49 protein-coding genes and 1 tRNA gene (1 of these 50 running past the window's edge) are annotated in these 57,671 nt (G+C 46.6%); 26 read left to right on the top strand and 24 right to left on the bottom strand.

The genetic code is table 11. From position 1 onward, the window contains the following. A protein-coding gene (locus tag NC997_RS19855; RefSeq protein WP_190525162.1) for a chloride channel protein crosses the window boundary here: on the top strand, positions 1–1,719 show its 3' portion. It extends 240 nt beyond the left edge of the window; 1,719 of the gene's 1,959 nt are visible here — the last part of the coding sequence; the start codon falls outside the window, past its left edge; its stop codon occupies positions 1,717–1,719. A 79-nt stretch (positions 1,720–1,798) separates the two neighbouring features. Here the strand turns inward: NC997_RS19855 and NC997_RS19850 are convergent, their stop codons facing one another. Then, a complete protein-coding gene (locus NC997_RS19850) occupies positions 1,799–2,212 on the bottom strand; it encodes an AbrB family transcriptional regulator (RefSeq protein WP_190410793.1) in 414 nt (137 codons plus the stop codon). 393 nt (positions 2,213–2,605) lie between these two features. On the opposite strand from NC997_RS19850, the gene NC997_RS19845 reads away from it, so the two are divergent. From NC997_RS19845 to NC997_RS19815, 7 genes are all read left to right on the top strand, one after another. Next, positions 2,606–3,049: an Rrf2 family transcriptional regulator gene (locus tag NC997_RS19845; protein WP_190410794.1), complete on the top strand. Its 444-nt coding sequence runs from the start codon at positions 2,606–2,608 to the stop codon at positions 3,047–3,049. Continuing rightward, positions 2,994–4,127, top strand: coding sequence for an adenosylcobinamide-phosphate synthase CbiB (cbiB, locus tag NC997_RS19840; RefSeq protein ID WP_190525160.1), 1,134 nt, complete (start codon positions 2,994–2,996; stop codon positions 4,125–4,127). The genes NC997_RS19845 and cbiB overlap by 56 nt, the downstream gene beginning before the upstream one ends. Before the next feature lie 244 nt (positions 4,128–4,371). After that, entirely contained in the window at positions 4,372–4,989 is a 618-nt protein-coding gene (locus NC997_RS19835) for a peptidoglycan-binding protein (RefSeq protein ID WP_190525158.1), read from the top strand. A 166-nt stretch (positions 4,990–5,155) separates the two neighbouring features. Continuing rightward, entirely contained in the window at positions 5,156–5,692 is a 537-nt protein-coding gene (gene pyrR / locus NC997_RS19830; protein ID WP_190410797.1) for a bifunctional pyr operon transcriptional regulator/uracil phosphoribosyltransferase PyrR, read from the top strand. Between the two features lie 89 nt (positions 5,693–5,781). Further along, the gene (gene fni / locus NC997_RS19825; RefSeq protein WP_190525156.1) at positions 5,782–6,855 is read left to right on the top strand and encodes a type 2 isopentenyl-diphosphate Delta-isomerase; all 1,074 of its coding nucleotides are present in this window, start codon (positions 5,782–5,784) and stop codon (positions 6,853–6,855) included. Positions 6,856–6,943: 88 nt separating this feature from the next. Further along, entirely contained in the window at positions 6,944–8,758 is a 1,815-nt protein-coding gene (gene sppA / locus NC997_RS19820; protein ID WP_190525154.1) for a signal peptide peptidase SppA, read from the top strand. Between the two features lie 110 nt (positions 8,759–8,868). Beyond that, positions 8,869–9,111 (top strand): hypothetical protein, encoded by a 243-nt coding sequence (locus NC997_RS19815; protein WP_190410800.1) that lies wholly within the window; start codon positions 8,869–8,871, stop codon positions 9,109–9,111. Between the two features lie 77 nt (positions 9,112–9,188). Here the strand turns inward: NC997_RS19815 and NC997_RS19810 are convergent, their stop codons facing one another. The 3 genes from NC997_RS19810 to NC997_RS19800 form a co-directional block, all read right to left on the bottom strand. Then, entirely contained in the window at positions 9,189–9,869 is a 681-nt protein-coding gene (locus NC997_RS19810; RefSeq protein ID WP_190525152.1) for a GDYXXLXY domain-containing protein, read from the bottom strand. A 15-nt stretch (positions 9,870–9,884) separates the two neighbouring features. Continuing rightward, entirely contained in the window at positions 9,885–11,372 is a 1,488-nt protein-coding gene (locus NC997_RS19805) for a DUF2157 domain-containing protein (protein WP_190525150.1), read from the bottom strand. Positions 11,373–11,703: 331 nt separating this feature from the next. Further along, positions 11,704–12,108 carry a PPC domain-containing DNA-binding protein gene (locus NC997_RS19800; RefSeq protein ID WP_190410803.1) on the bottom strand — a complete coding sequence of 135 codons (405 nt, stop codon included), beginning with the start codon at positions 12,106–12,108 and terminating at the stop codon, positions 11,704–11,706. A gap of 137 nt (positions 12,109–12,245) precedes the next feature. On the opposite strand from NC997_RS19800, the gene NC997_RS19795 reads away from it, so the two are divergent. After that, complete coding sequence (locus NC997_RS19795; RefSeq protein WP_190525229.1) at positions 12,246–14,702, top strand: dynamin family protein; 2,457 nt, start codon at positions 12,246–12,248, stop codon at positions 14,700–14,702. A 154-nt stretch (positions 14,703–14,856) separates the two neighbouring features. Beyond that, positions 14,857–15,249 (top strand): KGK domain-containing protein, encoded by a 393-nt coding sequence (locus NC997_RS19790; RefSeq protein ID WP_190525148.1) that lies wholly within the window; start codon positions 14,857–14,859, stop codon positions 15,247–15,249. Positions 15,250–15,315: 66 nt separating this feature from the next. Here the strand turns inward: NC997_RS19790 and NC997_RS19785 are convergent, their stop codons facing one another. Further along, on the bottom strand, positions 15,316–15,609 hold the full coding sequence (locus NC997_RS19785; protein ID WP_190410805.1) for a DUF4090 family protein: 294 nt from the start codon (positions 15,607–15,609) through the stop codon (positions 15,316–15,318). A gap of 33 nt (positions 15,610–15,642) precedes the next feature. On the opposite strand from NC997_RS19785, the gene NC997_RS19780 reads away from it, so the two are divergent. Then, a complete protein-coding gene (locus tag NC997_RS19780) occupies positions 15,643–15,888 on the top strand; it encodes an HNH endonuclease (protein ID WP_190410806.1) in 246 nt (81 codons plus the stop codon). A gap of 264 nt (positions 15,889–16,152) precedes the next feature. Here the strand turns inward: NC997_RS19780 and NC997_RS19775 are convergent, their stop codons facing one another. From NC997_RS19775 to NC997_RS19765, 3 genes are all read right to left on the bottom strand, one after another. Then, the gene (locus NC997_RS19775; RefSeq protein WP_190525146.1) at positions 16,153–17,115 is read right to left on the bottom strand and encodes a DUF362 domain-containing protein; all 963 of its coding nucleotides are present in this window, start codon (positions 17,113–17,115) and stop codon (positions 16,153–16,155) included. A gap of 122 nt (positions 17,116–17,237) precedes the next feature. Next, on the bottom strand, positions 17,238–17,540 hold the full coding sequence (locus tag NC997_RS19770; RefSeq protein ID WP_190410808.1) for a hypothetical protein: 303 nt from the start codon (positions 17,538–17,540) through the stop codon (positions 17,238–17,240). Positions 17,541–17,599: 59 nt separating this feature from the next. Further along, complete coding sequence (locus tag NC997_RS19765; protein WP_190525144.1) at positions 17,600–19,027, bottom strand: aspartate ammonia-lyase; 1,428 nt, start codon at positions 19,025–19,027, stop codon at positions 17,600–17,602. Between the two features lie 565 nt (positions 19,028–19,592). Between NC997_RS19765 and NC997_RS19760 the strand changes: the two genes are divergently transcribed. From NC997_RS19760 to NC997_RS19745, 4 genes are all read left to right on the top strand, one after another. Continuing rightward, positions 19,593–20,522, top strand: coding sequence for a tetratricopeptide repeat protein (locus NC997_RS19760; RefSeq protein ID WP_190525142.1), 930 nt, complete (start codon positions 19,593–19,595; stop codon positions 20,520–20,522). A gap of 464 nt (positions 20,523–20,986) precedes the next feature. Next, complete coding sequence (locus NC997_RS19755; RefSeq protein ID WP_242031259.1) at positions 20,987–23,800, top strand: tetratricopeptide repeat protein; 2,814 nt, start codon at positions 20,987–20,989, stop codon at positions 23,798–23,800. 224 nt (positions 23,801–24,024) lie between these two features. Further along, positions 24,025–25,548 carry a carboxypeptidase M32 gene (locus tag NC997_RS19750; protein ID WP_190525140.1) on the top strand — a complete coding sequence of 508 codons (1,524 nt, stop codon included), beginning with the start codon at positions 24,025–24,027 and terminating at the stop codon, positions 25,546–25,548. Positions 25,549–25,732: 184 nt separating this feature from the next. Then, positions 25,733–28,153, top strand: coding sequence for a sucrose synthase (locus NC997_RS19745; RefSeq protein WP_190429972.1), 2,421 nt, complete (start codon positions 25,733–25,735; stop codon positions 28,151–28,153). A 218-nt stretch (positions 28,154–28,371) separates the two neighbouring features. Here NC997_RS19745 and NC997_RS19740 read toward each other — a convergent pair whose 3' ends face one another. Continuing rightward, a complete protein-coding gene (locus NC997_RS19740; RefSeq protein ID WP_190525138.1) occupies positions 28,372–29,436 on the bottom strand; it encodes a WD40 repeat domain-containing protein in 1,065 nt (354 codons plus the stop codon). Positions 29,437–29,830: 394 nt separating this feature from the next. Here NC997_RS19740 and NC997_RS19735 point away from each other — a divergent pair, with 394 nt between their 5' ends. Next, a complete protein-coding gene (locus NC997_RS19735; RefSeq protein ID WP_190410814.1) occupies positions 29,831–30,133 on the top strand; it encodes an RNA-binding protein in 303 nt (100 codons plus the stop codon). A gap of 289 nt (positions 30,134–30,422) precedes the next feature. On the opposite strand, the gene NC997_RS19730 is transcribed toward NC997_RS19735, so the two are convergent. The 3 genes from NC997_RS19730 to NC997_RS19720 form a co-directional block, all read right to left on the bottom strand. Next, on the bottom strand, positions 30,423–31,466 hold the full coding sequence (locus NC997_RS19730) for a WD40 repeat domain-containing protein (protein ID WP_190429974.1): 1,044 nt from the start codon (positions 31,464–31,466) through the stop codon (positions 30,423–30,425). Positions 31,467–31,780: 314 nt separating this feature from the next. After that, complete coding sequence (locus NC997_RS19725) at positions 31,781–32,254, bottom strand: peptidoglycan-binding protein (protein WP_242029116.1); 474 nt, start codon at positions 32,252–32,254, stop codon at positions 31,781–31,783. 154 nt (positions 32,255–32,408) lie between these two features. Beyond that, a complete protein-coding gene (locus NC997_RS19720; RefSeq protein WP_190525136.1) occupies positions 32,409–33,242 on the bottom strand; it encodes a TIGR01548 family HAD-type hydrolase in 834 nt (277 codons plus the stop codon). A gap of 127 nt (positions 33,243–33,369) precedes the next feature. On the opposite strand from NC997_RS19720, the gene NC997_RS19715 reads away from it, so the two are divergent. Then, positions 33,370–33,669, top strand: a complete 300-nt coding sequence (locus NC997_RS19715; protein ID WP_190410816.1) for a 30S ribosomal protein PSRP-3 — start codon at positions 33,370–33,372, stop codon at positions 33,667–33,669. 317 nt (positions 33,670–33,986) lie between these two features. Here NC997_RS19715 and NC997_RS19710 read toward each other — a convergent pair whose 3' ends face one another. From NC997_RS19710 to NC997_RS19690, 5 genes are all read right to left on the bottom strand, one after another. Beyond that, entirely contained in the window at positions 33,987–34,955 is a 969-nt protein-coding gene (locus tag NC997_RS19710; protein WP_190525134.1) for an FTR1 family protein, read from the bottom strand. A gap of 244 nt (positions 34,956–35,199) precedes the next feature. After that, entirely contained in the window at positions 35,200–35,634 is a 435-nt protein-coding gene (locus NC997_RS19705; RefSeq protein ID WP_190410818.1) for a ferritin-like domain-containing protein, read from the bottom strand. Positions 35,635–35,658: 24 nt separating this feature from the next. Continuing rightward, positions 35,659–36,690: a helix-hairpin-helix domain-containing protein gene (locus NC997_RS19700; protein WP_190525224.1), complete on the bottom strand. Its 1,032-nt coding sequence runs from the start codon at positions 36,688–36,690 to the stop codon at positions 35,659–35,661. A 97-nt stretch (positions 36,691–36,787) separates the two neighbouring features. Continuing rightward, the gene (locus tag NC997_RS19695; RefSeq protein WP_190525132.1) at positions 36,788–37,822 is read right to left on the bottom strand and encodes a multicopper oxidase domain-containing protein; all 1,035 of its coding nucleotides are present in this window, start codon (positions 37,820–37,822) and stop codon (positions 36,788–36,790) included. A gap of 258 nt (positions 37,823–38,080) precedes the next feature. After that, a complete protein-coding gene (locus NC997_RS19690) occupies positions 38,081–39,058 on the bottom strand; it encodes an aldo/keto reductase (protein WP_190525130.1) in 978 nt (325 codons plus the stop codon). Positions 39,059–39,274: 216 nt separating this feature from the next. Between NC997_RS19690 and NC997_RS19685 the strand changes: the two genes are divergently transcribed. Beyond that, a complete protein-coding gene (locus tag NC997_RS19685; protein ID WP_190525129.1) occupies positions 39,275–40,960 on the top strand; it encodes an iron uptake porin in 1,686 nt (561 codons plus the stop codon). A gap of 59 nt (positions 40,961–41,019) precedes the next feature. Here the strand turns inward: NC997_RS19685 and NC997_RS19680 are convergent, their stop codons facing one another. Next, on the bottom strand, positions 41,020–41,511 hold the full coding sequence (locus NC997_RS19680; RefSeq protein ID WP_190426015.1) for a hypothetical protein: 492 nt from the start codon (positions 41,509–41,511) through the stop codon (positions 41,020–41,022). 291 nt (positions 41,512–41,802) lie between these two features. Here NC997_RS19680 and NC997_RS19675 point away from each other — a divergent pair. Further along, positions 41,803–41,875, top strand: a tRNA-Glu gene (locus NC997_RS19675). A gap of 103 nt (positions 41,876–41,978) precedes the next feature. Here NC997_RS19675 and NC997_RS19670 read toward each other — a convergent pair. The 4 genes from NC997_RS19670 to NC997_RS19655 form a co-directional block, all read right to left on the bottom strand. After that, complete coding sequence (locus tag NC997_RS19670) at positions 41,979–43,661, bottom strand: AarF/ABC1/UbiB kinase family protein (protein WP_190525128.1); 1,683 nt, start codon at positions 43,659–43,661, stop codon at positions 41,979–41,981. Positions 43,662–43,882: 221 nt separating this feature from the next. Next, positions 43,883–46,111 (bottom strand): GAF domain-containing protein, encoded by a 2,229-nt coding sequence (locus NC997_RS19665; RefSeq protein ID WP_190525127.1) that lies wholly within the window; start codon positions 46,109–46,111, stop codon positions 43,883–43,885. A gap of 219 nt (positions 46,112–46,330) precedes the next feature. Then, positions 46,331–46,591 (bottom strand): hypothetical protein, encoded by a 261-nt coding sequence (locus NC997_RS19660; protein ID WP_190429651.1) that lies wholly within the window; start codon positions 46,589–46,591, stop codon positions 46,331–46,333. A gap of 489 nt (positions 46,592–47,080) precedes the next feature. Next, positions 47,081–47,974, bottom strand: coding sequence for a hypothetical protein (locus tag NC997_RS19655; protein WP_190525126.1), 894 nt, complete (start codon positions 47,972–47,974; stop codon positions 47,081–47,083). Between the two features lie 374 nt (positions 47,975–48,348). Here NC997_RS19655 and NC997_RS19650 point away from each other — a divergent pair, with 374 nt between their 5' ends. Further along, the gene (locus NC997_RS19650) at positions 48,349–48,894 is read left to right on the top strand and encodes a 3-isopropylmalate dehydratase (RefSeq protein ID WP_190429652.1); all 546 of its coding nucleotides are present in this window, start codon (positions 48,349–48,351) and stop codon (positions 48,892–48,894) included. 134 nt (positions 48,895–49,028) lie between these two features. Further along, positions 49,029–49,373 (top strand): NAD(P)H-quinone oxidoreductase subunit M, encoded by a 345-nt coding sequence (locus tag NC997_RS19645; RefSeq protein ID WP_190410861.1) that lies wholly within the window; start codon positions 49,029–49,031, stop codon positions 49,371–49,373. Between the two features lie 80 nt (positions 49,374–49,453). Here the strand turns inward: NC997_RS19645 and NC997_RS19640 are convergent, their stop codons facing one another. Both NC997_RS19640 and NC997_RS19635 read right to left on the bottom strand, forming a co-directional pair. After that, on the bottom strand, positions 49,454–49,726 hold the full coding sequence (locus NC997_RS19640) for a hypothetical protein (RefSeq protein WP_190410862.1): 273 nt from the start codon (positions 49,724–49,726) through the stop codon (positions 49,454–49,456). Positions 49,727–49,811: 85 nt separating this feature from the next. Then, a complete protein-coding gene (locus NC997_RS19635; protein ID WP_190410863.1) occupies positions 49,812–50,159 on the bottom strand; it encodes a hypothetical protein in 348 nt (115 codons plus the stop codon). 356 nt (positions 50,160–50,515) lie between these two features. Between NC997_RS19635 and NC997_RS19630 the strand changes: the two genes are divergently transcribed. From NC997_RS19630 to NC997_RS19610, 5 genes are all read left to right on the top strand, one after another. After that, the gene (locus tag NC997_RS19630) at positions 50,516–50,755 is read left to right on the top strand and encodes a DUF6737 family protein (RefSeq protein WP_190410864.1); all 240 of its coding nucleotides are present in this window, start codon (positions 50,516–50,518) and stop codon (positions 50,753–50,755) included. Between the two features lie 153 nt (positions 50,756–50,908). Next, the gene (locus NC997_RS19625) at positions 50,909–53,275 is read left to right on the top strand and encodes a protein phosphatase 2C domain-containing protein (RefSeq protein WP_190525125.1); all 2,367 of its coding nucleotides are present in this window, start codon (positions 50,909–50,911) and stop codon (positions 53,273–53,275) included. Between the two features lie 363 nt (positions 53,276–53,638). Further along, positions 53,639–55,276, top strand: a complete 1,638-nt coding sequence (locus NC997_RS19620) for a CHAT domain-containing protein (RefSeq protein ID WP_190410866.1) — start codon at positions 53,639–53,641, stop codon at positions 55,274–55,276. 119 nt (positions 55,277–55,395) lie between these two features. Then, positions 55,396–56,022, top strand: coding sequence for a hypothetical protein (locus NC997_RS19615; RefSeq protein ID WP_190525124.1), 627 nt, complete (start codon positions 55,396–55,398; stop codon positions 56,020–56,022). Between the two features lie 925 nt (positions 56,023–56,947). After that, positions 56,948–57,556, top strand: coding sequence for an exopolysaccharide biosynthesis protein (locus NC997_RS19610; protein ID WP_190525122.1), 609 nt, complete (start codon positions 56,948–56,950; stop codon positions 57,554–57,556). Positions 57,557–57,671: the final 115 nt, after the last annotated feature.

Genomic DNA, 57,671 nt, shown 5'->3' with positions numbered 1-57,671 from the left:
GCCTGGACTTTAGCTTGTATTCCCATTTTGGGAGGATTAATCGTCGGTTTAATGCGTCTTGCTTGGCCCGATTTTGGGCCGAGTATTTCTTCGCTGATTGCCGCTGCCCAAGGCGTTCGAGAGTTGCTACCCCTGCGACCCGTCACCAAGATGGTAGCCGCTGCTGTTTCCCTCGGTAGTGGAGCCTCTTTAGGCCCAGAAGGGCCGAGCGTGGAAATTGGCGGCAATTTTGGAATGCTGCTCGGTCAAGTGCTGCAAGTCTCTAGAGAAAGGCAGCAGTTACTCCTGGGAGCTGGAGCAGCGGCGGGTCTGGCGGCGGGTTTTAATGCCCCGATTGCCGGGGTTTTCTTTGCCTTAGAGGTGGTCTTGGGAACCACCTTTGCAACTTCAGCGGTTAGCGTCGTATTGCTGGCAGCAGTTGTGGCGTCTTTAATTGCTCAGATTGGTTTGGGTGCCCAACCAGCTTTTACGCTGCCCGTCTATGAAGTCCGTAGTCCTCTAGAATTACCGCTTTATCTGGGATTGGGGGTATTAGCAAGTTTGGTGTCGCTGACCTATACCCAGTCAATTCAACTGGCTCGAAGTTTCTTTCGGGGACAGATTGCCGGTTTTGAGTGGCTGGGAAAGATACCGCGATCGCTTTGTCCAGTAATTGGTGGTGCCTGTTTGGGCTTGGTTGCTTTGCAATGGCCCCAAATTCTGGGAATCGGTTACGAAACGATTGCCGCCATGCTTCAGGATGTGGATTTTCCGTTAGGGTTACTCCTCGCCTTGCTAGCGGTTAAGCTGATCGTGACGGCGATTAGTCTGGGTAGCGGTTTGGTGGGGGGTATCTTTGCCCCTGCCATGTTCCTCGGTGCTTCTTTGGGGGCAGTGTATGGAAAAATTCTGGCAGCGATGCTTCCAGGCGCACCAATTCAGATTGCCGCACCTCCAGCTTACGCAATGGTGGGAATGGCAGCCGTTCTTGCTGGCAGCGCTAGGGCACCCCTGACAGCCATACTGTTGATGTTTGAGCTAACGCGCGACTACCGGATTGTTTTGCCGCTGATGGCAGCAGTCGGTTTGAGCATTTGGCTGGTGGAGCGCTTTAAGTCAGCGCCAACGAAAGGTCAAAATCTCCAACAGCTGGAACTCAATGTGGAGAAAGACCAGCAGTTAGAAATTTTGCAACAAATGTTAGTTGCAGAAGCAATGCAAGTACCAGGTTTGATGCTGAGTGGTTCTTTATCAGTATTAGAGGCAGGTTTAGCTTTAACCAATGGTCGCTGCCGCAGTGCTTTAGTCATTGATGATGCCGAGCAGTTAATTGGCATCGTCACTTTACAGGATATTAATCGAGCAATGTCTACAGCTCGAACGCCAGTTACCGCTCCTACTGAAACAGTAGAAACAAACAACGTTCTTTGCAATGTCTCGAACAATTTAACCAGTCATCTGGCTTATCAGCCAGTTGCTGACATCTGTACCACTGAAATTCTGTATGCAAACCCTGATGAATCGGTAGCAGAAGCGATAGACCGGATGGCAGCACGCGGTCTCCACCAGTTACCCGTCGTTGACCGCGATCGCCCCCAACAAGTGTTAGGTGTGCTGGAACAAGAGGGAATCGCTTTAGCTTATAGTGTCGCTGCCACTCGCAAGACACTGCGCCGCTATCTTCCCCTCCATCCAGCGTCGAAAGAGTTAAATTTACCGCCCATCAAGCAAACAGTTTGAAAATTCAGAGAATCGTTAATGAGTCATTGGTTACAAATCAATGACTCATTACGAATAACTGCTAACTAAAACTAAAGTTTTAGGATGCCTCTTCCAATTCTTCGTCTTCAGCGCCTTCTTCTCTATCCAGTTGCCGCAGATGAATGTGCTTCCGTCCCAGAGAGATTTCAAACTCATCCCCTGCCCTTAGACCCATTTGTTTGGTGTAGGCAGAACCAATCAGTAAGTTGCCATTCGATTGCACGCTAATTTTGTAGCTGGCACTTCGACCGCCACGTCCGTTACCATTTTGTTTGCCGTCTAACTCAATTCCTTCAGCATCAATGAGAGCATTCAGGAACTTCATCATATTCACCCGCTCCACACCGCTTTTGGTAACAGTGTAGTAACCGCAGGCTCTAGCCTTTTCTTCTTTGCTGAGGTTTTCTAGCTCTTTAACTTTCTTGACTAGCGCTTCCCCCGTTAAGGGATCGATCTTTTTCTTTTTATTCATCAACTTGGAGCGAAAAGTAAGGAATACAGAGTGTGTACAGTGTTTTGGCCTGACTGTTTCTAAGCTAATTTTAGCTTAGCTTTATATCAGCTCATAAAACTATATCATACGGATTGGGGAAAGCTAGTTCAATAAGATCGATAATTTATTCACTACTAACCTTTTTAATCCAAGTTCTTGCTTAAGCATAAATATCTGTGCCTTGCGAACAACCGATGCATCTCGATGATCGGAGTTCCTCACAGCATCAACCTGAGAAAAAATGAAGGGGGTACGCTGTAGGGTAGTCGTTAGTCTATCATTAGCGATCGCTTCTGAGCTGTTTTTTTTCCATTGACTACCGCCTCATGACCACTGACTAATTATCCATTACCCTAAGGAATATTTTCCAGTATGAAGCTGACAACCCGCGGACACTACAGTGTTAAAGCACTGCTGGATTTGAGTCTACAACCTGGGTATGGACCAACTTCTGTAAAAGCGATCGCAACTCGGCAAGACTTACCCGCACCCTATCTGGAAAAATTGTTGATAGAGTTACGTCGATCTGGGTTAGTCCAATCAGTTCGAGGTGCCCAGGGGGGGTATCAACTATCCCGCGTCCCAGCACAAATTTCCCTAGGACAAATATTAGAAGCAGTCGGTGAAACAATTGAACCGCTGCCTCGCCATACCCCAGATGCAGAGCTTGCTGAGGATTGGGTAACGTTTACACTTTGGCACCGATTGCATCAAAAACTTAAAGAAGCGTTGTACAGTATTACACTGGCAGACCTTTACTATGACGCTCGCAGTTGGCAAGCAGCCCAAGGCGAAGAAACCAGTTTTGTTGTATAGAAACTGTCAGCGGATCTCTAGCAGCTTTGGTGTTGTGAATTTCCAAGATTTATTTGCCGCAGTCCTGCTTTCTCATTCCTCAGTCCTATCATTAGCGATCGCTTCCCTTTTTGATTACATCATCGGCGATCCGTGGGGTTGGCCTCACCCAGTCCGAGTCATGGGCTGGCTAATTTCTCGCTACAGCCAGATGGCTTTCCAATTATTTAGTCATCCTCTCACGCTCCGATGGGCTGGAGTAATTTTAGGAATTGGGCTGATAACTGGCAGCTACGGGATGGGGTGGTTAATCGTTCACGCAGCGAACTGGGTGCATCCTTTTTTAGGAATTGCGATAGAAAGTATTTTACTCGCCAGTTGTTTCGCCGGTCGAAGTTTGAGAGCTGCTGCTGAAGATGTCTTGCAACCTCTAAATGAGAACGATCTTGTCGCGGCGCGTTCTAAGTTAAGCCAATATGTAGGGCGTGATACCGAAAATCTTCATAAAACAGAAATTCTTCGGGCTGTTTTGGAAACCGTCACAGAAAATGCTACCGATGGAGTAATGGCACCCCTTTTTTATGCGATTATCGGGGCATTTTTACCTTTACTAGGAACGGTTCCTCTCGCCCTTTCCTATAAAGCCGCCAGTACCCTAGATTCAATGGTCGGCTATCGAGAAGCACCCTACACCGATTTGGGTTGGTTTAGTGCCAAATTAGAAGATATCCTGACTTGGTTGCCCTGCCGATTCACGGTGATTACCTTGGCTTTACTATCTAGAAAACCTGGGTATGTTTGGAGTATTTGTCAACGCGATGCGACGAAAGATCCTAGTCCCAACTCTGGCTGGAGTGAGTGCGCCTATGCGGCAATTTTAGGCGTTCAGGTGGGGGGCACAAATTGGTATCGTGGCGTTGCTAAACACAAAGCCTTACTGGGAGATGACCTCCAGCCTATCAATGCAGAATGCATTCAACAAGCCTTGCAGTTAACACGATATAACTTTTTGATTTGGTTGGGGATAGCGATCGCTATCTTGCTGCTGTTGGGGTTTAGAAATGGGCGCTCGATTGGAATCAACTTGATGACTTTTTAATCGCCCTATCAGGTGAACTCAACGGGCGATGGCTACTGAATAGGTGTAAGCATATCTTTGAATATAGAGCAACCAGTTGAAGGGTAATCAATCACTGATTCATCTGGGAAAGCGATCGCACTTTTTAGTGATTGGTCAAGTGAAATGCCAATGAGGAGATGCGACCCAAAAACTTAACCCCCGCTAAACCACGGAAGCGATCGCCTAAGTCTGACCTACGAAGTCATCATCTGCGACTAAAACGATGGAAACTCTTGCATATCTTCATTTATCTGCCAATTACGAAGACCCTAACTCGGAGCCTCACCAATTTAAATTGTTCCAAAATCGGAACCCGCTTCCAAGTTCAGCATGGATTCGATTACTATCCGTTGCCCTTGCCTTATCCGTTATCGGGACAGCCGGTCATGCATTAGCACTCCAGAGAGGGAATAGCGGTTCTCAAGTCGCCACGCTTCAGAGAAATCTAAAAATCGCAGGCTTCTATAACGGCCCGGTTACTGGATACTACGGTCAATTGACGCAGGCATCCGTCAGCAGTTTTCAGCGAGCAGTTGGACTGAGAGCCGATGGCGTTGCAGGCTCCCGAACTCTAGCAGCTCTAGAAAATCGGGGTGGTAATTATGATGAACCGATTACGGGGGGTGGTTTTGGCAGCAGCACCCTGAAACGCGGCAGCAGCGGTTCCTCCGTAACGAGGCTTCAAAATACTTTGAAAGCCTTGGGCTATTACAACGGGCCAATTACTGGATACTATGGTCGGTTGACCGAGACCTCCGTCACCGGATTTCAGCAGAGCAGAGGGCTATTCGCTGACGGAATCGTTGGGCAAAGAACGAAAGCAGCACTTGCCGCTGACTAATCTTATAGCTTGATGAGATTGAGCTATCTATACTTAATGACATAACTTCCTGTTCCTGGTAGGAACAGGAAGTTATTTTTGTTGAAATGATAACGATGATGGTTTAGGTGAACTTGTACACTGAGGCTGTAATTTGTCCGCAGTTATCATCGGATTTTCCTAAACCATGTCTCCCGAAGTTGTAGAAATTCTTTCCGCAGACGAAATCCGTCGAACCCTCAATCGTATCGCTTCCCAGGTGGTAGAGAAGTCACGCGACTTGTCTGAGTTAGCGCTAGTAGGTGTTTATACCAGAGGCGCTGTATTAGCCAATCTCTTGGCTCGTCAGATAGAAGCGCTCGAACAAGTGCAAGTGCCCGTGGGAGCGCTAGATATTACCTTCTATCGAGATGATTTGGATCAAATTGGCATTCGCACACCCGCCAAAACTGACATCCCTTTCGATCTCTCTGGTAAGACGGTAGTGTTGGTGGATGATGTCATTTATCGAGGGCGTACCGCTCGTGCTGCCCTGAATGCGGTAAATGATTATGGTAGACCAGCGGCGATTTGGTTAGCCGTTCTGGTGGATAGGGGGCAGCGGGAGTTACCCATTCACCCGGATTTCACCGGCAAGAAGTTGCCAACGTCCAAAGAAGAACAAGTGAAGGTTTACTTACAAGAGATTGATGGACGAGATGCTGTGGAATTATTAAAGGTTTAAGCTGTCTTGTCTTCTGTTTCCCTGGTGTGTTGGTGGGAAAATCGAGATTGTTAATAAACCAGTCTGTACAGATTTGTCAGGCGCTGTCTATGCAGAACGTTGGAGATAGTAGATTGATTAATAACCCGGCTCTTACCAAAGAAACCCAGACCCGAAAGGCAGATCATCTAAAAATTTGTCTCGATGAGGATGTGCAATTTCACTCCACAACGAATGGATTGGAAGGCTACCGCTTTAATCACTGTTGTTTGCCGGAGTTAGATCGACGTGAAGTTGATATCTCAACAACATTTTTGGGAAAACAGCTTGGTGCGCCTTTGCTCATTTCTTCGATGACGGGGGGAACGGAACTGGCGAGGATGATTAATTATCGTCTAGCTGCTGCGGCGCAACGCTATAACCTAGCGATGGGCGTGGGTTCCCAGCGGGTAGCGGTGGAGAATCCCCAGGTTGCTTCAACTTTCGCCGTGCGATCGCTTGCTCCCGATATTCTCCTATTTGCGAACTTGGGGGCGGTGCAACTTAACTATACCTATGGAGTTGATGAATGTCTGCGCTCAATTGACTTGTTAGAGGCAGACGCCTTGATTTTGCATCTCAATGCCTTGCAAGAGTGCATTCAACCCAGAGGTGACACCAACTTCCGAGGTTTGCTTGACAAAATTAAAAATCTGTGCAATAAGTTACCAGTACCCGTGATTGTCAAAGAGGTGGGAAATGGCATCTCCGCTGCGATCGCGCAGAAGTTGATTGATGCGGGTGTGAGCGCCATTGACGTTGCCGGTGCCGGTGGGACATCATGGGCAAAGGTGGAGAGTGAACGGGCTGAAAATGCCCAGCAGCGCCGGTTAGGACTAACTTTTGCTGATTGGGGTTTGCCCACAGCAGAATGCATTACCAGTATTCGAGCCATTGCCCCAAATATTCCCTTGATTGCCTCTGGGGGATTACGCAACGGTCTGGAAGTGGCAAAAGCGATCGCGCTAGGAGCCGATCTCGCGGGTCTGGCGTGGCCTTTTCTCCAGGCAGCCGTAGAATCGGAAGACGCCCTTGATGCTTTGGTTGAAGTATTAGTCGCTGAAATCACCACTGTATTATTCTGCACTGGCAATCCCACCTTGTCTGGTCTGAAACAGTCTGGCGCGTTGCAACCATTACGATAACTGTGTTGGAAATGGGAAAGCGATAAGTGAATTCAAAGCTTAAAACTTTTACCCATTCCCAATTACCCATTACCCTAACCCCAGCCTAATGCGTAGTTTCCTAAAACAAACTTTTGCTAGCTTGCTTGGAAGCCTATTCGGACTCATCCTATTTTTCGGTTTGGGAACGAGCGGGCTAATCTTGTTATTGATTGCGGTGGCATCTAAAGATACAGGGCCGGAAGTTGAGGATAAATCCGTACTGGTAATCGATCAGTCTTTGACGATTACGGATAGCGATCCGATATCCAGCACCAGCGAAGCAATCAGCGAAGCTTTATCTGGTGAGGAAAATAATAGCGTGCGGCTGCGAACGGTTTTGAATGCCCTTGAGCAGGCAACTAAAGATAAGCGGATTGTAGGCGTATATCTAGACGGCAGTGGTTCCTCTAGTTCTAGCACCGGGTTTGCCACGCTCAAAGAAGTCCGTTCGGCGCTGGAAAAATTCCGTAAGTCTGGCAAAAAGATTATTGCCTACAACATGGATTTGGGGAAACGGGAATATTATTTAAGCTCAGTGGCAGACACCATTGTGATGAACCCGTTGGGAACAATCGAAATGAACGGTTTGCGTTCTGAGTCGATGTTCCTAACAGGAGCCTTGCAGAAATACGGGGTTGGGGTTCAGGTGATCCGGGTTGGGAAATTTAAGTCAGCGGTGGAACCTTATGTACTCACGAAACTGAGTCCGGAGAACCGACAACAAACTCAGAATTTGTTGGGCGATTTGTGGGGAGACTTTTTGACAACAGTGAGCCAGGGTCGAAAATTAAACCCGAAACAGCTACAAGCGATCGCAGACACTCAAGGAATATTAACCGCACCGGATGCGAAAAAGCGTGGCTTTGTGGATCGGGTAGCGTATCTAGATGAGGTGGTGGCAGACCTGAAAAAGCTAACTGGCAGAACCGAAGAGAATAAAACATTCCGTCAAATTAGCCTTGCTACTTACGCTAGAGCGACTCAAACCGAAGGTAAAGATCGCACTTCTGACAACAAAATTGCCCTACTTTACGCCGAAGGGGAAATCGTAGACGGCGAAGGTGGCTCTCGGCAAGTGGGAGGAGATCGCTTTGCCAGACAGCTGCGACGGCTGCGACTTGATAAAGATGTGAAGGCTGTCGTGCTGCGGGTAAATAGTCCCGGCGGTAGCGCCTCGGCGTCTGAGGTGATTCAGCGAGAGGTACGGCTAACTCGTCAGGTGAAGCCAATCATCGTTTCTATGGGAGATATGGCAGCATCCGGTGGCTACTGGATTTCCACCTATGCTAATCAGATTTACGCCGAACCAAATACCATTACCGGCTCGATCGGTGTCTTTGGGATGCTGCTCAATTTCCAAAAGCTTGCGAATAATAATGGCATCACCTGGGATGTCGTCAAAACTTCCAAATTTGCGGATAGCAATACGGTCTCACGTCCCAAAACGCCTCAAGAATTGGCGATTCATCAGCGATTTGTTAACCAAATTTACGGTCAGTTCCTCAACAAAGTGGCGGATTCTCGAAAACTATCAAAGCAGAAAGTCGCTGAGATTGCCCAAGGACGAGTGTGGTCGGGTCAAGATGCCAAGCAACTGGGACTGGTTGATGAGATTGGCGGTATTGATGATGCGATCAAATCTGCTGCCGTTGCCGCTAAACTGGGTGAGAATTGGGAGCTGGAAGAGTACCCCAAGGTTCGCAGTCTAGAACAACGCATTTTGAAACAGTTTGCGGGTGGGGATAATGCCCAAACCAAGCAGCCATCCGATCTGCTGAGTGCAGAACTCCTCAAGTTACAAGAAGAATTAGTAGCGCTCAAAACAATGAACGATCCTAGAGGTATTTACGCCCGTTTGCCCTATAATTTGCGAATTGATTAGTGCAACGTCCGGAATAGGCAGTTGAAAATGTGGAATATACGGTAACAGTCTTCCGATAGGTAGAGTAGACTGAACGGAACAGCTCACCCAATAATTAAAAGCATCTATCTATGGATAGAAAATCTAACCGCTTTGTCCTGCTGATCGTTTCTTGTAGTGCTGCTGGTATCCTTGTGGGAGGCGTCTCCAACTGGATAGAGAGTAATCAATGTCTGCAAGCCAAAACGCCTACCAGTGAATGCTTGATGCAAGACCCCACGAGCCAAACGATTCAAGGAATGTGTATGGGTTTGATAGCGGGAGCAGGAGCAGCACTGGGTGCTACTTTGCAGCTAAAGCGGCAAGAAGATTAGAAAGTTTGTTCTTAGTAATGAAAGTATCGCTAATTGATAAGATATGTCGAACAATTAGCCATACTTTCATTCCCCTATTAAAATCGATAACGGCGATCGTTTACCCAGAAGCTAATCGGTACTGCACGACCTTGGGCATCCACCTTCGCTTCCACCACAATCGCTTGCCGTTGTCTGTCCGATCGGGCTTGATAAATATCTTGGTTAATTTCATCCCGCCGCGCTTCTGGCATATAGTAGCTTTCTAAGCCGTAGTCGATGGAATTACCGCTAGATTTGCCCTTTAACGCTATCTGATTTGCTGGCAAAGATTTGGGCATCTTGCTACTCACCCGCACGGGTTTCCATGCTTGGGGAGAATTTGTTTTAGCAGCAGGCGCTTCTAAAATCACGTAGAAGCGAATTCCTGTCGGTAAAGAATTTAAAGGCGGTACGGACGGTGGCAAATCCGTTGCTTTTGCTTCGAGGTGTTGTTTCACTAAGGCTTTCCAACCCGGCAGCGATCGCAAATTCTCTTGACGTGAGATGTCATAGCTTAGCGTCTGCGAATAGCCACGCAAGAAATCGTATGGGTCTACGGGAACCGTCTTGAGAACGACCGTTTTCCCAGTGAGGTTAGTGTAAAGTGGCTGGGCAGGTGCGGCAAGAACAATTGCCGTTTGCAACAGGAGAGGCACCCAGAGTCTCCAAGCAGGCATTCGCTTTTGTGGCTCTATGAGAGTCGGAGCGATTGAAGATGATTGAGAAGTGTGCCTCATTAAAAATCCTCTGAGTCAATTTTTAATTTCCAGCGTGCGGACATAGCGCTCGAACCAAAGCCCGATAGCGATCGCAGTGATACCGCACAGAATAAACAGCAAGGATTTGAAGACTAATCCCGTCGCAGACAACACAAACCAAGTCAGAATTCGCACAATTAATAGCATCATGCCCCCCCAGAAGGCGCTGCGTTCTGCTTGTGCTAGCCCTTGGCGCATCAATCCCGCGGCTAACAAGAACAACAGCACATTGCCAATAAAAGTGGCAAGCAGGGGAATTGGCTGGACGGTGAGATGCCAAACGGGTATCCCAGCCATGAAGCAGATAAAGATACCGATGGCAATTGTGGTCAGAATTTCCTCCCGACGAGTGCGAAGGCTTCTGGTAAGCCACAGCAGACGCAACCACGCAAAGATTGCCAACCCACTCAAAATCACTACATCTACCAGGGGAAACCAAGTAACTCTCGCGGATTGCTCCGCAGAAGACATTTTGGATAAAACACCCCAGAACCAAAGCGAGGACGACAGATAAAGTACAACGCCTAGAAATACCAGCGCCAAACGACGGGCGAGGGGTCGAAAGGAACCTCCCCAGCTTCCCCCTTGCCAAGAGGCGGGAAAGATTTGGTTTGGCTTCGGAACCCGATTTAAGTCACTGTAGACCCACAGCGAGTCATCATAGCCCCACAACAGTGCGGGGGGCAGTGCCAAGGCGATCGCTAATACGATACCCGTAGACTTCAGGGAAAATAGATTAAATAGTCCTAAGCTGAGCGGTCGGAGGTTTGCTTCCAAAGAAGAAATAACTGCGATCGCTGCTAGTCCAAAAATCACGCGAGAACGACACCAGTATGCCAGCGGCACAAACATCAAGCTTGCCAACAGCGGCATATGTTGTCCCATCTGGGATGACCAGGAAAACTCTTCATAATAGTAGGAATTTGACCAGCTTGCCCCTTCCCAGTTCCACCAAAAACTCCAGTAACCCAATCCGATAATGATAATTGCCAGCACGCTTAAGGAAGTCAAACGCAAGCTGTAAGCCATTGCTAGTACACCGACTCCCCACGCTAGCAATAACTCATAGAAGGGACCGCTGATGTGAAACATCTGACCCATCAGCCCCATATTTGCCCCTAAAATGATTGCTCCTAAGAGCAAGAATCCATGACCGAGGCGTTGTTGCGCCCCATTCGGACGCCGCCACAAGTAAAAACCAGCAATATTCACTCCAATAAACAAACTCAGTAGCAGCGTTACTTTGCCATTTCGCGGCAACTCCTGCCAGTTTGCTGCTACAAAACTGATCGTCCCCAAGCCAATGAGGATACTCCCCAACCCTAACAAGATCATGACAAAGCGATCGCGGGCAGCAGTCTCCAGCCTATTAAATTGATAACGCTCTGATAACTGTTCGTATAGTTGAGCATCAATCAGCCCCTCAGTTCGCCAAAGATTTGCTTCCTGACGTAACTGACGGCGAAATTTATCTGAAACCATAACCCTCAATTACAATCCGCTCTGTAGTCTAATTTTTTTGACTATAAACTTAGTTTTAACGCCCTCCCATGATGCAATTCAAGGGGATGTGACAGTTAGATTCACTATCTACAGATGGGAAAACCTTCTACGTTACTGCTTAAACTCAGTCGGCGTCTATTCGATGACTTAGGCGAACAAGCAAAGTTTCTTGAACTCTTAATTCATCCTTAACCTTTTCCTCCTTACTTTCTTTGATGTCAGGAAAAAACGGGGAATTTGTCCTTGGCTATTCTTATGCTGACGACTTGGCAATACATTTTTAAGTAATTTAAGGCTAAATAGCATTTAGTTAATAATTAGGGTTTGGAAAAATCTCCAACTCTTTATAGCCTGTCTGCTCATCCATTGTTCTTGAAAAAGTTAATTCTTCGCTAGCTCCGATGACAATTTCAGCAGTTGTATAGATAATACAGCCTTCCATGAGATGTCCGCCGATGGTTTTTCCTTCTTTATTTGCAATGGCGATATGCAGGTGAATGCCAGCCGCTTCCAGAGTGCCATTGAGAGAAATAATTTCAAAATTGTCGTTAAAAGCTGTACTATACCTGTGATTTGCAAAGCGAAGAGTCGCTTTTTTCAAGCTGCCAACTCCGGTTAAGATAAAGCCCGATTGAAGATTTTGCTTGATTGCAAAATCTTGTAAGCTTTTTTTTAAATCTTGATCTGGCTTCAGACGAATAGCAAATACTTTCATTAATTAAAGACTGGTAAATCTACTGGGATTACGCTGATAATTACTAATTGTATCGGTAATTCCATCATACCCATCATGAATTGCCATTCCTAAAATATGCGTAAAGGCTTCTACTTTATATTGATAGGATGCAAACTGTGCCTGAATTGCCGCCTCAGTGTCAAAATCTGAAAGAACAGGTCGAGACTATACTACAACTGTTGCATCAGGAGCCGTCTCTGCGATCGCAAGATGTTACACCCGTACAGACATCCCTCGGAAAAGCGATTTCTCCTAAGTTTGAGATTGTATTTGCGGGTGCTTTTAGTGCGGGGAAATCGATGCTAATTAACGCTCTGTTAGAGCGGGAATTGCTTTACAGTGCAGAGGGACACGCTACAGGTACGGAATGTAAAATTGAGTACGCCGAACCGGATAAAGAACGAGTGGTGCTGACGTTTCTGAGTGAGGTGGAAATTCGGGAACAGGCAAGTGCGGTATCTCAGATGCTGGGATTAGGGACAGCTAGCAATATTAATCAATCTGAAGTGATTCAATTGCTAAGCGATGGATGCCAAGCAATTATCGAGATTGAGGGTGGAGAAAGTAAATCAGAAAGAGCAAAACAAGCGAATGCGCTGATGTTGTTGCTGGAAGGATTTGTTGCCAATCGCGATCGCATCAATACGGTTAATAATGCTACATATTCAATGGAGCAATTTAACTTCTCCAACCTCAAAGAAGCGGCTGGTTATGCTCGTCGTGGCAGTAACAGCGCGGTTTTGAAGCGAATTGAGTATTACTGTTATCATCCGCTGTTGCGGGATGGAAATGTGATTATTGATACGCCGGGAATTGATGCGCCAGTGGAGAAAGACGCACAACTGACCTACGCTAAGATTGAACATCCGGATACGTCAGCGGTGGTGTGCGTTCTCAAACCGGCGTCTGCTGGCGACATGACGAAGGAAGAAACGGAACTGCTGGAGAAAATGCGCTCAAATCCGGGGATACGCGATCGCGTATTCTTTGCCTTCAACCGGATCGATGAAACTTGGTATAACAGTCAGTTAAGGCAACGTTTAGACGGTTTGATTAGCGCTCAGTTTCGAGATACTACTAGGGTTTATAAAACGAGCGGACTATTAGGATTTTACGGCAGTCAGATTAAGCAGACCAGTGGACGCGATCGCTTTGGTTTAGATTCTGTCTTTGCTGATAGTGTTAAAGGCTTGGATGAACGAGAAGAAACACCACAATTTGTTACAGCCTTTAATAACTACTGCGCGAATTCTGGAAAATTACCTCCTAACAAGTTCCGGATTTCCGTTAATAGCTACGAATCCCCAAATGAAAATTACGTGCGGATTTTAGCTGAACAAGGTACACCTATCATTCAACAGTTAATTCAAGATAGTGGAATAGAAGAGTTTCGCGCTGCTGTTACAGACTATCTTACCAAAGAGAAGCGTCCTCAACTGTTCAAGAATCTAGCTGACGATCTCGAAGATGCCTGCATTAGTCTGAAGAAACATTACCAATCTGCGCTGCGCGACTTGGATAGCCAACCCCGCGAAATTGAGGCAATGAAGACGCAGGAATTACAACGTCTTAACCAGCAGTTACAGCAAATTGGTCAAGAATTTCACCAGCATATCACAGAAGAATTAAATCAGGTTGTAACAGGTCAATCCAGTGCTTTCGAGGCAGATTTTCGCCAACTGCAATCTCGGATGGTTCGTCGTTTAGATGAGTTGCTGGATACTTTCTCGGTTGCAGATGCTTATAGTCGCGCTATCCTCAGCCATCCTCGCAATTCTACAGCACCTTTGATTGCTGTTTTAGTTGAGGCGCTTTATTACTTGGCAAATCAACTAGAGGATATTTTGAAAGAGTCTTGTCAGGAAGTAGTTACTAACCTATTCCAGCGTTTAGTTGAACAAGTTCGCAAATCTGATTACTATCGCCAGCTTTATCGTTTGCTAGGCAATGATGGCGGGATTGAGCAAAAGTTAAAAGAGATAGAAAAACAGGTTCATCATGCTTTAGTCAATGCAGCAAGTGACGAATGCAATCGCTATGTCCGTGAAAGTCCTCGCTTTTACGATGAAGGTACTTTCTCGATTTATCAATTTCGGCAAACGTTGTTGCAAACTTCCCAAAGTTATGGTTGTGAAAGTATGATAGCAGCAGAACCGGCAATCCGTCAGTTGTTAAAGTTAGATTTTGAGCCAAAAGTCAAAGCAACAATTAGTAGTGGTTTTCCAGCAACCGTTAATCAAACTCTCACCACTAATTTATTGCCAATGGCAGCGCATCAAGCTGATGAAATATTACAGCAGTACACTCAAGCTCGTGCTTATTTAGAGCAAACACTAGAACAAGAAGCTGAGGAAAAAATTGCTAACAATCGCCGTTTGCAAAGTACAGTTGAGCAAAAAATAGCGGCTTACAACTCTGCGGTTGCCAGTATCAATGGTTGTTTGCAGGCGATAGGCTTGTACGATCGTCAACTGCCTGTAATTGCTGATTCTGATGTTAGCTCAATTGAGCCTAGTTTAGAAGCTGCCAAGGTTAGCGCTATGGGTAATGGAGTTGTTCATTCAGAAGCATAGTTCATCATAGCCTTGGCGATTGGAAATCGCGGCTACACAAACGAAACCCGCCTACGCGGGTTTCAAATCTATTACTCCGCGTATGTGAACTTTGTTTATACAGCCGCGAACTCTATTTGCTGGTTCTTGTAAAAATAAATAGTTGGAGATTAGCATGGAAAACTGGATAGACGTGATAGATTTCAACGAAGATGATGTTTTTTCATTTCCAGAACTATTCAAAGTCGGTAAAGTCAAGAAAGCAGTGAATGAAGCATCCCATACCGACTCAGTAGTAGAGGCGCTAATTTATTCATTATCATTTAAAGAAGTATCAATAAATAAGATTGATAACCTTCGACCTCCCAATATATTATTTAAAAAAGGTATAGATTGTGAAATACTCAGAATCGGTGCTAAGGGCTGGAAAAAAGGAAGACTTAGACTCAAACTCCAAGTTGCTGTAGAGTTTTGTCCTGATGAACCTGATGCTGAAAAAATACCAGAGATTAGCCAATCGGAATCGCCGCTTGACGATCTTCGGAAGATGATTAATCAAGAAAATTAGGAGAGAAATTGATAAAAAAAAACCCTAGATTTTTATTCATCTAGGGGGTAATTACTATTACTAATACTATTTACCGCTATAGTAAAAAGCGATTTCTTTTTCTTTCAGCGGTGCAAAGTCGGCGTCGATTAGCATCTGGTTGAGTTCTTCCTGAGGAATATGCTTAGCGCCGATGCGAACAATCCTCGAACGCATCGTATTGGATACGCCGCTGCGCTGCCGCCCAGCTTCCAGCCCCATTACTTTTGTGTATAATTCTAGTTTTGGTGTTGGAATCGGGGAACCGTCAAAATCAATTCCCTGAGCGATCGCTACATCAATCGCATCAGCACCTGTAGTTGTTTGATTGTCTGGATTCATTGCAGCGTGGGATCGTGTTTACAAGAGCATTTTATGACTAAAACGCCCAGAATTCGCATCCCGGCAGAAGTGAGGAAGTATGTGTTTCAGCGCGATCGCTGTCAGTGCCAAAGTTGCGGCAAAACGGCGCTAGAAGCAAACCTCACGATTGACCACATCATACCGCTCTCTCGTGGCGGTTCTAATGACATCAGCAATCTACAAACCCTCTGTCTCCCCTGTAACCAGCGCAAAACCAACCATTTAGATCCTCGGTTCCGGCGTTATTTCGATCTTTAATCTAGAAAACACACCAGACTCGGTTTTAAAAATATACTGTCCGCGCAGCGCTGCTAACACTCCGTCATTTGGCAGGCAGAAAAAAACCGCCTCTAGCATGAGTCAGGGCGGTCTTCCTAAGCAATCGGAGGGTAGATAATAGATTACGCTGATGATTTTGTAGCCTACTGTAACAGAATTTACCGAATCTGCCTCAAAGTTGTTTATTTGATAGCTTTCCAAACCCAGTTTTGATAAAAACCGAGTTTTTTTATCGATAAACTCTTATCGTCCTGCGTAGGCATTCATCGGTTCCTTGATAAACCGAATGTAAAGATGCCTAAACGTGGACTTAATCACGCGAGGCATCGCGAAGTCGATAGGCATCATGTTAGTAGGAAGTTGCCAATCCAGCACCTTTAGATCATCCGGATGCAGTTGGGGAAAGTCAATTTCCTCCACATTTGTGCATAGCCCTAATCTTATCGAAGCCGCCATAGTAGGGACGTTGAGAGGATCTACATTGAGAATTTCCACAATCGCCCGATCCAGGGCAAATACATCAGACGATGCCGCTAAAATTCCTAAAAAGCGAGGTTCCCCACCGCTGGGGCCGTTCCCTTCATGCCCAATGATTGCATCTAAAATCGTTAGGGTAGGATTAATTGCCCTTGCAGTTTCTACTAACATTTCCCCAAATCGGGCGCTATCTTTCCCTGCTTCCATGTGCCACCAAGCTTTCATTTTTCCCGGTACGCAACCGAATAAGTTTTTAACGCCCATTGTCATCGTTAGCTGACAGTGAGATTTCAGTTTAGGCAGATTGATTACCACATCTGCATCCATTGCTTCTTTGCACAACAACAGATGGTTGAACCCTTCGCTAACGGTTTCGTAACGCTTCCCTGTAAATTCCACTAGCGGCAAATTGAGTTCTTCCATGAGAGGAAGATAACCATTTGCCTTTGCCACACCCATCGCACTGCCAAACGCGGGACTATCCCCCAGGAAAGGCTTGCCACCCGCTTCCTGTACCAGTTTGGCAACACAGTGAACCAGTTCGGGACGGGTGACGCATTCTTTACTCGGATGTCCGCCAGTGAGTAAATTGGGCTTCAGGAGAACGCGATCGCCTGCTTTGACAAAAGCTTTGATTCCTCCCAACGGTTCCAGCAAACTTTCTACCGATTCTCGCAATAGTTGCCGATCGTAGGAATTCGCACGAATTAAACTAACGGAAGGTTTCATGATTCTGCGTTTGTAATTGAGGATTGAGCGAATACAAGAATTTTGAATCAATTAAAGCGAGAATTGCCAGTCTCCAATTCTTCATGAAGACCTGGCAATTCTTAATCTAAAATCTCAAATTCTCAGCGATTGCTGCCACGAGTCAGGGCAGTTACCCGCTGGGCATTCGAGAAGACATCTTCTCCCTGGAGGTGAGGAATCGGGGGCTTCACCTCAACTTTGGTAATATTGGCGGTGTTAATAAAAACCGTTTCTTCAGGTAAGTGGAGAATCCACCAAGATTTATCTAAAAGCCGACGGACTTCTTGCCGAATTTCCTGCTTTGTTTCTAAGCCTTCCTCTACTGACTCATAGATAGTAAAGGATTCTGTGTGCCCATCAATATAGTGAAAAGTTAACTGGGTCAAACCATCATGACTATGCATAGAACGAGACTCCTGGGTAGAAAGTTTTGAGTTTTGGATAGATGCAAATTTTGGTGTATCTACAACTCTGGACGCTGCACTCCTGACATAGCACTCATTTCCTCCAAGTCTAAGACCTTGGCTAGTTCTTCGGAACTCATCAAACCTCGTTCTAGGACAATTTGCCGCAAGGATTTGCCAGTTTCGAGAGATTCTTTGGCAACAGCAGCCGCGTTGAGATAGCCGATGTGGGGATTGAGGGCAGTGACGAGGGCGAGGCTTCCTTCTGCATAGGCAAGGCAGCGATCGCGATTGGCGGTAATTCCTTCCAAACAACGCTGTGTTAGTGCGCTTAAGGTATTGCCCAAAATTTCAATACTGTGAATCAAGTTATAGGCAATCAGCGGCATCATCACATTTAACTCTAACTGTCCCGCTTGGGCAGCTAAAGCGATCGCCGAATCGTACCCCATTACCTGAAAACACACCATCGAAGTCATTTCTGCCATCACAGGGTTATATTTCCCTGGCATAATCGACGATCCAGGCTGTACTGGCGGTAGCTGAATTTCCTTTAAACCTGTTTTTGGCCCGGAATCCATCAGCCGTAAGTCATGGGATATCTTGACGCAATCCTGGGCTAAGTTCCGCAGGCTACCAGAAACGCTGACAAAAGGTGCCATACTCTGCATTGCCGCCATCAGATGAGGGGCTGGGCGCAAGGGTTGGTCGATTAATTCTGATAATAATTGGGCAACGCGATCGCAGTATTGGGGATGGGTATTTAACCCAGTTCCCGCCGCGCTTCCACCCAAACCCAGCGCCATCAAATCTTCAGATGCCCTCTCGATGCGAATCATGTGTTCTGCGAGAATTTGCCCCCAAGCGCGGAAGTTTTCGCCCAGTCGTACGGGTACGGCGTCTTGCAGATGGGTTCTGCCAGATTTGACGACATCTTGAAATTCCTCAGCCTTGTTATCCAAAGCTGCGATCGCATCGGCTAAAGCTGGGTACAGTGTCCTCTCCAGCGCCACCAGCGCCCCAATCCGAATCGCCGTGGGAATTACATCGTTCGTCGATTGACCGTAATTAACATGATCGTTGGGACTGACGCGCTTGTAATTGCCTTTTTCATCGCCCAGCAGTTCCAGCGCCCGATTCGCCAATACTTCGTTGATATTCATGTGGTGCGAAGTCCCCGCACCCGCCTGGTAGACATCCACGACAAACTGATCGCGGAACTTCCCGGAAAGCACTTCATCCGCCGCCTGGACAATTACCTGACTGATGTCTTGGGGAATGCAGCCAAGTTCCCCATTTGCGATCGCTGCTGCTTTCTTAATCAGCACGCAAGCATCAATATAAGTGGGCAACGGTTTAATTCCACTAATCGGGAAATTTTCAATCGCCCGTAGCGTCTGAATGCCGTAGTACACGTTATCCAAGATTTGGCGATCGCCCATTGAATCGCGTTCGATGCGGTAGGTTCTACCTATCTGTTCAGTCATGTTAGTCGTCTATGGATTCTTTTAGATGAGATCATCCCATGTCTAGCTGGGGGATGCGATGAGTCAGTCTTCAGATTTGGCAGCATTCTTTTCTCAGAAGGATTACGCAATACCGGCGCAATCCTTCTGAGAAAAGATCCGTCTAAATCCCATTTCACCTGAAGGTCGGCACAAATAAATTGTTAGAAGTGTCTACTGACAAGACTGGTGTCACCTAGAATCTGAAATCCCAAATCGAAAATGGGATAACCCCTGCCCAAGGTTTCTAATCCTGCCCTAAGACAGAGGGAAGCGGAGTCAATTTCTTATAGAAGAGAATATTTATCGCTCCTCCCTTGGCACCCAGTAGGTGAGAGAGAGGTTAAATAAGGATTACCGTACCGACTGCTTAAGGAAATTTTTTATTGTCTCTAGCGGCTGAATCCCTTGCCCAGCGGTCATCTAGAATTTATCGTTCTTGCTTTGAATGTATTTTAGAAAGGGATTTACCGTCTTGATGTTGACTTATGTTATTGTTTTGGGAATCTTAAATACAAGATCCTCCTAAAGTAAGATGCAAAATTCTATGGGTCAAACTATTAGCCTCGAAGCAGAATTCTTCTTCCAGCAAGGACTACGCCAGCTTCAGTCGGCAAAATATGAAGCGGCGATCGCTTGTTTAGACAACGCCCTCAAGTGCGAACCCAATTACCCCGATGCCTTATCGCAGCGGGGTTTTGCCCTAGGGAATTTAGGTCGCCATGAAGAAGCGATCGCCAGCTTCGACAACGCCTTGTCAATTCAACCTGATGCTTCTTGGGTTTGGTTCAACCGGGGTATTGCGCTGGGGAAATTATGTCGCTACGAACAGGCGCTTAATAGCTTTGATCGCGCCATAGAATTTAACCCGGATGCTTCCGCTGCGTGGCACAACCGGGGCATTACCTTAATTGACTGGGGTTTCTATGAAAAAGCGGTCGCCAGCTTTGACCGCACGCTGAAGCTGCGTCCAGACGCCTACTGGGCATGGTACAACCGAGGCAATGCTCTTGCCCAACTCAATCACTACGAACAGGCGATACATAGCTATGACCGAGCGATTGAGTTTAAACCAGATTCCTGCAATGCTTGGTACAACCGAGGGATTACCCTAAATGATTGGGGGCTTTATGAAAAGGCAATTTCTAGCTTCCAAAGAAGTTTGGAAATTAATTCGGAATACTACAAAGCTTGGTTCAACCAAGCCATTGCTCTAGGGAAATTAGCTCGCTACGAAGAAGCGATCGCTGCTTGTGATAAAGCGTTACAACTTCAGACTGACTACCCCACCGCTTGGTATAACAAAGCTTGCTACTATGCTTTGCTGGGCAATGTCGAGCAGACAGTCCACAACTTGCAACAAGCGATTCGTCTGAGTGAGGAAAAATATCGGGAAATGGCGAAATACGACCCAGATTTCGACGCAGTTCGCGATCAAGATTTGTTTGAGGCGCTGCTGGAAGCACCCAGGTTTTGATCCAGTTTTATTGCTCATTCCCCCTCAATGTAGGGTTGGAGATAGACGCCTCCACCCTACCTAAATCTGTTCAATCGAGCAATTCTTTAGCGATCGTAACCAGTTCTTCCACGGTATAAGGTCTTCCTGGTGTCTCCAACTATGTGAACGGCGCTAAGTCTCCTATATCGTCTACTTTGGGTTTGATTACAGGTAAATTCCCAACCGCCACAGCTTGTTTTTTACAATTACCTGTTCGCCCCAGTAGTTAATTCATCATTTTCTCAAAGTCGTCCAAAGACACTCCACGATCTTCATTTTGGTGCCCCCTAATGTCATGAATGCGCCAAGCAGGGCGACAGCACTGGGCATCTCTGCGTAGCTTAACACTATAGTTCTCATGCTGCTCTAGAAGCAAAGGTTAGGATCTGGGGAAGAGTGCAATTCTTCAGACACGTTCATCAACAGATCCTCTTCTCATCCACATGACCAGTCAGCCATACTACATCTCCCGCAAGCCAGCAGAAGACTTTCTTACAGCCTTTGCCAAAGCATTAGAGGAGCCAGCCTCACACCCCCTGCTGTTTCACGTTTACGGCATTGGAGGAATCGGCAAAAGCACTCTGCTAGAGAAATTGCAACAGACGCACCAGCAGGCTTGTATTGCCAAGTTTGACTTCAGCGGTAAGACAGGGATTAGAGAAACACCCTTGAAGGTGATGGCAACCTTGTACGAGCAATTGCCCAAACCTGACCTCTGGAAACGAGAATTATTTAAGTCCGACCCTTTCAATAAGCTTTACCAGCAATACAACCAGACACTTACGCGGCTGGAAGATGAACCCATTGAAGGCAAGCAAGTCGTTGAAGAGGATCAACGCAACTTAGTAAAAGAACTAGGCTCTGCTGCTGTGTATGGATTGGGTGCATTGCTTCTAGCACCAATTGAGCCTGTGTCCGCAATGGGTTTGGGAGCTAATGCTCTTGCCGAGACAACAAAAGGCACGGTGACAGGGGTGAGCGCAATTAAAGAGCGCGTCCTGCTCAAGCATCCAGCAACCAAGCGGGATAAACAGCTGCAAGAACTATTGCTGGAACCCATACCCCAGTTAACTAAAGCATTTGTGCAGGGATTACTCCATATCCAAAATGCGCGGTTGAGCCAGATCCAGCAGGTGCAAAACCCTCCAATAATACTCGTACTAGACCATTATGAAAAAGCGACCTCAGATATTAACCTTTGGCTGTCCGAGTATCTGCTAAAAGAGAAAGATTTGCAACCTCAGCCGATTCGCATTGTGGTGGCAGGGCGATATTCTTTGAAGAAGAAGTCCCAGAAGATTCGGAATTTAATCTATGAAAGGGAGCTAGAGAGATTTGATAAAAGGCAGACTGAGGCATATCTCAAGAAAATTGGGATTACTGAGCCTAGGGAGATTCAGCAAATTTATAAAGCGACAGATGGGTTTCCCTTCCATCTTGACTTGATTAGACAGCAGCACGAAGAAGGCAGAAAGATTAACTGTTCTCGTGACAATAGAGAACTTGTTGATCGATTGCTGGAGGATTTGACTCCGGCGCAAAAACAGGTAATGCAACTGGCAGCTTACTGTCGCTGGTTTGATGAATCATTAATTCAGAAACTGATAGTAGCTAACGGCTTAGATTTTCAAACAGGCGCGGATACAAGCCTTAATTGCTTTGAATGGTTAAGTCAGCAAGAGTTAGTTATAGAAGACGACCACTTTTACCTCAAAGATGTGGCGCGAGATGTATTGCGAAGATGGCAGTGTAAGGCGAACCAGAGAAAGTTTCGTGAAACCCATGCTTTACTAGCTAAATACTTTGAGCGGTTAGCAAACGAAGAAGTCCACCCAGATAATGCGCCCCCAGATCAATACGAAAATTCTAAATGGCGTGAATATACTGCTGAATCTATCTATCATGCTCTATTTGCTAATCGAGATTCTGGTCAGCGTCAGTTAATGACCCATTTCTTTGCTGGCACATATCTGAATCAAATTGGAGTAGTGATGCCCCCCTTTGCATCTGTTGCAGCTGAAGCAGAGATTGAGGATTACGAACTGTTGCCCGATGATACACGAAAGTTTTTAGACAACATAAACCTTGCCATTGGGTTAGGCTGGCAAGTGTTAGGTAGCTATCCAGATAGCTATGAATTTAAACTTGAGCAGATTGGCGATATCAAGCCACAAATAGAAGCATCTTTAAAACATTGTCTGGGGAAAGTGGACTCCTTGGACGGGCTAGCTAAATATACAGGGCTAATGTACCAATTCATACGCTGTCATCCCAGCCAGCGATTGGATTTACTGCTTCGAGCAAAGGAGCAAGTAGAACAAATTTTAACTCCAACCCATCCTGAATTTAACAGCAGTCTCTTTTTTAATGTAGGCAATGGCTTTTATCAAATAGGACGCTATGAAGAGGCGATCTCTAGCTTTGATAAAGCTTTGGCAATTAAAGACGACTTCCCCGAAGCCTGGTGCAACCGGGGCGCTGCGCTATTGAACTTAGGTCGTGATCAAGAGGCGATCGCTAGCTGCGATAAAGCCTTGGCAATTAAAGACGACATCCCCGAAGCTTGGTTCAACCGGGGCGGTGCGCTAACGAAGTTAGGTCGTGATGAAGAGGCGATCACTAGCTGCGACAAAGCCTTGGCAATTAAAGACGACATCCCCGAAGCCTGGCTCAATCGGGGCAGTGCGCTAGTGAGCTTAGGTCGTTATGAAGAGGCGATCGCTAGCTGTGATAAAGCCTTGGCAATTAAACCCGACATCCCCGAAGCTTGGGAAAATCGGGGCATTGCGTTACGGAACTTAGGTCGTTATAACGAAGCAATCATCAGTTGCGATAAAGCCTTGGCAATTAAACCCGATTACCCCGGAGCTTTGAGCTATAAGGGTTTAGTACTAAGTTTATTAGGTCGTTATGACGAAGCAATAGCTAACCAAGAAAAAGCGTTGAAATTGCAACCGGAAGAGCCTGTATTGTGGGTCAATCATGGTATAGTTCTGGCTCGCTCAGGAAGCTACGAAGAAGGGCTGGCTAGTTGTGACAAAGCTTTAGAACTGCAACCTAATGATGAGAGTGGTTATTACGGCAAAGCTTGCTGTTATGCCTTGCAAAGCGACTCTTATATGGCAATTGAAAACCTGCAACAGGCAATTAATTTGAATTCTCCTCGATGCCGCAGGGAAGCGAAAACAAACCCAGACTTTGACAGCATTCGCTCAGATTTGCGGTTTCAAGCGTTGATGCAAGAAAACACAAATTAACTGGCAAATGCCAATAGATTCTCGCGGGCGGTACTACAGGATTTGCACTAGCAGAATTTAAGGCTGCAAGTTTACTGCAAAAATGGTCAACTCCCCTGGCAATATCCCCTTTTAGTAAATTCGCCTTGAGCAAGCTGGGGAAAGTGACCTATCGCGGACGGTGGTTGAACTGATATTCGCTCGTCCTGCGCCACACTATAGGAAACGAGTATCAACAGCGAATCATGCAGACTCTGGACAAGACTCACCCCAAACTTCAAGAACTCAAAACCCACCTCACCGAAATTGATGACATTAATTCAGCGTCTTCCCTACTCTACTGGGATCAGGCAACCTATATGCCGCCTGGGGGTGCAGCGGCGAGAGGGCGGCAGATGGCGACTCTGCGGCAAATTGCCCATACTAAGTTTACCGATCCAGCGATCGCGCAACTGTTGGAAGATTTGCGTCCCTATGAGGAAAGCTTGTCCTATGACTCTGATGAAGCCAGCCTAATTCGTGTCGTCAGACGCAGCTACGATCGCGCGGTGCGGGTGCCAGCAGATTTTATGGCAAAAATGTCTCTCCACCGAACTCAGTCTTATGGTGCTTGGGCAAAAGCGCGTCCGGAAAATAACTTTGCCGCCGTGCAGCCTTATCTGGAAAAAACGCTAGATATGTGCCGCGACTATGCTAGCTTTTTCTCTGGCTACGAGCATATTGCAGATCCGCTGATTGACGGTGCCGATTACGGGATGAAGGCTTCAACCGTGCGATCGCTCTTTGCGGAACTCCGTCAAGAACTGGTTCCGATTGTAAATGCGATCGCTTCCCAACCGATTGCCGATGATAGTTGCTTGCACCAAACTTTTCCAGAAGCCGAACAGCTAGCGTTTAGCTTAAAGGTTATCGAACAGATTGGATATGACTTCCAACGGGGACGGCAAGATAAAACACTGCACCCATTTATGACCAATTTCTCGATTGGGGATGTGCGAATTACTACCCGCGTCAGAGAAAACGATCTGAATGAGGCACTGTTTAGCACCATTCACGAGATGGGACACGCCTTGTACGAGCAAGGGATTAACCCAGAATATGAAGGGACGCCTTTAGCCACCGGTACCTCATCTGGTGTGCATGAAAGCCAATCACGGCTATGGGAAAATCAGGTGGGACGCAGCCGCCACTTCTGGAAATTCTGCTATCCGCAACTGCAAGCAGCTTTCCCAAATCAACTCAGTAATGTACCTCTGGAGACATTCTACCGAGGGATTAATAAAGTCGAGCGATCGCTCATCCGCACCGATGCCGACGAAGTCACCTACAACCTGCACGTCATGATCCGCTTTGACTTGGAATTGGCGCTGCTCGAAGGCAACCTAGCAGTGCGCGATCTCCCGGAAGCATGGAACGAACGCTACAGATCGGACTTGGGTGTTATCCCCCCCAACGACAGCGTTGGCGTCATGCAGGATGTCCATTGGTACACGGGTAGCATCGGCGGAATGTTCCAAGGATATACTCTTGGCAACATGATGAGCGCCCAGTTTTTTGAAGCTGCACTCAAGGCAAATCCCCAAATTCCTACCGAAATCGAGCAAGGGAAGTTCAGCACTCTACATAATTGGCTGAGAGAGAATATTTACCAACACGGACAGAAATATACCGCCGCTGAAATTATCGAGCGCGTCACTGGCAATTGTTTGAGTATTAATCCCTTGATTCGTTATATTCAGCAAAAATACGGAGAAATTTACGCTTTGTGATACACAATAGCGTGAAAAGAAGCTAGGCTAGGCATAGCCTAGCCGATTCACTCTTAAGAAAGATGAACGGTGAATTAATTTTGGTTTGAGACGTACTCCTTCCACCTTCGGAAGGGCGTCACCAGGAAAAACATTTTGTAGTTTAGTCTTTGTGAATGTTATTGAACTAATCTAGGGAGTTGTCATGTCCGATTTGATTCAGGCTGTTTTAGAGAGTGATGAAAAAATCGATCTGCGCCAATTTGTGAGTGAGTTACGCCAACAGGACAAGTCGTATTTACTGAGAAACGACATTCTCAATGCTTTTTCCGAATACTGCACAAATCACCAAAAGCCTGAACATTTTGACCAATCCTCCCATTTAGGTAAATTAATTTACTACACTCAAGAAATTATTCGGGAGGATGGAAACATCTGTTTGATCGTCCGCCCAACCATTGCTTCTCAAGAAATCTATCGGTTAACGGAAGATTTAATTGTCGAACCAATGACGGTGCAAGAACTGCTGGATGTACGCGATCGCCTGGTGAATCGCTTCCATCCCCAGGAAGGCGACATCCTAGAACTCGATTTTCAGCCGTTTTACGACTATACCCCGACCATTCGCGACCCTAAAAATATTGGTAAGGGGGTACAGTATCTCAACCGTTATTTATCGAGCAAACTCTTTCAAGACCCCGGACAATGGCTGGAGAGCTTGTTTCAATTTTTAAGCGTCCATTCCTATAACAATCTGCAACTGCTGATCAACGGGCGAATTAAATCGCAGCAGCAACTTTCTAGTCGTGTCAAGCAAGCTTTGGGATTTTTGGGCGATCGCCCTTTTGAGCAAAGCTACGATGAATTTCGGTATGATTTGCAAGCAATGGGCTTTGAGCCTGGGTGGGGAAACACCGCCGGACGGGTGCGGGAAACTCTAGAAATTCTTGATGAACTCCTCGACTCCCCCGATCATCAGACTCTAGAAGCTTTTCTCTCCCGGATTCCAATGGTCTTCCGGATTGTCCTCGTGTCTCCCCACGGTTGGTTTGGGCAAGAAGGTGTCTTGGGACGTCCGGATACTGGCGGACAGGTCGTTTACGTCCTCGACCAAGCCAAGAGTCTCGAACAGCAGATGCAAGAAGACCTCTCGCTGGCTGGGTTGGATGTTCTAGGTGTTGAGCCGAAAGTAATTATTCTCTCTCGCTTAATTCCGAATAGCGATGGTACTTTGTGTAACCAACGCTTAGAAAAAGTTCACGGCACAGATAATGCTTGGATTTTGCGAGTGCCTTTGCGAGAGTTTAATCCCAAAGTGACTCAAAACTGGATTTCCCGGTTTGAGTTTTGGCCTTATCTAGAAAGCTATGCCATCGACTCGGAAAAAGAGCTGCTGGCAGAATTTCAAGGTAAGCCCGACTTAATTGTCGGAAATTATTCCGACGGTAATTTGGTGGCATTTTTACTGGCGCGTCGCTTGAAGGTGACTCAATGCAACATTGCCCACGCCTTAGAAAAATCTAAATATCTTTTCAGTAACCTCTACTGGAACGACTTGGAAGAAAAGTATCATTTCTCCCTACAATTCACTGCCGATTTAATTGCGATGAATGCTGCAAATTTCATCATTAGCAGTACTTATCAAGAAATTGTCGGAACGCCGGATAGTGTGGGACAGTATGAATCTTACAAGTGTTTCACGATGCCGGATTTGTACCATGTAGTGAGCGGAGTTGAGCTATTTAGCCCCAAATTCAACGTGGTGCCGCCTGGAGTAAATGAAAATGCTTATTTTCCCTATTCGCGTACCGAAGATCGCATACCGAGCGATCGCGCCCGGATCGAGGAGATGCTCTTTACCCTCGAAGATCCGTCCCAAATTTTAGGGAAATTGGACGATCCGAACAAGCGCCCTCTCTTCTCAATGGCTCGTCTCGACCGAATCAAAAATCTTACCGGATTGGCTGAGTGTTTTGGCAAGAACGAAGCTTTACAAGAACATTGCAACTTAATTTTAGTTGCTGGGAAGTTGCGCGTTGAGGAATCAAGCGATAACGAAGAAAAAGATGAAATTGTTAAGCTTTACCAAATCATTGAAAAGTACAATCTACAAGGTAAAATTCGCTGGCTAGGCGTGCGCCTTTCTAAAACCGACTCCGGTGAAATTTATCGGGTGATTGCCGATCGCCAAGGTGTCTTTGTTCAACCAGCGCTGTTTGAAGCTTTTGGTCTGACCATTTTGGAGGCAATGATTTCTGGTTTACCGACATTTGCTACTCAATTCGGTGGCCCGTTAGAGATTATTCAGGATAAGTTTAATGGGTTCTACATTAACCCGACGCATCTTGAAGAAATGGCGGAAAAAATCCTGGAGTTTGTCTCTAAGTGCGACCAAAATCCTAACTACTGGTACGAAATTTCTACACGAGCGATTGATCGAGTTTATAGCACTTATACGTGGAAGATTCACACAACCAAACTTCTATCTTTAGCTCGAATTTACGGCTTCTGGAATTATACTTCCAAGGAGAACCGCGAAGATCTACTGCGTTACATTGAGGCGTTGTTCTATTTAATTTACAAGCCGAGAGCGCAGAAACTGTTGGAACAGCAAATGCAGCGATAGGGAGTTTCTCCTCTTAATAAATTGGATGCTAGGGGGATCTGACGTGATTTGCATTACGTTTCGATCCCTCCAACCCCCAATTTATTGGGAGCTAAGAGAAGGTCGCAGATAACATTCTTAACCAATGTGTCTAGAGTCGGGCTTTTCCTACGCAAGAGAAGGGAAATAGAGCCTGAAGCGATGCCAATCTCACTTCAGGCAAAAGTGAAAAAGTATAACTATTGGGGTTCCCAGAAGGTAATTGTTCCGTCAAAATTACCACTAACAAGAGTCTGCCCGTTCGGGGTGAATGCGAGTGAGGAGATAACGTTAAAAGACCCTGTAAAAGGATTGATTATATTACCAGTTTGCAAATCAACTAAGTTTAAACTGCCTTCCGATCCGCCTAATGCACTTGCAAGTATCCGATTATTTGGATGCAAAGCAACAGCATTCACGAAAACGGTGCCTGAATCCTTAATCGGTGTAGAGATGAGTTCGCCGGTTTGCAGATTCCAGATTTTGACGATTTGGTTATAAGTCTCGCTGACAAGGGTTTTGCTATCTCGACCAAAAGCGATCGCTCTGACAGCCTCTCCATTGTTGATGGTGCGAATGGGTTTGCCTGACCTAAGATCCCATACTTGGATCGTACTGTCTTCATTCCCACTAGCGAGAGTTTTTCCATCGGGACTAAAGGCGACCATTAAATTCGACTGAGGAGATCCCTGGAAGCTATAGATCGATTTACCCGTGCGTGCATTCCACACTTCAATCTCTGCGTTCCGTGCAGTCATGTTCCAGCTACCAATCGCAAGGCGCTCTCCATCTGGGCTAAAGGCGAGAGATTTAACGTACCAATCCCGCGTGATAGTCCGGATTACCTTGCCAGTTTTTAAATTCCACAGTTTTAGCGAGCCATCGTTGGTCGCGCTACTGCTGGCGAGGGTTTGCCCATTAGGACTAATCGCAAGTGCCCAAATGGTGTCAGTATGCCCAGTTAGGGTGCGAATTGGTTGACCCGTTTTCGGATTCCATACTTTGATCGTGCCATCATCGCTACCACTAACCATTAGCTGTCCGTTGGGAGCGATCGCGATCGCTCCCACGCTCCCTGAATGAGCCTCGATGGTGCGAATCGGTCGCACATTTTGCCAAGTGTTGGTGGGTATTTGAGCCGTTAAGGTAGATGGAATGACAGGCGGCTGAGATACTGCTTTAAACATAGGCATTGCAGAAACGCCAATCGTTGCCACCACGATCAGCGCCGTGAAAACCTTAGCGGAAATTTGCTGATTTGTCATTTTAGTAAATTGGGACACAACGCACACTACAAAAATGTGTTGCTTTACACTGAGACGTTGTTGATTTACCTGTGTGCCCAGAATTAGAGAATTTATGTAATGTTACCGTTGCAAATTTCTTAGAAGTATGCAGTCGCAAGGAAAGCGATCGCTCGGACTTTTCCGAATCCGGGAAATTAGCTAGAAGCTATACTCGGTCAAACTTTAAAGATTAGTTGGGGAAAACTTAGATACCAAAAGCCCCATTCCAGAATCTGTTGTGCTACCGTAATAAGTGAGAATAAATTCGGTTGCAGTGTTTGTTTATAGTATTGATAGGTGTTTTCCTTTTGGTCTTGACAGGCTTCTCTCCGAAATTCAAATCTCTTCACCCCTCTGATTTTGGAGACAATCTATGTCTATTTATGTAGGCAATCTATCCTACGAAGTTACGCAAGAAGACCTAACTGGGGTTTTTGCAGAGTATGGTTCTGTAAAGCGCGTCCAGCTACCCACTGACCGGGAAACAGGTCGTCTACGTGGCTTTGGTTTCGTAGAAATGGGTACAGAAGCTGAAGAAACAGCTGCCATTGAAGCGCTTGACGGCGCTGAATGGATGGGTCGCGACTTGAAAGTTAACAAGGCGAAGCCCAAAGAAGATAGAGGCCCCTCTGGTGGTGGTGGTCGCGGAAACAACAGCTTTTCTCGCCGCTACTAAGCTTTGAAGCTAAACCTTTTTAGTTTTTCCTTGAAAAAGCTGAGACAAAAAGGGCTGAGTAATTTGTAAGCGCAATTAGTTTCAGTTACTCGTCTTAAATTTAAAAAGGCTTAAGCATAATGCTTAAGCCTTTTTTTTGCAGGTATGCCTCTCAAGTGTGACGATTCAAGATGTACGTCAACGAGCGACATTTATAGCATTGGTCAAGCTAAAAGTTTCGTGGGGAAGCTAAAACTCGCTTCAATGGGTTTAAGCTTTTAGCCCAGATTTTAGTTTTTAGCTATTCAATTTAAAGTCCCTGCGTTCGCCAAATTCGGATGTTTTTGTCATAACTACCCGTTGCAATCGTCTGTCCATCTTGGCTGATAGAGAGGGAATAAATTGCACTAGAATCACCCGTCAGCGTTGTAATTTGTTTCCCAGTTTTTAGGCTCCAAATTTTAATTGTTCTATCTTCGCTACCACTAGCGAGAAACTGTCCATCCGAACTAATAGCAACTGCATAAACCATGTCTGCATGCCCTCTCAGGCGACCTTTGAGCTGCCATGTGGTCATATCCCAAAGGTAGATAGTTTTGTCAAAGCCCCCACTTATAAGTGTCTGTCCATCTGGGGTAATTGCCAAGGAATGAACCGCATTTGTATGTTTTCTCAAGGTGCGGATGACTTGACCTGTAGATAAATCCCAAACTTTGATCGTTTTGTCCTCAGAACCACTCACGAGGGTCTGCCCATCTGGGGTAAAGGCAACAACATCAATCCCATTAGCATGACCTGTGAGGCTTAAAATTTGCTCGCCGGAAGTCAGATTCCAAATCTTGATCGTGTCGTCCTTACCTCCACTGGCAATAAACTGCCCGTCAGGACTGAAAACGACCGAATCAATGGAGCTAGAATGCCCCCTGAGAGTGCGGATTACTTGACCTGTAGCAAGATTCCAGATTTTGATTGTATTATCCTGAGAGCCGCTAGCGAGAAGCTGCCCATTGGGGCTATATGCAATTGTGAAAATTGGTTTGAAATGCCCGGTAAGGGTGCCAATTTCTTGTCCGCTGGAAAGATTCCAAAGTTTGATCGTGTTGTCAGAACTGCCACTGGCTAAAGTTGTTCCATCAGGGCTAATGGCGACAGCATTTACCCAATTTGAATGCCCTCTGAGGGTGCGTTCTAGTTGAGCGTTTTCCCAAGCGTTTAAGTTCGCTACTGCAACAGAAGCATCGATTGGAGCCGCGTATGCCTTGATGTTGCTTGGTGGAATTGTAACGCTCGTAGCGATGACTGTGGCGATCGCGCCTATCGTACCAACTAAAGTCCTAGTTTGAGCAGAAAACATAAAAATAACAGACGAATGGGAAGAAATTTTGCACATCTGCTGAAATATGGGCAGTAATTGCAGAATTTTACAGGTCGTTTCTTAATATAGATGGCGATACCCGCTCCGCACACTCTCTGCGGTCAGAAGCTGCATTCTGAGTAAAAATTTATCGATTTTCTGCACAGTTGAGACTCCCGATTAAATAACCAGCACGAAAAGCACAGCGGATCGCCCTTAGACTTCTAGAGCGATCGCGCTGGTTGAAAGTTCCAATTCGATACGAGGGATGCGGGTAAAAAAGGAGCGCCACCACATCCCGATGCAACAACTTCTTAGTGAGGTAGCTTGCTCAACTCAAACCAAGTGCGAGAAGCGACAATTCCATCCGCTACCAAGCCACGGGAGCTTTGGAAGCTTTTCACAGTATTCTGGGTAATTGACCCAAATATACCATCGGGAATCAACTGTAGGACTTTCTGAAGGGTTTTCACTGCTTCACCACGGCTACCTAGTCTCAGTTCCGGCATATCAACGGGGGCACCAGAGTAAAGAGCTTGCCACGTCTTAGCGCCAACAATCCCATCTTCTACTAGAAAGACGCGGTGTTGAAAAGCTTTCACGGCATTTTCGACGGGGAGGTCAAACACATCATCGAAAGGAGTGGCATAATAGCCCCAATGAGCGAGTAGTTGTTGGAGTTCTACCACTGCGCGATCGCGGGAACCTCTACGCAGAACTGGCTTTTTAATCGCATTGGTAGCAGCGGCTTGAGGAGTCATGGCTTCAAATTGATTGGTTGATTGCATGATGAATTTTCCTGGGAAGTGTTGTTTCTACTGTTCCAATCTACTGATGGCAGCCCCGCTTCCCCTTCGCCCTGCTAGGTGTATTTAAACTCACCTTAACCGCTCACCCATTCGTATGAAGCAATACCCACTCGCCCGCTGCTACACGATTCGCTCATTCTGGTGAATTGACCAGTTGTAAAATCTGCACGGGTGTCAATTCCTGTACATTGCTGAAAATCGCAGCAGCACCAGCAGCCTTGAGAGCATTTGCATAAGCATCCCTTTGTTGCTGGTTTTCCTGAACGTGGGGTGGCAAAATGCCCACTGCAATCCAACGACGGTCAGGGTGGAGCGATTCTCCTGGGGAGACGCTAAGCGATCGCGCCTTTTCAATCGTGTAAATATCGGCAACCGTATCTCCCACATAAATAACCGGGGTTGAGGGGGGAACCGACGATCTTTCTTCCATCGCTTGTACTGCCGCAAACAGCCCTGTCGGATCGGGTTTACCCGGAGCATCCTCCATCGCAATGAGCAATGGCGACTTTAAACCCAAGCGTTGCTCCAAAACATAATTAGCCGATCCACGGGTAGCACCGCTAAAAAAGCCCCAGGGAATCCCAGCCGCTGTTAATTGCTCTAGATAGCTCGGCTGTAATAGCAGCGGTTCATCGCAGATATAACCCGTCCAATGGTGAGGATCTGGCCCTCGATACCGCGATTGGAAAAAAGCAACCAAAACGTCATAATCAAGGCTTAGCTGCGATCTTTTCTGGCCAGCGCTTTCAAAGTAACGATATACCAACTCTTGGGATGCCTCCCAATCGTTATTCCACATCCCTTCCAACTTCAGATGGTCAATTTCCTCTGGGGTTGGTCGGTAAGCACCGTCAGTAAACTGCTCCACAGTATCAGCCAGCGCCCGTCGGTAAGATCCCCCAACATCTCGCACCACACCGTCAATATCGAAAACGACTAAACTTAGGCAACTAGATTCTTGAACCACTGCAAAGCACCTCCCAATCCCAATTAAAATATCCGATGAGCAAACACATAGCTATCCACGATCGCCTAGGTGTAAAATAATCGTTTGTAGAGTATTCAACAAGCCTGGGACTTCCCTGGAGGTGTGATTGTCGAGGTTTATTTTAAAGGTTCTCTGGCTGGAAGAGAACGTTGCACTAGCGGTTGACCAAGTAGTAGGCAAAGGCACCAGCCCCCTGACATCTTACTTTTTCTGGCCTCGGAACGATGCTTGGGAACAGCTAAAAAATGAGTTGGAAGCCAAGCATTGGATTACCGATCAAGAGCGCGTCGCGTTGCTCAACAAAGCGACAGAAGTGATTAACTACTGGCAAGAGGAAGGCAAACGCCGTTCTATGTCTGATGCTCAGGCAAAATTTCCAGAAGTCGCCTTCACAGGTAGTGCTTAAGAATTCTCCTGTGCATCTGCCAGAGTTTAATGCTTTTGTCCTGCTGCCAAAGCACTTCGGAGTTGAGCAAGAGAGATAAGCTAACCTTTATGTGACTAAAGAGGGTAGCAATTTCTTTTCTAGGGCTAGACTTTCCTGCTTAGCAACTGGCGATCGCTCATTTTTGCAAAGGACGTATTGTTCCTGTCACCCTGAAGCGGTGGGACAATCGGTATGTCGCTAAAACAATCCGAAAATAGAAAAACCCGTTTTCTGAGAAGAAAACGGGTTTTTCTATGACTACCTCTATACCAATCTCTAGAATCTTGCAATTGGCGCTATTCTTGCCGATAGCTAATCGGTTTTTGTGCCGATTTACCATTTGCCGCGGCTACACTGGTGCGTCCGGTAATACTGCGGAAATAAATGCCCCCAATAGTCAGCAAAAACAGCAGGTAACTGACTGCTTGAACGACGTAGAGCTTATCGGTATATCCGAACAAGGCGCTAAAAAGTAGGCCAGGAAACTTGTCATCGGGAAAAATTTGGGTCGTATTCCAAACCATTGGTCCCAAAATACAAGAGGGATTTTTAGCAAACCGTTCGTAGTAGAAACACAAAGCTTCTGACTTCCGATCCATTTGAGCTAATGTAGCAATCGCTGAGTCAAAATAGCTCAACGAGGATACGACTAAACCTGCAACAACTAGGATCAATAAAACGCCCATCACCTGGAAAAATAGGCGGATATTAATCCGAATTCCCCACTTGAATAAAGCAACACCAATCCCAGCAGCAACTCCTAAGCCAGCCAAGGCACCCAAAGCTGGAATTAAACCTTGTTGAAATTTGGCAAGGATAAAGAGAACCGTTTCAAAACCTTCCCGCAGAACTGCGATGAAAATTAGGCTAAAAATACCCCAACCAGAACCCCCTTTTTGCCTCAGAGCCGATGTAACGGCTCCTTCGACAGATGCTTTCATCGAGCGTGCCTGTTGAGTCATCCAGATGAGCATCCAGCTGAGCATCGCGATCGCGATTACACTGAATACACCCTCCAGAAGTGGCTCCAGGACGGGTGCAAAGGGTTGATTGGATTTCGAGAGCGCTTGAGCTATCCAGGCTAACAGAACGCCTACTACGGCACTGGCGGCAAGCCCAGCCCCAACACCCCCATAAACCCAAGGGTTCAGGGAACTCTGCTTGGCTTTTTTTAAGCAAGCCAGCACGATCCCCACAACGAGGGCGGCTTCAACGCCTTCGCGGAGGGTGATCGCAAAGGTAGGTAGCGCAGAACTAAAATCCATGACGATTGGTAATTGGTAGTAAGCAATTGGGAAAAAAAAGTTGTAGAGGCAAGAGTTTATCTCATCTGAGTTTTGAGTTTTGAGCGATCGCGGTTATTGCACCAGTGAGGTACGCCAAAATTCACGATTATCAAGCTTTTCAGTTTTGAGAATGTACCTCACATAACCGAGAACCGCAATTAGAACTTTCTTCTAGCTCAAAGCTCAATATTTAAAACTCAAAACTCTGCTTACCCATTACCCATTAGCTAAAGTCGCGCAACATCTTTTTGATTTCTATGGTGTGCATTTCTTCGGTGCCAATCATCGTGCGGGCAAATTCTTCCAAGTAAATGCTGGCATCGGCAACAGTGTCTAGCAAGGTTTTATAGAGGTCTAGCGCTTTCTTTTCATGATTGAAGCTTTCCCGCAAAATGTCCTGCACCGAATGTTTATAGGTTTCCTCAATGGGAGCAATTCGTAGGCTGGGATGTCCCTCTAAACCTGTCAGAATTTCTCCCGCTTGTTGGGCATGGGTCAAAGACTCAGTTGCCTGCAATTTGAAAAATTCCACAATCGGAATTCGATTGGGGCCAATTACCATCAAGGAATAATGGGTATAACGCACCACTCCTGCCAGCTCAAATTCCATGATTGTGTTCAGCAGGTCAATAGTCTTTTTTTGGTCAAGCTCTTTCATGCTTTCGGTGATGTCCTAGATTGGTTAACTCTTCGCGATCGCAGCTTGAGCGTTTTTCTCAATTGTCTTGATTAGCTGGTTTACTTCCTCCGGAGTCTTTACGGGTGCAGCCGGGGGAATAGCGGAGGGCCAAGCAGTTTTCAACTGGGTCATGCTGTCTGCGATCGCTTTGTGGGCTTCCGGATTTTCTTTAACCATTTTATCGGCGATCCCTTTATACAAAGTGTCGGCGTAGTTAACAAACCCCCGCGAGTCTTGATACTCAATCGCAGCGGAGATTTTGCCGTTAGCGATCGCGGCTCCATATTCTGCATTCGCCGCATCCAGCAACCCGTTGATCGTCTGTAGCACAAATTTTGGAGACTGGCGTTGGGTTTCGGGTAAAGCCTGAATTGCCGCGTCCACAGCCTCTGTGGACTGAGCGAAACTTGTTTTCACGCTGGCATCCTTGGGTTTGGACTTTATTAAATCTTGCAGGCTAATCAAAGTTGTCTTAAATTCTTTGACGTTGCGTTCCTTGAGTTGGTCTTCTACATCCACGTAGATTTCTTCTACCGGGTGTCCAATATGAGGTTCGGCTTGGTCGGGTTTTTGTTGATCTAGAAGTTCTCTAGCAACCAAGAGATGACCTTTCATTAAGCCTAACTTGGTCATATAATCAACGTCTTTGGCTTCCCCAGTTAGCACCACATCCTGAATCGTGACCATGTCTTTCACTTGGTCATATTGCTCCTGGCTAATTACTTTTTTGGTAACTAATTCCTCAGGACTGCCGTAGGGACGACTTGCTTGAATTTTATTAGACAGTGCTGGAATGCCTAATTTTGCTTCTAATTTGTCTAACTCGGAGAGAATAGCCGTGTTAATGTTGATTTGCTTACCACTACTGTGATTGTGAGCAGCCGTTTCTGTGGTACTTGCAGGGGAAGAAGCTGCGGTCGAGGGACTCGCTGCTGGGGATGCGGTGTTGTCGGTGGTTGGGGCATTCCCACAGCTGGTGAGAGCGATTAAACCAGCGATCGCCACGGTATAAGATAAAGACCGAAAAGAAGGCATCATTGAAGAGTTTTGAGACATTTTTTTTATTCAGATTCCGGGGTTTATTATCTAGTAGTTGCAAAACTATATCAACTACTTTTTGCGAAAATTTCTACTAAGCGGAACCCATTACTTCAAACTGACCCATACAACCGTGTTCTGCCATCTCATCCTGATGGGGATGAAACATATATTTCCCCGGGTACCGGAAGGAAAATTCTAGGATATGCCGCTCAGCGGTACCCATCGTGATGACATCTGTTTCTTCACTGGGAGTTAGAGTGCGCCCAGTGCGATACACCTGAAACATATTGGCGTGCAGGTGAAACGTTGCCGCTACATCGAACTCAATCATGTTCAGAACGTATAGGCGAATCAGTTGATTCTGGTAAATCGGGATCGGGTGCATCATGTAATAGTCAGGCAGACCATTAAAGGCATAAAGTTCATTTTTCCGATCCTCATCGATGTCATAGCCAGCCATCATCAACACCATCTCATCTGCTGGTGGACGAGCCTCAGGAGGGTCGATGATAAACATACCGTACAGACCTTTGCTAATATGCCGCGTCACAGGCTCCGTGTGACAGTGGTACAGATGCACGCCAAACGGTTCTGCGTCAAACTCATAAATCGTTGCGGCTCCGTGGCGCACCGGACGCACTCCATCCATCTCAGAACGGTGGAAGCCATGAAAGTGCATCGAGTGGGAATGTCCACCTTGATTGAGGAAAAGAACGCGAATGCGATCGCCTTCTTTTGCCCGTAATGTTGGCCCTGGTACGCGATTGTTGAAAGTCCAGGTGTTATAAGAAACCGCACTATTGAGCTGTAGCATGGAATTCTCCGCAACAATCCGAAATTCCCGGATTGCCCGTCCATTTTCCTGCTTAATCGTGCCATAATCAAAATCTCGCAACACCGTCATGGGGTTTAAGCCACTCGGATCGGCGGGTGTATCGCTGGCAACTGGTGGCACTCTTGCTGGGAGCGTTCGTTTTTTATTGAGACCGGGTAAAGCCAAGCGTAAAGCATTACCTCCGGCTAACGCTGCACCAGTCACACCGACTCCTGCTAATCCGAGTGCCAGCAGTTTGCGGCGGCTCAAAGGTTTTCCTTGTTGTAGTAATAGTAGTGGGTTCTTCGGCATGACACGATCGACGGTTCGCGCCGATCAATTGAGGAAAGTTTGTAAATAATTCCAGAAGAGTATAAAACTCTGTTCATTTATTGTCAATTATTCTCAATAAGTAAATCAAGATAAACGTTAGTAAAATTGCTTGCCTAGTTTTGACAGTGCATACATAGCATTAAGGCGTCGTGCGACTTTCATCGCCGTTTTTTCGATAGTGAGGTTCGGTAATCGTCGTGAGGGCGAATTTTTCTGCGTCCTTTGCGGTTAAAACAATCAAGTCCAAGCGCGGAAGAAAGTATTATCCTCCCAAGCAGCAGCAGTGCGTTGCTCAATTTCTGCGATCGCTCTCTCAGCAAGTGGTTGGAATGCCTGGGCTACCTTGACATTTGACTCTAACTGTGTAGGATTTTCAGCGGCAATGACTGCACAATGTACACCTGGGACTGACAGCGAATATCCTAACGCTTGATGCATTCCCTCCAACACTCCCGGCTTAAATAGACGCCCATAAGCTGGCACCTTCATGGCAATCACACCCGTCTTTTTCTCCCGCGCCACTGGTAGCACTGCGGGGATAAACGGGCGTGGATGGTGTTTATCCGCAGCATTGATGGGAATAAGTGTTGTGTCAAAGGCATAGCGGCGCAAGCCTTCAGCGATAATTGCCGGTTCGTGGTGCCCGGTGATGCCAACGAAACGCACTAACTTTTGCTGTTTTGCCTCTTCCAAAGCCTGAATTGCACCGCTACGCCCAAAAATTTCGTCTAGTTCTGGCTCAAAAGAGACATGATGGAGTTGCCACAGGTCAAGGTAATCTGTATTCAGACGTTTGAGACTGCGCTCCAACTCTCGCCAAGCCCCATCTCGGTCGCGGATAGCCGTCTTACTGCTTAGGAACAACCTACTTCGATGTGCAGGTAGAACTTTTCCTAGATAATATTCACTAGGGCCATAGCTTGCCCCTGTATCAAAGTGACGAATGCCAAGAGCTAAAGCTTTTTCAACGAGCGCGATCGCTTTCTCTTCCGAATTTTCCCAGGATAATGGTGTCTGTCCAGCACCCCCTAAACCGAGAATCGGGAGACGCACCCCAGTACTTCCCAATTCCCGTTCCGGTATGGTTGCTGTCACCGGCGTTGGAGATGACTCCGCAGGCGTCCGCTCTTCTTTCAACGCCGCAGTGCCGACAATTCCTCCTGCTACAGCTATGCTAGTGGCTAAGAAAGCACGGCGCGTTGTTTTCGGTGTCATGGTGATTTTATAGAGTAGTGCTTCTACTCTTTGTTTTAGCAGCGATTCCTGCTTGCGATCGCAATGATTCTGGTTGTTTCATCGGATGCGATCGCTACTGAAATTTCAACGAAGGAACACTCTGGCTGAAATAAAACAAATCTTCTCTCTCTTCATGTTAGAAAGCATCTGACAATGAAGAATGGGGGAGAAGGTTAAGTGGTGTGAAGAGTAAAGATGTGCAAAATCTTAAAGAATCCTCAGTGGGTAAGCTCAGCAGTTTTAGGAGCAATCCTGGTTGTCGGTGGGAAAGCGATCGCGTCTGAAATTCCGACAACGCCAGAAAATCCCGTTCCTGTTGACACTCCAGAAGTTGTCATGCCCGTCGATGACCCCCCGGAGTCATCATCCAGCGTTTTAGAACAAATTGATGGCTACGCTCAGCCAGACTCGGCGCAGGAAGACTCTGTTGATGACCGCATGAACCAAGTCACCAACGTTTCCCAGCTAAAGGATGTTCAACCAGGTGACTGGGCGTATGAGGCGCTACGGTCTTTAGTAGAGCGATATGGGGTCATTGCTGGCTATCCCGATGGCACCTTTCGGGGCAATCGAGCCTTGAGCCGCTATGAATTCGCTGCTGCCCTAAATCTTGCCCTCAACCGAATTAGCCAGGTACTGCCTGTGGCGAACGGAGACGCCATTGCTAAAGAAGACTTAGTGATATTGGAGCGTTTAAAAGAAGAATATACCCTTGAACTCGCCTTGCTGCGCGGGAAAGTCGATGAACTAACAGCGCGGACTGAGGAACTGAAACTGATTGGATTTTCCACCACGACCAAACTTGCTGGGGAAGCGATTTTTGGGGTTGCAGGCGTTGCAACTGGGGAAAATGCTGATGGCAAGCCGATCGATGACGTGGCAATCTTTGGGCATCGGACGCGACTAAACTTAGAAACTAGCTTTACAGGTCGAGATATCCTGAGAACTCGACTGCAAGCTGAAGGATTGGGTTCGCTTTCCGAACGTACCCTTACTCCCGAAGGCGACCTGTTTTTTACGGGCGATACTAGCAGTGATGTCGTGATTGATGAGCTGCTTTACCAGTTCCCCGTCGGCAAGAATACAGAAGTCGTGGTTGCTGCTAATGCCGCTGATGCAGAAAGCTTTACGAATACCGTCAACCCTTACCTGGATGGCGACGGTGGCAGCGGTGCCTTATCTCGCTTTGGAACCCGTCCTTCCATTTACTACCTGGTTGAAGGGGCGGGTATTGGGATTCGGCATGCTTTCAACGACAAACTGGAACTGAGCTTAGGCTATTTAGCCGGGGACGCTGATAGTCCGGAATCTGGAAACGGATTGTTCAATGGTTCTTATGGGGCACTAGCGCAAGTATTATTTAAACCCAGCGATCGCGCCAGCATTGGATTGACTTATGTTCACGCTTATAAAAATGACCTACAGACTGGCAGCAATGACGCCAATCTGAATAATCAGTTAAATCCGTTAGGGTTTCCAGTGGTTAGCAATTCCTACGGTGTAGAAGCCTCTTTTCAGATTAGTCCCCGGTTTGTCGTCGGAGGATGGGTTGGCTACACGGCGGCGAGGGCGATCGCCCTGGGAGATGCCAACATCTGGAACTGGGCTTTAACGTTGGCATTTCCTGACTTGGGAAAAACCGGCAATTTGGCAGGTGTGATTGTTGGCATGGAACCAAAGGTGACAAATCGGGCTAATAGCCTTAGCCAGTTGGGGATTCAGGATTCAGATACTTCATTGCACCTAGAAGCGTTCTATCAGTACCAGGTGACGGATAACATCGCGATAACACCAGGGATTATCTGGCTCACTGCTCCCGATCATAATGCGGCTAATGACGATCTGGTGATTGGCACCATCCGAACAACGTTTACTTTTTAAAAGTCTGAAGTCATTAGTCATCCGTCCTTAGTTGAGGAGTCGCAACTAAGGACGAATGACTAATGATGAATCTCCAGATTCAGGATATAGCTCCCCAACTGGACTTTTTCCGACCATAATTCATATTCCAGCCGCAGATGTTCTGGCAAGAGACGCCCTTCTAGAGTCAAACTTTTGGTAAAGTTTCGCAGACGCACCTGTCCATGCGCGGCTAAGGACTCGCTATGTAACCAATAGCGGCTAAGACCATAAATTCCTCGTTCCCAGAGATGGCGATAACTCAACTTGCCGTTTCCCTGCATGGTCATGATCACCCTAGAAGGGGAAATTTCCAACCACAAAAGTCTGGGAGTTTCTGGCGGTTGGTCTTTAGCAACAGCGGGCGCTTCATCAGAGCGTTCCCAATCCCGGATTTCTGGTTCCGTGAGCAGCAGATGAAAGCGCTGTTTGTCTTTTTGATATAAGGTAGCAGCGGTTTCAATGGTAGACCAAACCGGCATATCAGTAGATACAAGTGATAGGCAGACAGGTCTGCGGTGATGGGTCAGCATGGAATGTGAGGAGATAGAAATTAAAGACTACTATTGTTCTAGCAGCTCTAGCTGACGCGATCGGGCTTTTCACTAAAATTACGTCCCGATTGGTCGCGTCCCGCGATCGCGGGACGGCAAATTATTGCCGCATACCCTGGCTGCTTACCCAGCCACTAGCCTAACGCGATCGCGCTCCTCCTGCCCCAAAACTCCGAAATTGCCTGTCTTAACTCCCCGCTCAAATTTTTTCGTTTAGGTGTTGACAAAAGCTTTTCAATTGGCTAAATTAATAAAAGTGCAACGGAGCAGGCCCCCATCGTCTAGAGGCCTAGGACACCTCCCTTTCACGGAGGCGACGGGGATTCGAATTCCCCTGGGGGTATCAAAAGGGAAAAGGCAAGAAGTTTTTCTTGCCTTTTCCCTTTTTAATTTAAGGGAATAAATTCTCATCGTTACTAGATGAGAAAAGAACGAACGGCTAACAGCTATTTTTCAGTGAGTTTGTCTATTTTTTCTTTCAATCCTAAATTGAATAAAGAGCGTAGCAACACCAAGAACCATAGACCTGATAAACCAAAAATAGCGATCGCCCAACTACTATAGGAAGGTAGCGCCAGCAGCACTGCCGCCGACAGGAGGGTAAAACCTGTTAAACAGGCATAAACTAGGCTTTTTAGGGCTAAATTAATCCGTTTGAGGATGCGATCGCTTTCAAGGGTTCGCACTCGCAGTTGTAACTCTCCCTGTTCAATTCGTTCTTCTAAGCGCCGGATTAAAATTTCCGAAGCTTTTGGCTGTCGCAATTTATAACCAATAAAATTCTTGGCTTGTCGGGCAAGTTCGCCGATTAAATTTCCTTTAGCTTGAGAGACAGTGATACTTTTAATAAAGGGTTGAGCCGCTGCTACTGGATTATATTCAGGATCGAGTGTCCTAGCGATCCCATCGAGTGTGGTTAATGCCTTTAAAATAAACGTCATCTGGGCAGGCAAGCGAAAGGGTTGCTGCTCAAACATGGCATAAACTTCGGTACTCATTTCACTAAAAGCTTTGACATCAATCGGTTTTTCAGTGAACTTATCTAAGATAAAAGTTAATAACCTTCGTACCGGAGTCATATCCGCGACAGGCACCACTAAACCCATATCAATTAAGGTATCTAATACCTCGTCTGTATCCTTTTTTAGGACAGCAAAAAATGTTCTAATCATTTGCTCTTTGGCAATAGACTTCAGTTCTGCCATCATGCCAAAGTCATAAAAAATCAAGCTGCCATCCTGGCTCACTGCCATATTTCCAGGGTGAGGATCTGCTTGAAAAAAACCATCTTGTAAGAGTTGTTTTAAATAACAACAGATTCCAAGTTGGTTGATTCTTTTCGGGTCTAACCCACAGGCTTCAATAGTTTTGCGATCGCTTACTTTGATTCCAGGTAAATATTCTACAGTTAAAATTTTTGTGGTTGTGTAACGCCAGTAAACTTTCGGAATCAGAATCCGGGGATAACCGAGGAAATTGGCAGCAAAACGTTCGGCATTTTTACCTTCTTGAATATAATCAATCTCTTGATAAAGAAGATTAAAGAATTCGCTATAAATTGCTTCTAATTCATATTTCCTTGTCCAAGGCATATAGCGCCGCGAAAAACGGACAAGCCTACCCAAAGCTTGAAAATCTAATTTAAATAACCTTTCTAATCCCGGACGTTGTACTTTGACAACGACATCTTCACCCGTATGCAGCCGTGCTTTGTGGACTTGCCCTAAACTAGCCGCAGCAATCGGAAAACGATCGAATTCCCGATACAGAGCATGAATCGAATTACCAAGTTCCAATTCAATCAGCGCGACTGCTTGCTCGGCACTAAATTCCGGAACCCGATCCTGTAGCTGCCCCAACGCTTCTACATATTCTAGAGGCAGCAAATCTGCGCGGGTAGATAATGCCTGCCCAATCTTAATAAAAGTGGGACCTAAATCTAGTAAAGTTTCAACTAACCACTGTGCCCGACGCTTTTTATGTAAAGGGGAAGTATTTCTAAAGATATTATCCCACCATAAATAAAACACCCACTCTGCTGCTGCTCCAAAAATGTCTAGTTGACGAGCAAGGGCAGTATATTTCGTTCGTTGCCAACGTAGGGGTTTTAGTGGAGCTTTTGCGAGCATATCATCCCTTAATAAAGTCAGGAGTCAGAATCGGGGTGCTTGGCAGATAAGCCCTTACAAGAATTAGTAAGCCGTGAAATCTCGAAGCAAGCCAGTCTGAACTGCTACAAGAACAGAAGAGAGGAATTCACCACTTTTCCCCTATTTTCAGAATATGCAAGTTAAACGTGCAACAGCTTATAAATTCTCAGATTTGGCGTCTGGTTGTCTAGTTTCTGGCTTCAGACTTGAGTGCTGTCAAAAGACTGAGGCAAGGTGAGCGTGAAGCAGGTTTCGCAAGCGTGAGTATCTTCAGTAGAACAACTAGAGACAGCGATCGCACCATTGAGGTGCTGTACTAAAGACTTTACCAGAGCTAGGCCCAACCCAGTGCCTTGAATTGCTTGTTCGGTGATGCCTTTACCCCGGCGGAATTTATCAAAGATATACCCCATTTCTGCTGGCGAGATGCCAGGACCATTGTTGCTCAAGTAAAGAACAATCTGATTCCCTTGCGGATTAATCTCGTGAGTAGCACGCAAATGAACGGTAGAATCTGGCTCAGAATATTTGCCAGCATTGGTCAAAAGTTCATGCAGTATGCGATTGAGGCTATCCGCGTCAGTCTGAAGCATTAGCGATCGCTTGGGAAACTCTACGGCTAGCGTTAATCCTTTATCCACCCATTTCTGCTCAAACGGCTCAACTAACTCTTGAATAACCTGCTTGAGGTCTATCTTTTGCAGATGAATTGAAGATTTCTTCGACTCCAGTTTCTGGAGAGCGAGCAAGTCCGCGATCAAATCAATTTCTCGAGTACACTGCTCATCCAGCATTTGCAGATACTTAGCACGACTTTCTGGCGACTGTTCGGCTTGACGTAACATCCGAATCGCTAGCTTCATCGTGGTGAGCGGTGTGTTCAACTCATGGCTCAGGTTGCTGATGAATTCATCCTTCACTTGATTGAGTTGCCGCAACTGATCGAGTTGTTGGCGAGTTTTTTCGTACAACTTTGCCTGCACTTCCATACTGCCTTGCAGCTGGGCGGTACGCTCCTCGACAAGAGCTTGCACTTGGCGTAATGATTGCGTTTGAATGATTGCTGTACTCGCCTGAGCGCTGACTAATTTTACTAACTCTAATTCCTCAGATTGCCAGGAACGAGGCTGATGATGCTGTAGCACCAGGAACCCTAACACGGTACCTTGGCTTTCCAGGGGAACCATCAGCAGAGCAGGCATGGCTTCTTTAAACAGGTCGGAGGATTGGCTGGCAGAGGTGTCTGCTGGGTTGCTGGTAGCGAGATCCGCTTGATTCGCGATCGCCAATAGCTCAGGCGACTGCATGAAGACTTGTTGGCACCAGTGACACTCCGATAGAGCAAAAGAATGGTTTAACCAAGAAGGTAAAACAGAAGCGGTTGTTTCTTTAATTGCTGGTTGTTCGCTGTTGCTTTGAGAAGACCATTCGCAAACTACCGTAACTTTCGCTTTAGGAATCTGCTTTAAAGAACGGTTTTTCAACGGGGGAGCGACGTATTTCAGCAGTAGAATAAAGCCACGGTGAACTTGGAAAGCTTGAGCTGTACCGGCAAGCGCGAGTTGGAGAATCTGATTCACGTCTTTGCCTGCTCGAATTGCCAAGGTCAGCTGGTTGATCAGGATTTGGTATTGGGCGGCGATACGCACCTGTCGCTGGAGTTGGACTTGAGAAATTGCGATCGCAACTGAGTCTGACACAGCTTTCAGCAATTCTTTTTCAATCTCTGTCCAATCGCCGGGTTGCGATCGCCCGACGACAATCACCCCGTTTGCTGAAGATTGAAATTGGGTTTGAATTCCCAGCACGGCACGTACCGGATCTTCCCAGGCACGTCCAGTTTCAATTGCCTGAGTATCCGAAATCGCTACAGGTTGGCGATCGCTTAGGATCTCTTCTAGCACGGCATTTTCTTGCATCCATCCTTTCGAGGACAGAGGACGCACGCTCTTAAACTCAACGGTTCCCGCCTCCGCCACGTTGGATGTTCCGTTAGACCCTGAAAATGCCTCTGCATACCAAAAAGCAGCCTGTGGCGTCGCCTGATGGCTCGCGATCGCTTTTATAAAACAAGCGTCTGCCTGCAAACTCCTTCCCACCACCTCCGCAATTTTGGGCAATACCGCTTCCGGAGCTGAGCTTGTCAGAAGGATTTGAGTAATCTGTTGCCCTAAGTGAATGCAGCGATCGCTGGGGTAATGCATGAGTGCGCCCTTGTATTCCTCTATAAAACCCGGTTCAACTGGACTGGGCATCGGTGAAGTGAGAGGCTCTACCATCAGGGTTGCAGCTGTTTGCAGCTCTTTGACAGCCGCCAGCTCTTCCTGAGCCGCTTTACTAACGCTAGCGTGCCGCTTTGCGACCAACTCTTGGGACATCCGCGTTGCGATCGCAGTGGCTGCATCCATATCCGCTTGTGCATCATTCATCTTAGCCGAGCTTCATTAGGAGGACATCAAGGCAGGGGTTAAAAGACACTCTGCTGGATAGAGGGAGAGGCGTTGGCACGGCAGCAATAAAAACAGTCGTTTGTCGGGAGCAATCCGCTGTCAATCTTTTACAACCATGACTGGGGCAACCAGATTTCACCCTCACTCTTCTATAGACTAGGGTTCCCAGATTTTTTAGATTTCTACCAGTTCAAATGCCTAATTTCTAGAAGTGGTAACCAGTACCTCTGTGGCTAACCGTTTCAACGACTCAGCTTGCCCCAGGATTTTTTCTTCCAGCAGCACGCGCGACTCTTGCGTCACCTGACCAGACATGGCAGCTTGTTGTAGGCTCATAAAAGCTTTCAGATCCTCTGAGCCATATTTGCCTTGGAGCATCTCCCGGAGCAGCTCTTCTGCTTCCACTGTCAAAAAACCAGTACTGAGAGCTTGTTGAACCACTTCTCGAATTAGAATCATCGTGCACCTCCTAGACGACTTGCTCAGCAAGGTCAGTATCCAATTTATGCAGTTGCCATCAGGTGACGCTAATCTTTCTGTCTAAGTGACCCTGTCGGCAATGACTTTATGATGTATACATCCTGATTCTTGTGATTTCCAGTTAGGGCTTTTGTGATTGAAATCACTGAAATATCTACTAAAACCTGAATGCCAAATTGGCTTTTTCTTAAATAAAGCTCAATGGCAGACTTGGTTGAAATCAAAGTAATATAACTTCTTTTGTCCCCTTCCTCCGTAAGCGCTTCAATTTCCTTAAAAGGAGAGGAGTCAGGAGAGGTTAACGTAGTACCAGCGCAGCAGTCTTGCCAATCTCATATAAGGTAGTCGGCAGAAAAACCATTGGAGCAACGAGAAGCTCATTTTTTGAATAAAACGGGGTTCTCACTAAAGAAGTGATTTTCAGCGGTTTTTCTAGGGAACAACCTAGGGAACAACAATGTTTGACGCTTAAGAACGCCTTTTTTTTGCTTCCTGCTGGGCAATTTCACTCTTTTTCCGATAAGATTCCACCCGATCCTGAGCCGTTCCGTAACGACTATCAGAGGGGGGTACAGCAGCCATTAAATCGGAAGCTTGTTGCCATTTAGCCGCCAAATCCAACCACTGAGCAGAAGTCTGAGCATTTCTCCCCGCAATTGACGTTTGTTCCGCAAGTCGCACCGCGTCTGCAAAAGGATCTGACGAAGGCAATGCAGTTGTTTGAGTGCTAGATGCCACAGGTGCTGAAGAGGTTGCTGGCGCGGTCGTCGCCGTTGGGGGAGAGTTTGGCGCAGAAGCTGGCGTCCGAGTAATCGTAAATGGCCCCAGCCAATCATAAAGCGCCCAGCCTACCAGCAGTAAAAGTAACGATAAGCTGGCACCGCCCACAATACCACGCCAGAATTGGCGTTTTTCCCGTACAAACCGGGAGGATGGTTGGGGGAATGGTGGCTGACTTTTTTTGGTGGGTTTCCGTTCCTTTAAATCTTCTCCTAAACGTCGAAAAACATTCGGCTTGGCGAGGGTAATTTCTTCAGCCCAAAGTAACTGACTCTCCGGATCTCGATGAATTTCTTCTAGCCAGAGTAATTGTTGCTCTCGGACAATCCGACTGTTGATATTGACTCGACGAATATTTCGCGGTGAAATTGATTCCAGAATCTGCCGGATTCGCTGTACCAGGGTAGATTGTTCGAGTTGATCTGGCGTAGCTGCCTCACACAAAAGCTGCAAGACACCATCGGCAAAAATGGCTCTAGTTCTGACACCAGCCTCTGCCAGCTTGTCATTGAGTATTTGAATAATCGCCGCCACGCTCCCCTGGCGAGCTTGTTTGGCGATATCATCCATCGGATCAACCATTTTGTTTGAGTAAATGATGCCGGTAGTTCAACTTGACTTTTTTTATTTAAGAGTATCAGTCTTTTTGTTTAAGAGACTCTGTCAGAGTAGTATAATTGACCGGCAACTGCGATCGCTCCTTTTTTGCTCTTAGTTTCATGAAGCAGCGCAGACGATTGCCAAGGGTCTTGCTGTGGCAAGATGTCCCTGTCAGAAGATATTTTTTCTACATTGAGCGGAAGATTCGCTTACGAAGCTTTGTTAAGGCGCTTGGGAGGCACGCAAGCACCTCCCATCGCGAGATGCTATCTGTCTGTCGCAGAGCAGCCAGTCGCGCTCTTGAATGATAAAGTGAAATAGCTAAACAGAAGATTGGAAAAACCGGGAACTGAATCATGGGCGCATTGATTCGCGGCGCAATTTTTGTTTTGGATGACAACATTGATACCGATCAAATTATCCCAGCTGAATACCTGACTCTGGTTCCTTCCAAGCCTGACGAGTACGAAAAATTGGGCAGTTATGCCTTGATTGGATTGCCGGATCGTTATGGAAAGTTTGTGGCTTCTGGAGAAATCAAGACCCAGTATCCCATCATTATTGCTGGGGAAAACTTTGGTTGCGGTTCTTCACGGGAACATGCACCGATTGCTTTGGGTGCTAGCGGCGTTAAAGCGGTGGTGGCTCAGTCTTATGCTCGGATCTTTTTCCGCAATTGTGCGGCTACTGGGGAACTTTACCCTTGGGAATCCTCTGAGCGGTTGTGCGATGAATTTGAAACGGGACAGGACGTTTCAATTGATTTTGAACAAAATCAGCTGATTAACCATACTTTGGGTAAAACTTATTCTCTCCAGCCATTGGGCGATGTAGGCCCAGTGATTGATGCAGGGGGAATTTTCGCTTATGCTCGGCAAACGGGGATGATTCCTACCCGGTAGCGATCGCAATATTTTGAGTGTTGAATTTTGAGTTCAATCTTTCAACACTCAAAACTTTTGAATCTAAGCGCGATCGCTTTTACAATTCTTTAAAATAGTTATTAATGTCTGTAAACCAAAAACTATTGACGACTATGCTGCTAAAGTGTACAACCCGCCACATCCGCATCTATACCGCTGAGGTGAAGAACAACGAACTCGTCGAGAGTGACAATGTATTAACCCTGGATGTCGATCCAGATAATGAATTTAATTGGAACGAAGACGCTCTGCAACAGGTTTATGGCAAATTCGATGAGATGGTTGAAGCTTACAACGGTGCAGATTTAACCGAATATAATCTGCGTCGTATCGGTTCCGACTTGGAACATTTCCTGAGAAGCCTGCTACAGCAGGGGCAAATTAGTTACAACCTGAGTAGCCGCGTTCTCAATTACAGCATGGGACTGCCTCAGGTTAGCACTCAATCGGCTGAGTAATTCTTTTTTAGTTGTTAGAAAAGTTGAGTTTAATTATCAGAAAACTTTCTAACAACTAATTACTGGTCAATACAGATAATTTACCGCCAAATCCGATTCCCATTTTCATCAACGCGAGCTTGCCGAATCACATCAGAGATTTCCTCGGCATCCTTAACATGGTGTAATGCCTTCTTTTCTCCGTCCGGTTCTTCCACTTCAAAGTAAGTTGGAACAACGATATGGTCGCCGGTAATATCTGGCGCATCTACCGCAATTTGCTGGGCTTTTTCTTCAACGGTTTCGGGTTTATCGGAAATTCTATCGCCCGGATTAGTGGTTCTATTGGTTGTATCTTTGGGTGGGTTTTCCATATAACTCCTAAAGATTTGAATCTTAATGTTACTAATATTAGATTAGAGAAATGGGTGTGCGATCGCCTCTTTCTGTGGGTGTAAGTCAGCGCTCTGTCTGTTTCTGCATAGATGAGGGATTTTGCGGAGTTGGGTTGATAACGCTACCATCCAAAGACTGAGCATTTGCAGCAACTTGGGATTTAGCCGCTCGTTTCTGCTCCAAAAATTGCTTAAGAGCAATGCGGCGATTTTCTAAGAAGCGGCTCCAAAACCCTGGAAGAAAATGATCCATCGTTTCAGCCAGCGCCCAAGTTTCCAAATTTACCATTTTGGAACGCAGGCGGTGAGACTCCTCTAAAGAGTCAATTAATTGCTTAATTTCTGCACTAGCAGGTGAATTAAGCTCTGCAAATGGTGGATCTGTAGCAGTATAAGCTTCGGACTTGGGCATGGCAATTGGGGAAAGTGGCAGTACACAGAGCAAATTGGAATAACAATCCTTGATTGGCGAAACCTGAGAACCTGCAAAGGGCACAATGCGATATCAAAGCAGGACAACAAATGTAAACCCTCGACTCCCCATCTCTACCCAGAAAGGGGAGGATTTCGCCCCTCGCTCGTGAGGAGTTGAAAGAGGAGTTAAACTGCCCCGGTTGAAATTTGGTAGCCGGAGTGATTTTACCCAACGTTTAAAAAAGCATCGCCTAGTCTGATTCAAATTTAACGCGAAGTGTCAGTTTCCCAAGCACGAGAAGACCCTTAACCGCTAAACTCTGGAAATAGAAACTTGATTATTTTTTACCTCTGGTGTATAAAAAAGACCCCGAAAGCCCTTGGACGTATAAACCTTGGTGGTGTCAGCCTTGGTCTATTTTGCTGACAACTATTACCGTCATCACTGCCTCTTGGACACTAACCAAAACAATTTGGATCACGGCTGGCGTCTCGATTCCCATTCTTGTGTGGATGTCATACTTTTTGCTACTCTGGCCTCGACTAATGCGGCGTTATTATCAGCAAACCGAAAATTCTGTAAGTGAAGAATGAGTTTTATTGACCGATCGCAAATCTATTGAGTGTCAGAGGCTACAATCCAGATTAACGCTCAGATTTGGCGAATTGAGAAAGAGCTACCTTTCTCAGTAGCTTCTGGTAACAGCAAGTCAAATCACAACAGGCTGATGGGAGCGCATAACCTTCATGAACAATTCTGCGGCAACGCTTTACTGCTCGAATCTCAATTGTCAGGCTCCGAATCCCCAGAGCCATAACTTTTGTCAGAAATGCCGCACGCCGCTGCTCAAACGGTACTTGTGGGCAGTTGGTGAAGGGATAGAGGCTTACAAAGCTGGGGATCTGATTGCTGAGCGATATTTGCTGAAAAGCGATCGCATCATTTTAGATACCAAACCGGCTTTGTCTCCGGAAATGTTGCCGGAGATATCCAACAGCCTTATGCCGTATCTCAAGCTGTCTCCCTATCAGCTGCACGTTCCCCAACTATACGGACTTCTGACACCAACAGAAGGGCAGCGTAACGCCGAAACTTGGCTGCTAGAGCAGGTACCGATTTACAGCTGCGGGAACGGGGAAGGCACCCTCATGCCAGAACTAACCAGCGTCTGGAAAAACGCCTCGGCAATGCGCCAACTGACTTGGCTATGGCAGATGGCAAATTTGTGGGAACCCCTGCAAATCAATCATGTAGGGTCGAGTTTGTTGACACCAGCGCTGCTGCGAGTAGAAGGTTCCATCCTTCGGTTATTGATATTGCAGGCGGATCGAGGCTCCCCGGTAACGCTGCAAAACTTAGGTCAACTCTGGTCTAAATGGGTCGCCGCTTCACACCCAACCATTGGAAAATTTTTGGAACAAGTTTGTCAGCAGCTCAACCAAGGAGCCGTACAGACGGCAGAGCAGCTGGTGAGGCTGTTGGATGAGGCAATGGAAACCATCGGGCGATCGCAATCTTGCACCTATCAAATTGTTACCCGCAGTGATACAGGGCCAACTCGTCGGCAAAATGAGGATGCCTGCTATCCCCCCAGTCCAAGCAGTACCAATCCCTCCCTTCCCTTGGCAATAGTCTGCGACGGTATTGGGGGACATGAAGGCGGGGAAGTCGCCTCCCATCTGGCAATTGCAACTATCCAAGAACGAGTACAGAGTCTGTTGGGGAATCCAGCCAATCCTTTAAATCCGACCGCTCTTACCCTAGAATTGGAAAACTTTGCCTGTGCTGCCAATGATGTTATCAGCCAGCGTAACGACACGGAACAGCGGCTCGACCGTCAACGCATGGGCACTACGTTGGTGATGGCGTTAGCCCACGCTCATGAAATGTATATCACTCATGTGGGAGATAGTCGAGCTTACTGGATTACTCGCACCGGGTGTCGGCAGATCACCCTAGATGATGATATTGCTTCGCGGGAGGTGCGGCTCGGATACGCCCTCTACCGGGATGCAGTGGAACAATCCGGCGCTGGCTCTCTCGTTCAGGCGTTGGGCATGAGTTCATCAGCAACCCTGCACCCCTCCGTACAGCGCTTTGTTCTAGATGAAGACGGTGTTTTTCTTCTCTGTTCGGATGGTCTGAGTGACAATGACCGAGTAGAGCAATACTGGGAAACAGAGATTCTGCCAATCCTAGAAGGTCAGATTGATTTATCAACCGCCGGAACCCGGCTGATTGAAATTGGCAACACCAAAAACGGGCACGACAACGTTACGATAGCCCTGGTCTACTGCCAAGTGGCATCAGCTCAAACTGGGCAACAGGTCACAGCACTACAGATGGGAGCCATTCCACCCGCAACTCCAACTCCGGCTCCAGCGGCTTCGGTGCGCTCTCAATCTGCATCTGCTTCCAGAATCAAAACCAAGATCATTTCACCGCAGTCTACTACTAGAAGCCCTTTGCCGCTCCTTCTAGTGCTGCTTCTGTTAGCAGGTGTCAGCGGAGCGATCGCTTATTGGTTTATTCCAGAAGTCCAAGACAGGGTCAATCCTCTAATCGGGCTGACACCCCCCTCTAGCCCTAGTCCTGAACCATCCGCAGCCAGTTCATCTCCATCGGCAGAACCTGTCGTGACTCCTTCCACCTCTGTGCCCTCTTTAGAGGCTGGCTTGCTGCTCCAAACCACCCGTTCCACAACCAAGAACGTTCAGGGAAAAGAAGTTCGTGTTTTGCTGCGACGCGGTGCCCAGGCACCTCAAAACCAATCTGTAGTCGGGTTAGTTTTAGATGGGAGTATTTTGCAAGTCAGCTCCATTCAACGAAATCAAGACCCTAACAGCTGGCTACAGGTAAAAGTTTGCTCAACGCTCCCTACATCCAATCCGCAGCTTCCCCCTGAACAAGTTAATTCCAGCACCCCAAACCCAAGAGCAGTCCCCGAAGTGACCTATCGCCCAATAAAACCAGGAGAAATTGGCTGGATTCGAGAATCCGACGTTTTACCTGTAATTAATCCAAATTTCGCACCAACATCGGCTAATTTGGGCGAATGTGCCATTGGGGCTGCTTCTCCAACACCTACCGTCACTTCGTCCCCCTCTAAATAGCAATTAGTTGCTAGCCTTTAATTGTTAGGACTTCGGTTTTTGTCAGGGTTAGGTGTTCTTGGGTAGTCGCTAATCAGGAGTCATTCGTCAATTGGTAAAGATGCGATGAATCGCGTCTCTAGGTCAGTTGTCTTTTGCTGCCAGTGACGACTGCCAGAGACTTGCCACCCATTACTCACGATTCACTGCCCAAAAACGATTGATAGTGAATCGCTAAAGCTAAAATATCTCTTCAATAACCTTGTTTACCCTATTTGAGGTGATAAGAGCGAGTGAAGAATATTCGGTGAGTATTCCCCTGTTGTTCGGGTAGACTGATAAAAAACCTCGTATAGTGCTAGGTTTAAGGTTAATGTCTTTAGAATGTCCCAGTCTGAGAATCCCTGCCTCAGTTTAGCCATCAATCGGCTCTCCAAAACTTCCCTTGGGGCAGAACATTTTGCCATTTGGGTGATGAAAGCACCCTGTCCGGGTGGTCACGTTCTGCATGACTGTACGTGGCCTGAAATGTTGACCCAAAAGTGGCTGGCATGGCAGGAAATGTTTTCCCCACGGGGACTCCCTGATGTTCCGCTGGTACATCAGGCAAACCCTCCCGCCTTGACAGTGCCACTCGACGCCCTGAATGTCAACGGTCAAGCACTTCCGTATACGGCTCGTTTGATGCAAGATTTAGGGATTAGCCTCTGGAAGTGGTTATTTGACGGGGAAATTCAAAATAGTTTCGCTCAAAGCCAGGGAATTGCAATTGGGCAAAAAAAACGTCTGCGGCTGCGCTTAGAAATTCGAGACCCAGACTTAATTCCTGTGCCTTGGGAAATTATGCAGCCCGAACCAGGGAAACAAGCGATTTCTCTATCACAACAACTATTGTTTAGTCGTACCAGCAATGCGGTTGATCCGCTTCCACCCCAGCGCTTAGAGCAGGCTTTAAACATCCTGTTGGTACTGGGACACGATACAGAAAGCGAAGTCGCTCCCAGCTTGCAGCTGGAACAAGAAGCGGAGGCGCTGGCTAATATTTTGGAACGCTGCGGACGACCAGACTTACACCCAGATGGCGAACATACTGGTGCAACAGTCCTGTGCCAGGTAGATACGCTTTTACAACCTACAAAAGCAGAATTGATTTCACGCCTGGAAACAGAAAATTACAACATCTTGTTCTATGCCGGTCATGGCATTCCAGCAGCGGATGGTGGATTACTGTTTTTGCGACCGGATGCCAGGATCAATGGCACGGAGTTAGCCCAGGTTTTGGTTCGCTGTCAGGTGACGCTAGCGGTGTTTAATGCTTGTTGGGGCGCTCAACCAGAGCGGCACAACCAACAAAGTTTGCCGCGCAGCAGTTTGGCAGAGGTATTAATTCATCACGGTGTTCCAGCAGTTTTGGGAATGCGCGACTCAATTGCCGACGAGGAGGCTCTGTCGTTTATTCAGGCTTTTGCACAAGCTCTGGCAGCACGGATGCCCATTGATGAGGCGGTGGCGGTAGCAAGGCAAAAGTTGTTGACGCTTTACAAGTTCAACCAACCAGCCTGGACTTTGCCGGTTCTATATATGCACCCAGATTTTGAGGGTGAGTTGATTCGACCAATTGGCGAGGAAGTGACGATACTGCCGGTGGATGTGAAGTCATCCGGGCACGATTTATCTACTCCATCTGCCTATCTTCGTCCATTAGGAGTAACTAGCAAAGTTTCGCCAATTAGTGGCACGAGTTTGCGAGTGGGACGGAATCCCAAGGGAAACGACTTGGTGATTGAAAAACAGGAAGTTTCTCGGCAGCACGCTGAAATTATTTGCGATGCTCTCCCAGACGGTAAACTTACTTACTTTCTAAAAGATAAATCTCGTTACGGCACGTTCATTTTAAGACCGAGTGGATGGCAGAAAGTCTATCATCCGGAAGTGCCTTTGCAATCGGGAGACCAGATAAAGTTTGGGAGTATGCAGGGTCAAACTTGGGAGTTCATTATTCAAGATAGTACGAAGTGCTAGGGCATGGTAAAAGCGATCGCTCTACAGAATACTGAGTGCTAAATAATATTTACGGAACTCGCCAAAGTGCCGCTGTAGCTACCCCTGCCAAGAACGGTATATCAATACACAGGAGCATCATGATGGCAAGGAAATCAATCGAAGGATTTTATGAGAATTCTCTTTCTCAAGTGCAAGCAGAACTACTAGAGGCACTCCTCCAGCCTGAAGAAGCTCCCTATCCCTGGAATCCTGCCGATCCAAATGTGGAAGCCTATTGGACAGAGCTGGAACAAGGGTTTGAACTTGAGGGATGGTTAGATGAAGAAATTAGTAGGGGGTCGCAAGCACTCTATGCAAAGTTCGATGAATGCTGGGCAAATACAAATGTGGCAGTTGCGCCGACAGCAGCGATCGCAGTTACATCTAGTTTAAGCGAGCGGTTTGCTGCCCGCGTTCCCCAAGCTTGGCTGGATGCGATCGCTCACAAAGCCCAACAGGTTGTATCAAGCCCTCTGTCAATCGCGGATCAGATGGTACAGTGCGTTCAAGAGCTGCTGCCGGAATGGGGAGAAGATGTGTTGCAGGTATGGGCGCGTCCTTTGGCTTCCGCCATGCGAGGCTCGGAAGCTGAAATTGCCCGCCCAGTTGAGTGGGATGAGTTATCGGAGAGCGAACGGGCACGGTTGAGTTTAGCAGTTGCCCGGTATGCGCTCAGACAATTCAACAACCTTAACCCTTCAGCACAAAATAAGTCCCCTGAGTAGACACTTTATCGGATTTATTCTCTGCGTAATATCGAGCGTGATTTTGGTGGTGATTGGCGTTTAAGAATAATCCCAAAGAGTCTCAAACAGGGAATCAGGAAGGTGTACTTCGATTCCTGGCTGCCTTATAGTGCCGATCGATGCCAACACATCGATGATGGCATTTTGCCAACAGTTCATTTAATCAGTCATTCTAGAGGCTCCTATGGACGACGTGGGAGAGGATTGGAGGGTTGTTAACGAGGGTCTACTTATCGGTAGACCCGTTCCCTCTGTATAGATATCGGTCTAATTCTGGTTTTTATGCAAGAACTAGAATCTTTGTTACAAAACATCATTATTTTTTTCTGACCCTGGCAGGCGATCGCTTCCACTTGGTTAAGGATCATCCTAGTCCGGTACAATAATTCCCTATTACTGAATCCCTGGAAAGGATACGCACCAATTGTTAGAGGATTCTCGATCTGTTGTTAGAGTAGTTGAGACTTGGCGAAGTCAGGCGTTTGAAAAATTTGCTCGCCCTTTCTAAAATACCCCCACTTCGGGAAGTCAACAGCACTTCTTCCTGCTGGCATAGCGAGTTGTTGTTCCCAAGTGAGTAAGCAACTGCAAGATTGAGTATCTCCTAGGATATTCTCCTCCGACAGAATGGCTAGCTAAAATAAGGTAGGGGATCGCAATTGTGCAAACATCTCTTGCTATACCAAGTAATGAGAGTTCCCTCGATAACATCCCTATTTAGTGGGATTTATTTAATTGTTCTGCCCGTAAAAGCAGGGGTTGATATGCTTTTCACCACTGCATTTTTTTCTCTGACCAATAGTTAAGTGCAGTTGAAAAAAGCAATCTTACTTTACATTAAAATTAGAAGAGATATTTATTTATTGAAAAAAAGTTGACCTAAAAGCCGAGAATTTAACACCCCATGCACCTCAGATTCTCTCAAAATATCAAGTCTCTTCTAGAGAAGTTAGCGAATAAACCGTTAACTTTAGCGGATGTTCTGGCAGAAACTTCTGAAAGGGGCTTTAGTTTAGTTATTGCATTACTTGTTTTGCCGTTTCTGTTTCCGATGCCACCCGGATTTACAGTGATATTGGGTAGCGGCAGCTTGATATTAGCGTTGCAAATGGCTTTAGGGCAACGTTTTCCTTGGCTACCCAAAAGAATTCGCCAGTTCAGATTTCCCCGCTGGTTTGCCCAGCAACTTTTAAAAAATCTGCAACGAGTTACGGGGGTCCTGGAGAAAGTGACTCGTCCCCGGTTACGCTGGATCGCAGAAAATCCTCAAATTTGGCAATTAAACGGGCTTTGTATTGCATGGCTGTCTGTGTTGCTGATGTTACCCATCCCTTTTACGAATCCGATTCCAACAATTGGGATTTTGCTACTCGTCATTGCCATGCTAGAAGCCGATGGTTTGCTGATGTGTTTCAGTTATGGATTAACTGCTGCGATTACTTTGTTGTTTGCAGTGGCTGCTGGCACGTTCTGGCAAGCCTTGAGTTCGTTGCTGCAAAGCTTGCTTCAGTAAATTAGACCTCCTGCATGAATGAGAAAATAGTGTGCCAGTTGGCGATCGTCGAATTGCAAAATTAAGGAGAGACAAGGAGCAACTTAAGGAGGGGGCGATGCCATACACACAGTTA

This window comes from Trichocoleus sp. DQ-A2 (assembly GCF_039961915.1).
Lineage (GTDB): Bacteria > Cyanobacteriota > Cyanobacteriia > Cyanobacteriales > FACHB-T130 > FACHB-T130.
This window is presented reverse-complemented; position numbering and strand designations above follow the sequence as displayed.

What these genes read in the sequence shown, in the direction of transcription:
- NC997_RS19850 (WP_190410793.1), bottom strand. Translation starts at nt 2,212, where the DNA reads ATGAATAAAAAGAAAAAGATCGATCCCTTAACGGGGGAAGCGCTAGTC.
- NC997_RS19845 (WP_190410794.1), top strand. Translation starts at nt 2,606, where the DNA reads ATGAAGCTGACAACCCGCGGACACTACAGTGTTAAAGCACTGCTGGAT.
- cbiB (WP_190525160.1), top strand. Translation starts at nt 2,994, where the DNA reads ATGACGCTCGCAGTTGGCAAGCAGCCCAAGGCGAAGAAACCAGTTTTG.
- NC997_RS19835 (WP_190525158.1), top strand. Translation starts at nt 4,372, where the DNA reads ATGGAAACTCTTGCATATCTTCATTTATCTGCCAATTACGAAGACCCT.
- pyrR (WP_190410797.1), top strand. Translation starts at nt 5,156, where the DNA reads ATGTCTCCCGAAGTTGTAGAAATTCTTTCCGCAGACGAAATCCGTCGA.
- fni (WP_190525156.1), top strand. Translation starts at nt 5,782, where the DNA reads ATGCAGAACGTTGGAGATAGTAGATTGATTAATAACCCGGCTCTTACC.
- sppA (WP_190525154.1), top strand. Translation starts at nt 6,944, where the DNA reads ATGCGTAGTTTCCTAAAACAAACTTTTGCTAGCTTGCTTGGAAGCCTA.
- NC997_RS19815 (WP_190410800.1), top strand. Translation starts at nt 8,869, where the DNA reads ATGGATAGAAAATCTAACCGCTTTGTCCTGCTGATCGTTTCTTGTAGT.
- NC997_RS19810 (WP_190525152.1), bottom strand. Translation starts at nt 9,869, where the DNA reads ATGAGGCACACTTCTCAATCATCTTCAATCGCTCCGACTCTCATAGAG.
- NC997_RS19805 (WP_190525150.1), bottom strand. Translation starts at nt 11,372, where the DNA reads ATGGTTTCAGATAAATTTCGCCGTCAGTTACGTCAGGAAGCAAATCTT.
- NC997_RS19800 (WP_190410803.1), bottom strand. Translation starts at nt 12,108, where the DNA reads ATGAAAGTATTTGCTATTCGTCTGAAGCCAGATCAAGATTTAAAAAAA.
- NC997_RS19790 (WP_190525148.1), top strand. Translation starts at nt 14,857, where the DNA reads ATGGAAAACTGGATAGACGTGATAGATTTCAACGAAGATGATGTTTTT.
- NC997_RS19785 (WP_190410805.1), bottom strand. Translation starts at nt 15,609, where the DNA reads ATGAATCCAGACAATCAAACAACTACAGGTGCTGATGCGATTGATGTA.
- NC997_RS19780 (WP_190410806.1), top strand. Translation starts at nt 15,643, where the DNA reads ATGACTAAAACGCCCAGAATTCGCATCCCGGCAGAAGTGAGGAAGTAT.
- NC997_RS19775 (WP_190525146.1), bottom strand. Translation starts at nt 17,115, where the DNA reads ATGAAACCTTCCGTTAGTTTAATTCGTGCGAATTCCTACGATCGGCAA.
- NC997_RS19770 (WP_190410808.1), bottom strand. Translation starts at nt 17,540, where the DNA reads ATGCATAGTCATGATGGTTTGACCCAGTTAACTTTTCACTATATTGAT.
- NC997_RS19765 (WP_190525144.1), bottom strand. Translation starts at nt 19,027, where the DNA reads ATGACTGAACAGATAGGTAGAACCTACCGCATCGAACGCGATTCAATG.
- NC997_RS19760 (WP_190525142.1), top strand. Translation starts at nt 19,593, where the DNA reads ATGGGTCAAACTATTAGCCTCGAAGCAGAATTCTTCTTCCAGCAAGGA.
- NC997_RS19755 (WP_242031259.1), top strand. Translation starts at nt 20,987, where the DNA reads ATGACCAGTCAGCCATACTACATCTCCCGCAAGCCAGCAGAAGACTTT.
- NC997_RS19750 (WP_190525140.1), top strand. Translation starts at nt 24,025, where the DNA reads ATGCAGACTCTGGACAAGACTCACCCCAAACTTCAAGAACTCAAAACC.
- NC997_RS19745 (WP_190429972.1), top strand. Translation starts at nt 25,733, where the DNA reads ATGTCCGATTTGATTCAGGCTGTTTTAGAGAGTGATGAAAAAATCGAT.
- NC997_RS19740 (WP_190525138.1), bottom strand. Translation starts at nt 29,436, where the DNA reads ATGACAAATCAGCAAATTTCCGCTAAGGTTTTCACGGCGCTGATCGTG.
- NC997_RS19735 (WP_190410814.1), top strand. Translation starts at nt 29,831, where the DNA reads ATGTCTATTTATGTAGGCAATCTATCCTACGAAGTTACGCAAGAAGAC.
- NC997_RS19730 (WP_190429974.1), bottom strand. Translation starts at nt 31,466, where the DNA reads ATGTTTTCTGCTCAAACTAGGACTTTAGTTGGTACGATAGGCGCGATC.
- NC997_RS19725 (WP_242029116.1), bottom strand. Translation starts at nt 32,254, where the DNA reads ATGCAATCAACCAATCAATTTGAAGCCATGACTCCTCAAGCCGCTGCT.
- NC997_RS19710 (WP_190525134.1), bottom strand. Translation starts at nt 34,955, where the DNA reads ATGGATTTTAGTTCTGCGCTACCTACCTTTGCGATCACCCTCCGCGAA.
- NC997_RS19705 (WP_190410818.1), bottom strand. Translation starts at nt 35,634, where the DNA reads ATGAAAGAGCTTGACCAAAAAAAGACTATTGACCTGCTGAACACAATC.
- NC997_RS19700 (WP_190525224.1), bottom strand. Translation starts at nt 36,690, where the DNA reads ATGCCTTCTTTTCGGTCTTTATCTTATACCGTGGCGATCGCTGGTTTA.
- NC997_RS19695 (WP_190525132.1), bottom strand. Translation starts at nt 37,822, where the DNA reads ATGCCGAAGAACCCACTACTATTACTACAACAAGGAAAACCTTTGAGC.
- NC997_RS19690 (WP_190525130.1), bottom strand. Translation starts at nt 39,058, where the DNA reads ATGACACCGAAAACAACGCGCCGTGCTTTCTTAGCCACTAGCATAGCT.
- NC997_RS19685 (WP_190525129.1), top strand. Translation starts at nt 39,275, where the DNA reads ATGTGCAAAATCTTAAAGAATCCTCAGTGGGTAAGCTCAGCAGTTTTA.
- NC997_RS19680 (WP_190426015.1), bottom strand. Translation starts at nt 41,511, where the DNA reads ATGCTGACCCATCACCGCAGACCTGTCTGCCTATCACTTGTATCTACT.
- NC997_RS19670 (WP_190525128.1), bottom strand. Translation starts at nt 43,661, where the DNA reads ATGCTCGCAAAAGCTCCACTAAAACCCCTACGTTGGCAACGAACGAAA.
- NC997_RS19665 (WP_190525127.1), bottom strand. Translation starts at nt 46,111, where the DNA reads ATGAATGATGCACAAGCGGATATGGATGCAGCCACTGCGATCGCAACG.
- NC997_RS19660 (WP_190429651.1), bottom strand. Translation starts at nt 46,591, where the DNA reads ATGATTCTAATTCGAGAAGTGGTTCAACAAGCTCTCAGTACTGGTTTT.
- NC997_RS19655 (WP_190525126.1), bottom strand. Translation starts at nt 47,974, where the DNA reads ATGGTTGATCCGATGGATGATATCGCCAAACAAGCTCGCCAGGGGAGC.
- NC997_RS19650 (WP_190429652.1), top strand. Translation starts at nt 48,349, where the DNA reads ATGGGCGCATTGATTCGCGGCGCAATTTTTGTTTTGGATGACAACATT.
- NC997_RS19645 (WP_190410861.1), top strand. Translation starts at nt 49,029, where the DNA reads ATGCTGCTAAAGTGTACAACCCGCCACATCCGCATCTATACCGCTGAG.
- NC997_RS19640 (WP_190410862.1), bottom strand. Translation starts at nt 49,726, where the DNA reads ATGGAAAACCCACCCAAAGATACAACCAATAGAACCACTAATCCGGGC.
- NC997_RS19635 (WP_190410863.1), bottom strand. Translation starts at nt 50,159, where the DNA reads ATGCCCAAGTCCGAAGCTTATACTGCTACAGATCCACCATTTGCAGAG.
- NC997_RS19625 (WP_190525125.1), top strand. Translation starts at nt 50,909, where the DNA reads ATGAACAATTCTGCGGCAACGCTTTACTGCTCGAATCTCAATTGTCAG.
- NC997_RS19620 (WP_190410866.1), top strand. Translation starts at nt 53,639, where the DNA reads ATGTCCCAGTCTGAGAATCCCTGCCTCAGTTTAGCCATCAATCGGCTC.
- NC997_RS19615 (WP_190525124.1), top strand. Translation starts at nt 55,396, where the DNA reads ATGATGGCAAGGAAATCAATCGAAGGATTTTATGAGAATTCTCTTTCT.
- NC997_RS19610 (WP_190525122.1), top strand. Translation starts at nt 56,948, where the DNA reads ATGCACCTCAGATTCTCTCAAAATATCAAGTCTCTTCTAGAGAAGTTA.